General features: G+C 49.1%; 61 protein-coding genes and 2 pseudogenes (2 of these 63 cut by a window edge). 23 read left to right on the top strand and 40 right to left on the bottom strand.

What is annotated here, in order from left to right:
- A protein-coding gene (gene waaF, locus FAH67_RS05020) for a lipopolysaccharide heptosyltransferase II (RefSeq protein WP_003678896.1) crosses the window boundary here: on the top strand, positions 1-508 show its final stretch. Its footprint begins 527 nt before the window's first position; 508 of the gene's 1035 nt are visible here — the last part of the coding sequence; its start codon lies beyond the left edge, outside the window; the stop codon is at positions 506-508.
- A gap of 126 nt (positions 509-634) precedes the next feature.
- Here the strand turns inward: waaF and FAH67_RS05015 are convergent, their stop codons facing one another.
- The 3 genes from FAH67_RS05015 to FAH67_RS05005 all read right to left on the bottom strand — a co-directional run bounded on the left by FAH67_RS05015 (position 635) and on the right by FAH67_RS05005 (position 3006).
- Positions 635-1609 (bottom strand): class 1 fructose-bisphosphatase, encoded by a 975-nt coding sequence (locus tag FAH67_RS05015; RefSeq protein ID WP_003678897.1) that lies wholly within the window; start codon positions 1607-1609, stop codon positions 635-637.
- 67 nt (positions 1610-1676) lie between these two features.
- The gene (locus tag FAH67_RS05010) at positions 1677-2030 is read right to left on the bottom strand and encodes a hypothetical protein (protein ID WP_003678898.1); all 354 of its coding nucleotides are present in this window, start codon (positions 2028-2030) and stop codon (positions 1677-1679) included.
- Between the two features lie 130 nt (positions 2031-2160).
- Positions 2161-3006 (bottom strand): 23S rRNA (adenine(2030)-N(6))-methyltransferase RlmJ, encoded by an 846-nt coding sequence (locus FAH67_RS05005; protein ID WP_003678899.1) that lies wholly within the window; start codon positions 3004-3006, stop codon positions 2161-2163.
- Between the two features lie 125 nt (positions 3007-3131).
- On the opposite strand from FAH67_RS05005, the gene FAH67_RS05000 reads away from it, so the two are divergent.
- Complete coding sequence (locus FAH67_RS05000) at positions 3132-3746, top strand: riboflavin synthase (RefSeq protein ID WP_003678900.1); 615 nt, start codon at positions 3132-3134, stop codon at positions 3744-3746.
- A 15-nt stretch (positions 3747-3761) separates the two neighbouring features.
- Positions 3762-4628 carry an ATP-binding protein gene (locus FAH67_RS04995; RefSeq protein WP_003678901.1) on the top strand — a complete coding sequence of 289 codons (867 nt, stop codon included), beginning with the start codon at positions 3762-3764 and terminating at the stop codon, positions 4626-4628.
- A gap of 65 nt (positions 4629-4693) precedes the next feature.
- Here the strand turns inward: FAH67_RS04995 and FAH67_RS04990 are convergent, their stop codons facing one another.
- Positions 4694-5122 carry a Spy/CpxP family protein refolding chaperone gene (locus tag FAH67_RS04990; protein WP_003678904.1) on the bottom strand — a complete coding sequence of 143 codons (429 nt, stop codon included), beginning with the start codon at positions 5120-5122 and terminating at the stop codon, positions 4694-4696.
- A gap of 277 nt (positions 5123-5399) precedes the next feature.
- On the opposite strand from FAH67_RS04990, the gene rpe reads away from it, so the two are divergent.
- Entirely contained in the window at positions 5400-6080 is a 681-nt protein-coding gene (gene rpe, locus FAH67_RS04985) for a ribulose-phosphate 3-epimerase (RefSeq protein ID WP_003678905.1), read from the top strand.
- Positions 6081-6183: 103 nt separating this feature from the next.
- On the opposite strand, the gene FAH67_RS04980 is transcribed toward rpe, so the two are convergent.
- The 3 genes and pseudogenes from FAH67_RS04980 to FAH67_RS12245 form a co-directional block, all read right to left on the bottom strand.
- Positions 6184-7566, bottom strand: coding sequence for a phosphomannomutase/phosphoglucomutase (locus FAH67_RS04980; RefSeq protein WP_003678908.1), 1383 nt, complete (start codon positions 7564-7566; stop codon positions 6184-6186).
- 121 nt (positions 7567-7687) lie between these two features.
- Positions 7688-8217, bottom strand: a pseudogene (gene ypfJ / locus FAH67_RS04975) (KPN_02809 family neutral zinc metallopeptidase).
- Positions 8204-8443 carry a neutral zinc metallopeptidase gene (locus FAH67_RS12245; protein ID WP_341869383.1) on the bottom strand — a complete coding sequence of 80 codons (240 nt, stop codon included), beginning with the start codon at positions 8441-8443 and terminating at the stop codon, positions 8204-8206. Before FAH67_RS12245 ends, ypfJ begins: the two are co-directional and overlap by 14 nt.
- Before the next feature lie 270 nt (positions 8444-8713).
- Here FAH67_RS12245 and FAH67_RS04970 point away from each other — a divergent pair, with 270 nt between their 5' ends.
- Positions 8714-9211: a YbhB/YbcL family Raf kinase inhibitor-like protein gene (locus tag FAH67_RS04970; RefSeq protein WP_039863482.1), complete on the top strand. Its 498-nt coding sequence runs from the start codon at positions 8714-8716 to the stop codon at positions 9209-9211.
- Positions 9212-9287: 76 nt separating this feature from the next.
- Here FAH67_RS04970 and FAH67_RS04965 read toward each other — a convergent pair whose 3' ends face one another.
- From FAH67_RS04965 to FAH67_RS04955, 3 genes are all read right to left on the bottom strand, one after another.
- Entirely contained in the window at positions 9288-9797 is a 510-nt protein-coding gene (locus tag FAH67_RS04965; RefSeq protein ID WP_004519830.1) for a peptidylprolyl isomerase, read from the bottom strand.
- Positions 9798-9902: 105 nt separating this feature from the next.
- Positions 9903-11318, bottom strand: coding sequence for an SLC13 family permease (locus FAH67_RS04960; RefSeq protein ID WP_003678920.1), 1416 nt, complete (start codon positions 11316-11318; stop codon positions 9903-9905).
- Positions 11319-11583: 265 nt separating this feature from the next.
- The gene (locus tag FAH67_RS04955) at positions 11584-12756 is read right to left on the bottom strand and encodes a sugar transporter (RefSeq protein ID WP_003678923.1); all 1173 of its coding nucleotides are present in this window, start codon (positions 12754-12756) and stop codon (positions 11584-11586) included.
- Between the two features lie 147 nt (positions 12757-12903).
- Between FAH67_RS04955 and FAH67_RS04950 the strand changes: the two genes are divergently transcribed.
- From FAH67_RS04950 to FAH67_RS04930, 5 genes are all read left to right on the top strand, one after another.
- Positions 12904-13113: a heavy-metal-associated domain-containing protein gene (locus FAH67_RS04950; protein WP_003678925.1), complete on the top strand. Its 210-nt coding sequence runs from the start codon at positions 12904-12906 to the stop codon at positions 13111-13113.
- Positions 13114-13256: 143 nt separating this feature from the next.
- On the top strand, positions 13257-15419 hold the full coding sequence (locus FAH67_RS04945) for a heavy metal translocating P-type ATPase (RefSeq protein WP_003678926.1): 2163 nt from the start codon (positions 13257-13259) through the stop codon (positions 15417-15419).
- Positions 15420-15505: 86 nt separating this feature from the next.
- The gene (locus FAH67_RS04940) at positions 15506-15763 is read left to right on the top strand and encodes a hypothetical protein (protein ID WP_003678928.1); all 258 of its coding nucleotides are present in this window, start codon (positions 15506-15508) and stop codon (positions 15761-15763) included.
- A 122-nt stretch (positions 15764-15885) separates the two neighbouring features.
- Positions 15886-16452, top strand: a complete 567-nt coding sequence (locus FAH67_RS04935) for an SGNH/GDSL hydrolase family protein (protein WP_003678930.1) — start codon at positions 15886-15888, stop codon at positions 16450-16452.
- A gap of 119 nt (positions 16453-16571) precedes the next feature.
- Entirely contained in the window at positions 16572-16820 is a 249-nt protein-coding gene (locus tag FAH67_RS04930) for a CsbD family protein (RefSeq protein WP_039863483.1), read from the top strand.
- A gap of 62 nt (positions 16821-16882) precedes the next feature.
- Here the strand turns inward: FAH67_RS04930 and trpD are convergent, their stop codons facing one another.
- Both trpD and FAH67_RS04920 read right to left on the bottom strand, forming a co-directional pair.
- Positions 16883-17911, bottom strand: a complete 1029-nt coding sequence (gene trpD / locus FAH67_RS04925; RefSeq protein ID WP_003678936.1) for an anthranilate phosphoribosyltransferase — start codon at positions 17909-17911, stop codon at positions 16883-16885.
- An 88-nt stretch (positions 17912-17999) separates the two neighbouring features.
- Positions 18000-18590 (bottom strand): aminodeoxychorismate/anthranilate synthase component II, encoded by a 591-nt coding sequence (locus tag FAH67_RS04920; protein WP_003678938.1) that lies wholly within the window; start codon positions 18588-18590, stop codon positions 18000-18002.
- 175 nt (positions 18591-18765) lie between these two features.
- Here FAH67_RS04920 and FAH67_RS04915 point away from each other — a divergent pair, with 175 nt between their 5' ends.
- The 3 genes from FAH67_RS04915 (at position 18766) to kdsA (ending at position 21686) form a co-directional block, all read left to right on the top strand.
- The gene (locus FAH67_RS04915) at positions 18766-20307 is read left to right on the top strand and encodes a YdgA family protein (protein WP_003678942.1); all 1542 of its coding nucleotides are present in this window, start codon (positions 18766-18768) and stop codon (positions 20305-20307) included.
- Positions 20308-20385: 78 nt separating this feature from the next.
- Entirely contained in the window at positions 20386-20769 is a 384-nt protein-coding gene (gene panD, locus FAH67_RS04910; RefSeq protein ID WP_003678944.1) for an aspartate 1-decarboxylase, read from the top strand.
- Positions 20770-20843: 74 nt separating this feature from the next.
- A complete protein-coding gene (gene kdsA, locus FAH67_RS04905) occupies positions 20844-21686 on the top strand; it encodes a 3-deoxy-8-phosphooctulonate synthase (RefSeq protein WP_036472435.1) in 843 nt (280 codons plus the stop codon).
- Between the two features lie 57 nt (positions 21687-21743).
- On the opposite strand, the gene mutL is transcribed toward kdsA, so the two are convergent.
- From mutL to FAH67_RS04875, 6 genes are all read right to left on the bottom strand, one after another.
- Positions 21744-23720 (bottom strand): DNA mismatch repair endonuclease MutL, encoded by a 1977-nt coding sequence (gene mutL / locus FAH67_RS04900; RefSeq protein WP_003678947.1) that lies wholly within the window; start codon positions 23718-23720, stop codon positions 21744-21746.
- Between the two features lie 37 nt (positions 23721-23757).
- Positions 23758-24240 (bottom strand): GNAT family N-acetyltransferase, encoded by a 483-nt coding sequence (locus tag FAH67_RS04895; RefSeq protein ID WP_003678948.1) that lies wholly within the window; start codon positions 24238-24240, stop codon positions 23758-23760.
- Positions 24241-24312: 72 nt separating this feature from the next.
- Entirely contained in the window at positions 24313-25449 is a 1137-nt protein-coding gene (locus FAH67_RS04890; RefSeq protein ID WP_039863484.1) for a 5-(carboxyamino)imidazole ribonucleotide synthase, read from the bottom strand.
- 83 nt (positions 25450-25532) lie between these two features.
- Positions 25533-26102, bottom strand: coding sequence for an RNA 2'-phosphotransferase (locus FAH67_RS04885; RefSeq protein WP_003678950.1), 570 nt, complete (start codon positions 26100-26102; stop codon positions 25533-25535).
- A 43-nt stretch (positions 26103-26145) separates the two neighbouring features.
- Complete coding sequence (gene trpE, locus FAH67_RS04880) at positions 26146-27621, bottom strand: anthranilate synthase component I (protein ID WP_039863485.1); 1476 nt, start codon at positions 27619-27621, stop codon at positions 26146-26148.
- Positions 27622-27756: 135 nt separating this feature from the next.
- On the bottom strand, positions 27757-28134 hold the full coding sequence (locus FAH67_RS04875) for a hypothetical protein (RefSeq protein ID WP_003678957.1): 378 nt from the start codon (positions 28132-28134) through the stop codon (positions 27757-27759).
- 136 nt (positions 28135-28270) lie between these two features.
- Here FAH67_RS04875 and FAH67_RS04870 point away from each other — a divergent pair, with 136 nt between their 5' ends.
- On the top strand, positions 28271-28891 hold the full coding sequence (locus FAH67_RS04870; RefSeq protein ID WP_003678959.1) for a Smr/MutS family protein: 621 nt from the start codon (positions 28271-28273) through the stop codon (positions 28889-28891).
- Between the two features lie 52 nt (positions 28892-28943).
- Here the strand turns inward: FAH67_RS04870 and FAH67_RS04865 are convergent, their stop codons facing one another.
- The 6 genes from FAH67_RS04865 to dnaB form a co-directional block, all read right to left on the bottom strand.
- On the bottom strand, positions 28944-29432 hold the full coding sequence (locus tag FAH67_RS04865; protein WP_003678961.1) for a PilX family type IV pilin: 489 nt from the start codon (positions 29430-29432) through the stop codon (positions 28944-28946).
- A gap of 4 nt (positions 29433-29436) precedes the next feature.
- Entirely contained in the window at positions 29437-29982 is a 546-nt protein-coding gene (locus FAH67_RS04860; protein WP_003678964.1) for a pilus assembly PilX family protein, read from the bottom strand.
- Positions 29961-30899 (bottom strand): PilW family protein, encoded by a 939-nt coding sequence (locus tag FAH67_RS04855; RefSeq protein ID WP_003678967.1) that lies wholly within the window; start codon positions 30897-30899, stop codon positions 29961-29963. Before FAH67_RS04855 ends, FAH67_RS04860 begins: the two co-directional genes overlap by 22 nt.
- A 2-nt stretch (positions 30900-30901) precedes the next feature.
- On the bottom strand, positions 30902-31549 hold the full coding sequence (pilV, locus tag FAH67_RS04850) for a type IV pilus modification protein PilV (RefSeq protein WP_172459143.1): 648 nt from the start codon (positions 31547-31549) through the stop codon (positions 30902-30904).
- A gap of 12 nt (positions 31550-31561) precedes the next feature.
- Positions 31562-32233: a pilus assembly FimT family protein gene (locus FAH67_RS04845; protein ID WP_039863486.1), complete on the bottom strand. Its 672-nt coding sequence runs from the start codon at positions 32231-32233 to the stop codon at positions 31562-31564.
- Between the two features lie 159 nt (positions 32234-32392).
- Positions 32393-33799, bottom strand: coding sequence for a replicative DNA helicase (gene dnaB / locus FAH67_RS04840; protein ID WP_039863488.1), 1407 nt, complete (start codon positions 33797-33799; stop codon positions 32393-32395).
- Positions 33800-33953: 154 nt separating this feature from the next.
- Here dnaB and FAH67_RS04835 point away from each other — a divergent pair, with 154 nt between their 5' ends.
- Both FAH67_RS04835 and FAH67_RS04830 read left to right on the top strand, forming a co-directional pair.
- A complete protein-coding gene (locus FAH67_RS04835) occupies positions 33954-34535 on the top strand; it encodes a superoxide dismutase (protein WP_003678975.1) in 582 nt (193 codons plus the stop codon).
- Positions 34536-34758: 223 nt separating this feature from the next.
- On the top strand, positions 34759-36300 hold the full coding sequence (locus FAH67_RS04830) for an L-lactate MFS transporter (protein WP_039863489.1): 1542 nt from the start codon (positions 34759-34761) through the stop codon (positions 36298-36300).
- 58 nt (positions 36301-36358) lie between these two features.
- On the opposite strand, the gene FAH67_RS04825 is transcribed toward FAH67_RS04830, so the two are convergent.
- From FAH67_RS04825 to cmk, 10 genes are all read right to left on the bottom strand, one after another.
- Positions 36359-37204 carry a DUF817 domain-containing protein gene (locus FAH67_RS04825; protein WP_003678979.1) on the bottom strand — a complete coding sequence of 282 codons (846 nt, stop codon included), beginning with the start codon at positions 37202-37204 and terminating at the stop codon, positions 36359-36361.
- Between the two features lie 33 nt (positions 37205-37237).
- Positions 37238-38503: a flavodoxin-dependent (E)-4-hydroxy-3-methylbut-2-enyl-diphosphate synthase gene (gene ispG, locus FAH67_RS04820; RefSeq protein ID WP_003678981.1), complete on the bottom strand. Its 1266-nt coding sequence runs from the start codon at positions 38501-38503 to the stop codon at positions 37238-37240.
- 1 nt (position 38504) lies between these two features.
- Positions 38505-39389, bottom strand: coding sequence for a helix-turn-helix domain-containing protein (locus tag FAH67_RS04815; protein WP_003678983.1), 885 nt, complete (start codon positions 39387-39389; stop codon positions 38505-38507).
- The gene (pilW, locus tag FAH67_RS04810) at positions 39390-40145 is read right to left on the bottom strand and encodes a type IV pilus biogenesis/stability protein PilW (RefSeq protein WP_003678984.1); all 756 of its coding nucleotides are present in this window, start codon (positions 40143-40145) and stop codon (positions 39390-39392) included.
- 8 nt (positions 40146-40153) lie between these two features.
- Complete coding sequence (gene rlmN / locus FAH67_RS04805; RefSeq protein WP_039863490.1) at positions 40154-41242, bottom strand: dual-specificity RNA methyltransferase RlmN; 1089 nt, start codon at positions 41240-41242, stop codon at positions 40154-40156.
- Between the two features lie 167 nt (positions 41243-41409).
- Positions 41410-41835 carry a nucleoside-diphosphate kinase gene (ndk, locus tag FAH67_RS04800; RefSeq protein WP_003678986.1) on the bottom strand — a complete coding sequence of 142 codons (426 nt, stop codon included), beginning with the start codon at positions 41833-41835 and terminating at the stop codon, positions 41410-41412.
- Between the two features lie 94 nt (positions 41836-41929).
- The gene (gene zapE, locus FAH67_RS04795; RefSeq protein ID WP_039863491.1) at positions 41930-43066 is read right to left on the bottom strand and encodes a cell division protein ZapE; all 1137 of its coding nucleotides are present in this window, start codon (positions 43064-43066) and stop codon (positions 41930-41932) included.
- 260 nt (positions 43067-43326) lie between these two features.
- Positions 43327-43641 carry an integration host factor subunit beta gene (locus FAH67_RS04785; RefSeq protein ID WP_003678992.1) on the bottom strand — a complete coding sequence of 105 codons (315 nt, stop codon included), beginning with the start codon at positions 43639-43641 and terminating at the stop codon, positions 43327-43329.
- Between the two features lie 10 nt (positions 43642-43651).
- Positions 43652-45337 (bottom strand): 30S ribosomal protein S1, encoded by a 1686-nt coding sequence (gene rpsA, locus FAH67_RS04780; protein WP_003678994.1) that lies wholly within the window; start codon positions 45335-45337, stop codon positions 43652-43654.
- Between the two features lie 155 nt (positions 45338-45492).
- The gene (gene cmk, locus FAH67_RS04775) at positions 45493-46152 is read right to left on the bottom strand and encodes a (d)CMP kinase (protein ID WP_003678996.1); all 660 of its coding nucleotides are present in this window, start codon (positions 46150-46152) and stop codon (positions 45493-45495) included.
- 216 nt (positions 46153-46368) lie between these two features.
- Here cmk and ruvB point away from each other — a divergent pair, with 216 nt between their 5' ends.
- From ruvB to FAH67_RS04740, 7 genes are all read left to right on the top strand, one after another.
- Positions 46369-47400, top strand: a complete 1032-nt coding sequence (gene ruvB / locus FAH67_RS04770) for a Holliday junction branch migration DNA helicase RuvB (RefSeq protein ID WP_003678998.1) — start codon at positions 46369-46371, stop codon at positions 47398-47400.
- A gap of 122 nt (positions 47401-47522) precedes the next feature.
- Positions 47523-49433 (top strand): ATP-binding cassette domain-containing protein, encoded by a 1911-nt coding sequence (locus FAH67_RS04765; RefSeq protein ID WP_003678999.1) that lies wholly within the window; start codon positions 47523-47525, stop codon positions 49431-49433.
- 89 nt (positions 49434-49522) lie between these two features.
- Positions 49523-49954: a type II toxin-antitoxin system RatA family toxin gene (locus FAH67_RS04760; RefSeq protein ID WP_039863492.1), complete on the top strand. Its 432-nt coding sequence runs from the start codon at positions 49523-49525 to the stop codon at positions 49952-49954.
- Positions 49947-50219 (top strand): RnfH family protein, encoded by a 273-nt coding sequence (locus FAH67_RS04755; RefSeq protein ID WP_003679003.1) that lies wholly within the window; start codon positions 49947-49949, stop codon positions 50217-50219. Before FAH67_RS04760 ends, FAH67_RS04755 begins: the two co-directional genes overlap by 8 nt.
- A gap of 54 nt (positions 50220-50273) precedes the next feature.
- Positions 50274-50852, top strand: coding sequence for an aminoacyl-tRNA hydrolase (pth, locus tag FAH67_RS04750; protein ID WP_003679004.1), 579 nt, complete (start codon positions 50274-50276; stop codon positions 50850-50852).
- Positions 50853-50954: 102 nt separating this feature from the next.
- Positions 50955-51164 carry a hypothetical protein gene (locus FAH67_RS04745; RefSeq protein ID WP_003679006.1) on the top strand — a complete coding sequence of 70 codons (210 nt, stop codon included), beginning with the start codon at positions 50955-50957 and terminating at the stop codon, positions 51162-51164.
- Positions 51161-51529: a VanZ family protein gene (locus FAH67_RS04740; RefSeq protein WP_003679008.1), complete on the top strand. Its 369-nt coding sequence runs from the start codon at positions 51161-51163 to the stop codon at positions 51527-51529. The genes FAH67_RS04745 and FAH67_RS04740 overlap by 4 nt, the downstream gene beginning before the upstream one ends.
- Positions 51530-51633: 104 nt before the next feature.
- Here the strand turns inward: FAH67_RS04740 and FAH67_RS04735 are convergent.
- The 6 genes and pseudogenes from FAH67_RS04735 to bamC form a co-directional block, all read right to left on the bottom strand.
- Positions 51634-51741 (bottom strand): annotated as a pseudogene (locus FAH67_RS04735) (opacity family porin); the annotation flags it as partial.
- A gap of 59 nt (positions 51742-51800) precedes the next feature.
- On the bottom strand, positions 51801-52976 hold the full coding sequence (gene hemW / locus FAH67_RS04730; protein WP_003679011.1) for a radical SAM family heme chaperone HemW: 1176 nt from the start codon (positions 52974-52976) through the stop codon (positions 51801-51803).
- Positions 52977-53042: 66 nt separating this feature from the next.
- Positions 53043-53552 carry a hypothetical protein gene (locus FAH67_RS04725; protein WP_003679013.1) on the bottom strand — a complete coding sequence of 170 codons (510 nt, stop codon included), beginning with the start codon at positions 53550-53552 and terminating at the stop codon, positions 53043-53045.
- 72 nt (positions 53553-53624) lie between these two features.
- Positions 53625-54218 carry an RdgB/HAM1 family non-canonical purine NTP pyrophosphatase gene (rdgB, locus tag FAH67_RS04720; RefSeq protein WP_003679014.1) on the bottom strand — a complete coding sequence of 198 codons (594 nt, stop codon included), beginning with the start codon at positions 54216-54218 and terminating at the stop codon, positions 53625-53627.
- A 9-nt stretch (positions 54219-54227) separates the two neighbouring features.
- Positions 54228-54458, bottom strand: coding sequence for an NGO_0222 family membrane protein (locus FAH67_RS04715; protein ID WP_003679018.1), 231 nt, complete (start codon positions 54456-54458; stop codon positions 54228-54230).
- Positions 54459-54579: 121 nt separating this feature from the next.
- Positions 54580-55506, bottom strand: the 3' portion of a protein-coding gene (gene bamC / locus FAH67_RS04710) for an outer membrane protein assembly factor BamC (protein ID WP_425271373.1). 159 nt of this gene lie beyond the right edge of the window; 927 of the gene's 1086 nt are visible here — the last part of the coding sequence; its start codon lies beyond the right edge, outside the window — the gene reads right to left on this strand; the stop codon is at positions 54580-54582.

Genomic DNA, 55506 nt, shown 5'->3' with positions numbered 1-55506 from the left:
TAAACCGATTTTGGCATTTTGTCCCGGCGCGGAATATGGCCCGGCCAAGCGTTGGCCTGCGCGTCATTTTGCCGAACTCGGCCGCCGATATTTGACCGAGGGTTGGCAGGTTTGGCTGTTTGGTTCGCAAAAAGATTTTGATATTGCAGATGAAATCAACCGACTTTCAGACGGCCTGTGTACCAATCTTTGCGGGAAAACCAATCTTCCGGAAGCGATTGATCTGTTGTCTTGTGCCGATACGGTCGTGTGTAACGATAGCGGTCTGATGCACCTTGCGGCCGCGCTTGATCGGAAATTGGTTGCGGTTTACGGCTCATCCAGCCCTGACCATACGCCGCCTCTAAGCCAAAAGGCAAAAATCGTCAGCTTGAATTTGGATTGTTCGCCTTGTTTTAAACGCGAATGTCCGTTAGGGCATACGGATTGTTTGAACAAGCTGACGCCGGATATTGTGCAAAAAGCGGCGGAAGAGCTGGCTCGTTCGGCGTCATCCAATAAAGATTAGATGGAAAACAGCAAAGGGCAGATTTGAATCCGCCCTTTTGATTTTTGTTTCTTTTATTTTTAACAAAAGGCCGTCTGAAAATCATATTTCAGACGGCCTTTTTGGGTTTGAAATCAATACATCTGATTATTTTTGATGCAGATTATAAACGTATTCCACTTCTTCGCGGCTGCCCATGAATACGGCAACACGTTGGTGCAGACCGGTAGGTTGGATGTCGAGCATGGCTTCGATGGCGTCGTTTGATGCGCCGCCGGCTTGTTCCATAAGCAGGCTCATCGGGTTGGCTTCGTACATCAGGCGCAGTTTGCCCGGTTTGGATGGGTCGCGTTTATCTTGCGGATACATGAATACGCCGCCGCGCATCAGGATGCGGTGGATTTCAGCAACCATGCTGGCTACCCAGCGCATATTGTAGTTTTTGCCGCGTACGCCGGTTTCGCCTGCCAGCAATTCGTCAATGTATTGTTGAACAGGGGCGAACCAATGTCTTTGGTTGGACATATTGATGGCAAATTCTTTAGTGGATTCGGGAACGCGCGGATTTTCTTTGGTCAGCAGGAATTGGCTGGCATCGTCCAAAGTGAAGACGAACACGCCGTGACCGACAGTCAGTACCAGTTGGGTTTGCGGACCGTATAAAACATAACCTGCGGCCACTTGGTCGAGGCCTTTTTGCAGGAAGGATTCGGTAGTCAATGTGCCTTCAGGTTTCGCCAAGATGGAGAAGATGGTGCCGACGGAGATGTTGACGTCGATATTGGAAGAGCCGTCCAGCGGGTCAAACAATACCAAATAGCCGCCGTTTTTATGTGTGGCGACATAGGTGTCTTCTTCTTCGCTGGCAAGGCCGGCGATGTTGGCATTGGCTTTTAAAACATCAATCATGATGTTGTTGGCGATGACGTCAAGTTTCTTTTGGTCTTCGCCTTGGATGTTGCCGGTACCTGCCATGCCCAAAACGCCGGAAAGTGCGCCGAGGCGGACTTTTGCGTTGATGTCCAAACAGGCTGAGGCCACGGATTCCAATACGCTGGCCAGCTCTTGCGGCAGTTTGTGTTCGGGCAGGTGTTGGGCTAAGAATTGGTTCAGTGTCTTCATGGTTTCACTCTTTTCCTAAGTTTGAATCGGGTATTTTTCAATTTCAGGCCGTCTGAAAACGGCGTGTTCATTTGGTTTTGCTGTCGGCCATGCCTAAAACTTCTTTAGTGCAGGCGATGCTGGTGTCTTTGATGCGTTTTTTCAGCTCGTCGCTCATGGAGTCGCTGCCGCCCAAAAGCGAGGTCGCTTCTTCAGGATTGATTTGGTCGACGGTTTTTTCGCCGATGCAGCGGCAGATTTTTTCAGTGGTCGCGGAATCAAACGGGCTTTTTCCGGAAGCTTTTTCTACGCAGGCTTCGGTTGCCGAGCGGACAAATTCGGTGCGGAAACTTTGGGTAAATTCTTCTTTAAATTCGTTTTTTACGGATTCGCCGCACGCGCAAAGCAGGAGTGTGCAGGCTAGGGGTGTGCGTATGTTCATGAGTGGACGGTCGTTAATTGTTATGTTGTGAATTGTAGTGGAAAAAGGCTTAAGTATAAAGGGTTAAGGCCGTCTGAACAGGTATGGCGGAAAAATTGAAGCGCCTGGGTATGCGTTCAGACGGCAGCGTTTATTTTGTTTTGCTTTCCAATACATAATGCGCGCCGGCATCTTGCGCCAAAATTTTGGAAAGTTCGGGCAGATTGTTTTGCAGTTGTTCGGCAAGCATATAGGGTGGATTGATGACGAACATACCGCTGCCGTGCATACCGAAGCCGTCACTGCGCGGCGTATGGGCATGAAGCTCGGCGTGCAGATAATTGTCGGGAACAATTTTTTTGAGTTCGTCCGGCAGTTTGCGGCTTTCTTCACGGCTTAAGCAGGGATACCAAACCATGTAGCAGCCGGTTTCAAAGCGTTTCAAAGCATCTTTCAAAACTTGGACGACACGGCGGTAGTCTTGTTTTTCTTCGTAGGGTGGATCAATCAAGATGGCGGCGCGGCGCGGCGGAGGAGGCAAGAGTGAAATCAGACCCTGATAACCGTCCGCTTGGCTGACCTGCACTTTACGCGCAGGACGGACTTCGCGCATATTGTTTTGCAAATGGACAAAATCGGCAGGGTGCAGCTCAAAGAGGCGCATTTTGTCGCTGTCACGCGTGAGCGCCTGTGCCAGCCAAGGCGAGCCGCAGTAAAGGTTGTCTTGCGGCAGTATTTGTTTCAGACGGCCTACAAATTCGGCCAATTCTGCAGGCAGCTTGTCAGCTTGTTCCAAGAGCGCAATGCCTTGTTTGTATTCGCCGACTTTTTGCGCTTCATCGCCGCTCAAATCATACAAACCGGCACCACTGTGCGTATCGATATACCAATAGGGCTTGTCTTTGCGGTTGAAATATTCGAGGACGAGGAAGAGGGTAAAGTGCTTGAGCATATCGGCATGGTTGCCGGCATGGAAGGCGTGGCGGTAGCTGAGCATGATCGGGCTGCGGAAATAAAAATCCGATTATACCCCAAACCATCGCCATCACCGCTTTCAGACGGCCTTTGTGCCTGGAAAATGCTACAATATCCGCCTTATCGTACCATCAGAAAGAAGACATCATGTTTACAGGCATCGTACAAGGCATGGGCAAAATTACAGACATCGTTCAACCTTCGCCCGACTTTCGTACCCACACTGTCGAGCTGCCCCCCGAAATCGCCGACAATCTGCAAACCGGCGCCTCTGTCGCCAACAATGGCTGCTGCCTGACCATTACCCGAATCGACGGCAATAAAGTCAGCTTTGATTTGATGGACGAAACCTTACGCAAAACCAATCTTGGCAGCTTGAAAGTCGGCGACAGTGTCAATTTGGAACGCGCGGCGCGGTTTGGCGACGAAATCGGCGGCCATGTGATGAGCGGCCATGTGATGGCGGTTACCCGAATTTCCCGTATCGAATCCGGCGAGTTCAACCGTACCGTTTGGTTTGAGCTGCCGGAAAACCTTAAGCCCTACATTTTGACCAAAGGCTTTGTCGGTTTGGATGGTTGCAGCCTGACCATAGGCGAAGTCAGCGACAGCGAATTTTGCGTACACCTGATTCCGGAGACTTTGGAGCGTACCTTGTTTGGCAACCGCAAAGAAGGCGACCTCATCAATATTGAAATCGATCCGCAAACCCAAGCCGTTGTCGATACCGTGATGCGTGTATTGGCACAAAAGGCCGTCTGAAAAAAGAGAGCCGAAATGAAATTATCCAATTTTTTGAAAAAAGCTAATTCCGTTTTAAACCGTCTGGATTTAATCCTGCCTGACGAAGCCGGTAAAACAGACTGGCGTGCTTTGGCCTACCGTTGGCACAGCGTGGGCAAAAAAGGTATTTTGGAAAGCCTGCCGCGTCCGCATACGTTTCCTTTGAGCAGATTGGCGGCAGTCGGTTCGCAAACCGACAGGCTGAAACGCAATACCGAGCAATTTTTGGCAGGCCGTCCTGCAAATAATGTCTTGATGACCGGCGCGCGCGGTACGGGTAAATCCTCCTTGGTTAAAGCGTTGTTGCACGAATACGCCGAGCGCGGCCTGCGTCTGATTGAGGTGGATAAAAGTGATTTAATCAGCTTGCCGGCTTTGTTGACGCTGTTGTCCGAACGTCCCGAGAAATTTATCGTTTTCTGCGATGATTTGTCGTTTGAAACCGGTGATGAAACCTATAAAGCTTTGAAAACTGCTTTAGACGGCGGACTGTCGCAACGTTGCACCAATGTTTTGGTTTATGCTACTTCCAACCGCCGTCATTTAATTCCCGAATACATGGATGAAAACGGCGGTACTACGGGCACTCGCGGCGAGATCCATCAGAAAGAGGCCATTGAGGAGAAAATCTCCCTTTCCGACCGCTTCGGCTTATGGCTGAGTTTTTATCCTTTCGATCAAAACGATTATTTGACCGCCGTAGCCAACTGGTTGGACGATTTCAATGTGACTTTTGACGATACGGCGCGTCAAGCCGCGTTGCAATGGGCGCAAATGCGCGGCAGCCGTTCAGGCCGCTCGGCATGGCAGTTTGCCTGCGACTGGGCAGGCCGGTTGCCGGAAGAAAGAGTGTTGGATTAAGGCTGAAAAAGTAAAGGCCGTCTGAATATGGTTTCAGACGGCCTTTTTGTATTTTTATTTATCCATCAGTGCAAGCATGAAGACAACCATTGCTGGCGTTGGCGCGGATTGAGCAGATGGTAGAGGCGGTATTGGATTTCCATTTCATCCACCGCATAGTCCATACTGGAGAGGTAGCGGTTTTCAACATAATCGCGGGCGGCGTTTGAGTCGAATGAGTCGCCGGAGAGGATTTTGATGATGGTTTGGCGGCGGTTGCGGTCGGAGCGTACGGTTTTGCGGTAGGCTTTATCGTTGATTTGTTTGAAGTCGGTACGCAGGCGGCGCAGGGCGGCGTGTTGGTCGGCAGATAAATTGAGCTGTCGGATGTCGCAATTCGGGTGGAAGTCGTCCAAAGTGGCCAGAAACGGACCGGCATGTGCAGGCAGACTGGAACAGAGTAGGGTGAGTGCTAAGAAAGTAAAAGTCGGATAGCGGGAAAGTGCGACAGACACGGTGTTTTCCTAATGTTTCATCAGGTTTGGAAATATAACCGATAAGCGTGTGAAAGGCAGTATCAATGCAGTTAACTTTTGTTAATGATGTTAGATTTTTTTGCAGATGTATGTAATCTAATAATTTATTTTCAAAGCCTTACTATGTGATTATAAGTTTCATTAATGTATATGAAATGTAAATTCATAAAAATGACGGTAGAGATGTTGTCGGCAGCATACAACATAGGGTTAAAAATGCGATAATGACAAAAGAACACACTTTAGGAGAATAAAGATGACCGACTACCGTATTGCCCCCAGTATTTTGTCTGCCGATTTTGCCCGTTTGGGAGAAGAGGTTGCCGAAGTGATCCGCGCCGGTGCGGATTTGATTCATTTTGACGTGATGGACAATCATTATGTGCCGAATCTGACTTTCGGCCCTATGGTTTGCGCGGCTTTGAAACCGTATGCAACCGTGCCGGTCGATGTGCATTTGATGGTTGAGCCGGTGGACGATTTGATTCATGCGTTTGCCAAAGCCGGTGCCAATATCATTACCTTTCATCCTGAAGCCAGCCGCCATGTCGACCGCAGCTTGGGTTTGATTAAAGAATACGGCTGTCAGGCAGGCTTGGTATTGAATCCCGCTACGCCGGTCAATATTCTGGAAAACGTTTTGGACAAACTGGATATGGTGTTGCTGATGTCGGTCAACCCGGGCTTTGGCGGACAAAGTTTTATCCCGAATACGCTGGTGAAAATCCGCAAAGTGCGCGAGATGTTGGACGAGTATGAACGGCAAAGCGGCCGCCATATCGCATTGGAAGTCGATGGCGGCGTGAAGACAGACAATATTGCTGAAATTGCGGCTGCAGGTGCGGATACGTTTGTGGCTGGTTCGGCGATTTTTGGCAAACCGGATTACAAAGCCGTTATCGATGAAATGCGTCAACAGTTGGCGCAAGTCGGATAACTAAGCCGGGATATTCTTGGTTTCCAAACTTTGGAATCATCAAGGTTTAATATAAAAGGCCGTCTGAAATGATTTTCAGACGGCCTTTTTTTAGCCTAAACCCTTACAGCGGCCATTTCAATGCAGGATTGCTTTCAATGACTGCTTTGAATTGGTTTTGAATACGCTCAATCGCTTCTTGCGTATCCGCTTCAAAACGCAATACCAAAATCGGCGTGGTATTGGAAGCACGCATCAGGCCGAAGCCGTCAGGGAATTCAACACGCAAGCCGTCGATGGTGATGATTTCGGTCGCGCCTTCAAACTTGGCATTGGCAGCCAGCTCTTCAATCACTTTGTGGCCGTTGCTGCCTTCCGGCAGGTCGATGTTGAGTTCCGGAGTGGAAATGCTTTGCGGCAGCTTGTTCAACACTTCGGACGGATTGTCGAAGGCAGACAGGATTTCCAAGAGGCGTGCGCCGGCATACATACCGTCGTCGAAGCCGAACCAGCGTTCTTTAAAGAAAATGTGGCCGCTCATTTCGCCGGCAACCAGTGCGCCGGTTTTTTTCATGGTGGATTTGATGAAGCTGTGGCCGGTTTTTTCCATTACAGGTTCGCCACCGTGTTCTTTAATCCAAGGCGCAAGCAGACGGGTGGATTTGACGTCGAAAATCACTTTGGCTTTAGGATTGCGGCTCAATACGTCTTGCGCGAAAAGCATCAGTTGGCGGTCTGGATAGATGATGTTGCCGTCTTTGGTGACCACGCCCAAGCGGTCGGCATCGCCGTCAAATGCCAAGCCGATTTCGGCATCGCTGTTTTTAAGCTCGACGATGAGGTCTTGCAGGTTTTTCGGTTTGGACGGGTCAGGGTGGTGATTAGGAAAATTGCCGTCCACTTCGCAGAAAAGTTCGGCCACTTCATTGCCCAAACCTTTGTAGAGTTTGCCTGCAAATGCGCCGCCGACACCGTTGCCCGCGTCAATCACGATTTTCATCGGGCGTTTGAGCTTGATGTGGCCGACGATGTTGTTGTGGTATTCGCCGGAGATGTCTTTTTCGGTTACGCTGCCTTGTTTGTCGGCGGCAACAAAACCGTCTTTCTCAATAATAGCTAAAAGTTCTTGAATGGCTTCGCCTGCGAGCGTGTCGCCGCCGAGCATCATTTTGAAACCGTTGTAATCGGGTGGATTATGGCTGCCGGTAATCATTACGCCGCTGCCGCCGCATTCGTTGATGGCTGCGAAGTAGAGCATAGGAGTGGCAACCATGCCGACGTTGAGGACGTCGATACCGCTGTCTGTGAAACCGCGTTGAATTTGTGCCATCAGGCCGGGGCCACTCAAACGGCCGTCGCGGCCGAGAGCGATGCGGGTGATGCCTTTTTCAGCAGCTCGGGCGGCAATGGCTTTGCCGATGAGGTAGGCGGCTTCGTCGGTCAGGGTTTTGCCGACAATGCCTCGGATGTCGTAGGCTTTGAAGATGTCGCGGGCAATGTTTGCCATAGGGATTTCCTTTAAATTTAAGGGGAAATAATGGGACTTATTTTAACACGGCTAAAAGGCCGTCTGAAAAATTCAGACGGCCTTTTGTCGTTACATCAAAGAACAGTGTTGCTTGAACGAATCAATTGTTGAAAGTGTTGCACTGGTTGATGTCGCCGCTTTCCAAACCGCGCTTGAGCCAAGTCATGCGTTCTTCGGATGAGCCATGGGTAAAGCTGTCGGGAACGACATAGCCCTGAGCCTGTTTCTGCAAGCGGTCGTCGCCGACGGATTCGGCGGCCAGCATGGCTTTTTGAATGTCTTCGGCTTTGAAGATATTGTTGTTGACGGCGTAGTGTCCCCAAATACCGGCGAAACAGTCGGCCTGCAATTCGAGTTTGACGGAAAGGGCATTGGCCTCTTTCTTGCCGACTTGCTGTTGCATTTTGTGGACTTTAGGTAGGATGCCGAGCAGGTTTTGAACATGATGGCCGACTTCATGGGCAATAACGTAGGCAAACGCGGCATCGCTGGCAGATTTGAGTTTGGTGCGCATGTCTTCGTAGAAACTCAAATCCAAAAAACTTTTTGGTCGCCCAGGCAGTAAAACGGACCCATGGCAGATTGGCCCGTACCGCAGGCAGTGGACGTACCGCCTTCATACAACACCATGGTCGTCGGGGTGTAGCGTTGGCCGTGTTGTTGGAAATATTTGCTCCATGCCTTTTTCCGTCTCAGCAAGGACGACACGGGACAACTCGTTCAACTCGGCTTCTTGTTGACTGTCGAGTCGGGAAGCTTGCTGGGTAGGAATGCCCATTGAAGATGAGCCGCCAACCAAACCGCTCAAATCCACGCCGTAATATGTACCGATCAAAACCACGATAATGCCGAGTATGCCAGGCGTTTTGCCGCCACTGCCGCCACGGCTTCCACGGCGATCTTCGACGTTTTAGCTTTGTTCATGACCTTTCCAATCCATAATGTGTACTCTGTGTAGTTTTCATGCGGCGGATTATACTATGGAATGTCAAATGTGTTTGATCGAATTGTGAATATTGCCGGAGGCCGTCTGAAAATGCAACATTGGGAAAGTGAAAACGGCAGTATCTTTCAGACGGCCTTGGTGTTTGTTAGAATGAGCCAACCTACTATTGGGAGATATAAGATGAAAGTCAGCAGTAAAGCTATTGTCAACGGCGAATTTGAAGACAAATACGGCAAGCGTGGCAGCCAGTTCAGCCCGAGCGGTATGCCTTCTTATTCGATTCCTTTTGAGATTGAAGATGCGCCTGAAGGAACAAAATCGTTTGCCGTGGTGTTGGAAGATAAAGATGCCATTTCAGCATCTGGCTTTGTATGGACGCATTGGTTGATTTCGGATTTGAAACGCACTTCAGTGGCAGAAAATGAGAGTATTTCTGCAACAGATTTCATACAGGGCGCGAATACTTGGGCGAGCGCGTTGGGTAAATTTGAAATCGAAGAGGCCTCGTTTTACGGCGGCATGGCGCCACCGAACAACCGCCATCGTTATGAGCTGATTGTGTACGCGCTGGATACCGTTTTGGATTTACCGCGCGGTTTCCGCTTTAATGAGCTGCATTTTGCCATGCAGGGCCATGTGTTGGATTCGGCATGCGTGGTTGGTACTTATGATGTGTGACGGTATGCGTCATTATTGAAAAACAGCCTGTCTGTTTTTAATTCGGACAGGCTGTTTTTATGGGAAATCAAATCAATTAAACCACTTCGGCTTTAGTGATGATGACAGGTTCGCTTGGTACATCGTCGTGGTAGCCGTGACGCTTGGTAGAAACGCCTTCGATGGCATCGACAACGTCAAAACCGTCAACGACTTTACCGAATACGGCATAGCCCCAGTCTTGGACTACGGTTTTGCCGTACAGCTCTTTAGAACGGAAGTTCAGGAAGGCGTTGTCGGCAGTGTTGATGAAGAATTGTGCGCTGGCAGAGTGAGGATCGGAAGTACGCGCCATGGCGATGGTGTATTTTTCGTTAGGCAAACCGTTGGACGCTTCGTTTTGAATCGGATCGCGGGTTTCTTTTTCGTTCATGTTTTCATCCATGCCGCCGCCTTGAATCATGAAGCCTTTGATGACGCGGTGGAAGATTACGCCGTCGTAGAAGCCGTCTTTAACGTATTGCTCGAAGTTTTTAGCAGTAACGGGGGCTTTGTCGAAATCGAGTTCGATTTTGATGTCGCCTTTGTTGGTGTGCAGGATAATCATGGGTTTCCTTTCGTTGAAAATCACAGGCAAAATTGGGAGGCTTGCGGAAAATCCAATGCCGTCTGAACGGATTATGTCAGACGGCATCGTTTTAGGGAATCGGATTTACATCAGGAAGAAGTATGCCCACAGAGCAACCAATACTACGCAGAGGATGTTCAGCAGTATGCCGACATTCATCATTTCGCGTTGCTTGATTAAGCCCGTGCCGAACACAATCGCGTTAGGCGGTGTGGCAACCGGCAGCATGAAGGCGCAAGACGCGCCAACACCGATGACGAATACCAAGACTTGTTCGGGCAGGCCCATTTGCGCGGCGATGCTGGCGAAAATGGGCACAAGCAGGGCGGCAGAAGCCGTGTTACTGGTGAACTCGGTCAGGAAGATGATAAAGGCGGCAACCACGAAAATCACCAGCAATGCAGGAGAATGGGAGAATGTGGAAGCAACCTGTTGACCCAGTGCTTCAGATGCGCCGGAAGATTGCAGCAGCGCGCTTAAGCTGATACCGCCGCCGAAGAGCATCAAAACACCCCAGTCGGTATTGCGGGCAACTTCTTTCCATTGCGCCACACCGAATACGACGACGGCAACGGCGGCAATCAGGGCAATAACGGTATCAGGGTTAGAAATACCGAATGCGGCTTTGATTTTGGAGCTGAATACCCAAGAGACGGCAGCGGCAAGGAAAATCAGTAATGCGATAACGCGGTGCAAAGTCCACGGAATCGATTCGGCTTTAACTTCCACGCGCTCGTTCAAATTAGGCTTGAGGATGACGTACATGGAGAACAGCATCAAGGGCAGAATCAACAGCATCATCGGCAGGCCGAGCTTCATCCAGCCGACGAAGTCCAGATTTAGGGCTTTGGCGGCAATCAGGTTGGGCGGCGAGCCGACGAGCGTGCCCAAGCCGCCGATGCTGGCGCAATAGGCGATGCCGAGCAGGAGGAAGACGTAGGTTTTGTGTTCTTTTTCCTGGTCGAGGTGGCTCATCATACCCATTGCCAAAGGCAGCATCATCGCGGCAGTCGCAGTGTTACTGATCCACATAGACAGGAAGGCGGTAACGATAAATAACATCAAGACCGCAACTTTCATATTGCCGCGGGACAGGCGCAACAGGCTGACGGCGATTTTACGGTCAAGACGCTGCATATGCAGGGCGGTTGCAAGCGCGAAGCCGCCGAAGAATATGTAAATCGTCGGGTCGGAGAAACCTGCCATCGCTTTTTTGATGTCCATATCCGGGAAGCCGAGTACAACGGCAAGGATAGGGATCATCAGCGCGGTAACGGTAATGTGTACGGCTTCGGTAAACCAAAGTGCCGCAACAAAAAGCAACAGCGCGATACCTTTGTTGGCATCGGGGCTGTAGGGAAGGATGTAATAAATGCCGAAGCAGACAACAGCAGAGATAATGGTCGTCAGTAGTCCTTTAAAGTCGGTAATCGGCTTCTGCGCACTGAGAAGCTCGACGTTCTCAGGATGCTGGGTTTTGTCCTTTGCATGTAAGTCCATGAAGTATTCCTCTGAAACATGATTGGTTTTTCTTTTCAGCCGTACGTTCAGACGGCCTAATAGGCGACAGTATATTTGTAATTTGATGTAGTGTAAATAAATTGTAAATTATTTTTTAAAAATGAAATGAAAACCGGATAAGCAGCAAGAAAACTGCTTATCCGGCGGAATGAAGACCCATCATGGGTTAACAAGAATCAGGACAAATCGGTAAAACTGCCAAAATTACGGCAGAGTCAGTAATACCATCCTGATTTATATGGATTTAAACGTTTTGCGTCAGATTGTCTTGTTCCTTAAACAACAAGCCGCAAACGGCCAGACCTGCCGCCGCCGGCAAGGCTCCGGCAATGCCGATATTGGAAAGGCCGAACCAGACGGTTACATAATGCCCCAAAAGCGCACCGCCGCCGATGCCGACATTGTACAAACCTGAATAAATCGAGTTGGCCACATCTGTTGCATCCGAGGCAAATGCCAAGACTTTCGACACCATGCCCAAGCTGACGATGACGATGGCCACGCCCCAAATAAACACCAGCGCATACACCGCATAAGGGAAAGAGGCAAACGGCAGAAGCAGCAGGGCAGAGAGCAGGATGACCGCCACCGCGCCAAGCATAAACAGGCGTTGCGATTTGGCAAACCATTTGCCAAACAGATAAGAAGCGGCAAAGCCTGCCAAACCGTACAGGCTCAAAACGATGGTGACTTGTTCAGCCTTAAATCCGCCAACTTGCAACACAAAAGGTTCGATATAGCTGTATGCCGTGAAGTGTGCCGTAATAATCAACACCGTCATGGCATAAAGCAGCATCAGATTGCGGCGCTTGAACAAACTCGGCAGGTTGCTTAAAGAGCCGGTATTTTGGCTGGGTAAAGCAGGCAGGTTTTTGGCCAATACCAGCATTACGCCGGCAGCGCAGACCCCGATTAGCAGGAAGCTGAGCTGCCAGCCAAAGTATTGACCGACCACGCGCCCCAGCGGAATACCCAAAACCATCGCCAAAACCGTACCCGTACTGAGCAAGCCCAAAGCCTGATTGGTTTTGCTGGTGGGCGCAAGCCGTACTGCCAAAGAAGCCGTAATCGACCAAAAGACAGCGTGTGTCAGCGCAATCCCGATACGGCTGACCAAGAGGATGTTGAAGTTCCAAGAAAAAAACGACAGCGCGTGAAACAGCGCGAACAGTGCAAACAACATCAGCAATAATTTGCGCCGTTCGATGTTTTTTGTCATCAGCATCAGCGGCAGCGATAGGAGCGCAACAATCCACGCATACACCGTAATCATCATGCCCACTTCCGTTGCCGCTTTGCCAAAACTCTGACCGATGTCGCTCAAAAGCGCAATCGGAATGAATTCGGTGGTATTGAAAATAAACGCCCCCACCGCCAGTGCGCATACGCTAACCCATTGTTTCAATGTTGAAGTCATTATTATGTCCGTTTGGTGAAGCAAAGGGCGTTATTATACGCCTATCTGCATTTTTCAGATGGCTGCCCTAATGAAGAATTTGCAAGCTGTTTGTGTAAGGAGTAAAGTATTTGGCAACCATATTTGTTTGAATGAAAGGAAATACAAATGCAAACTGTTACCCTCAATATCGACGGCATGACCTGTGGCGGCTGCGTGAAAAGCGTAACCCGTCTTTTGGAAGGCGTAGAAGGCGTGGAAAAAGCAGAAGTCAGCTTGGAAAACAAAAATGCAGTGATTACTTTTGATGAGAGCAAGACAGATGCCGATGCGCTGATTGATGCCGTAGAAGACGGCGGCTTTGACGCTGCCTTGTAAATTGAATTTTTGAGTAAAGGCCGTCTGAAATATTTCAGACGGCCTTTGTCTCTTGATAACTTACTTTTTGCCATTATGTCGTTTTCGTTTGATAATACATAAACACAAAAACACGAGCCAAACAATCAATAGGAGGCTTTGCCATGCAACAAAAAGTCCGTTTCCAAATCGAAGGCATGACCTGTCAGGCCTGCGCTTCGCGTATTGAAAAAGTATTGAATAAAAAAGATTTTGTCGAATCAGCAGGGGTGAACTTTGCCAGCGAGGAGGCACAGGTTACGTTTGACGACAGCAAAATGTCGGTAGCCGACATTGCCAAAATCATTGAGAAAACCGGTTACGGCGCAAAGGAAAAAACGGAAGATACATTGCCACAACCTGAAGCAGAACACCATATCGGCTGGAGATTATGGCTTTTGCTGGCCATCAACATCCCGTTCTTAATCGGCATGGCAGGCATGATGATTGGTCGGCACGATTGGATGATTCCGCCGTTGTGGCAATTTGTACTGGCAAGCGTGGTTCAACTTTGGCTGGCAATCCCGTTTTACAAAAGCGCGTGGGCGAGTATTAAAGGCGGGTTGGCGAATATGGACGTGCTGGTTACCATCGGCACGGTGTCGATTTACCTGTATTCCGTTTATATGCTGTTTTTCAGCCCGCACACGGCGCACGGTATGGCGCACGTGTATTTTGAAGTAGGCGTGATGGTGATCGGTTTTGTGTCGCTGGGCAAATTTTTGGAACACCGCACCAAAAAATCCAGCCTGAACAGCTTGGGTTTGCTGCTCAAACTCACGCCAACCCAAGTCAACGTGCAACGCGATGGCGAATGGAAACAAGTGCCCATCGACCAAGTACAAATCGGCGACCTTATCCGCGCCAACCACGGCGAACGTATTGCCGCCGACGGCATTATCGAAAGCGGCAGCGGCTGGGCGGACGAGAGCCACCTCACCGGCGAATCCAATCCCGAAGAGAAAAAAGCAGGCGGCAAAGTGTTGGCGGGCGCGCTGATGACTGAAGGCAGCGTGGTGTACCGCGCCGCGCAGCTCGGCAGTCAAACCCTGCTCGGCGACATGATGAACGCGCTCTCCGAAGCGCAAGGCAGCAAGGCACCGATTGCACGTGTGGCAGACAAGGCGGCGGCGGTATTTGTGCCGACTGTTGTGGGCATTGCGTTATTGACTTTTATCGCCACTTGGCTGATTAAGGGCGATTGGACGGTTGCGTTGATGCACGCCGTTGCCGTTTTGGTGATTGCCTGCCCGTGCGCGCTCGGTTTGGCAACCCCTGCTGCAATTATGGTGGGCATGGGCAAAGCGGTGAAACACGGCATTTGGTTTAAAGATGCGGCGGCAATGGAAGAAGCTGCCCACGTTGATGCCGTCGTGTTGGACAAAACCGGCACGCTGACCGAAGGCAGGCCGCAGGTTGCCGCCGTTTATTGCGTTCCCGACAGCGGCTTTGACGAAGACGCTTTGTACCGCATCGCCGCCACCGTCGAACAAAACGCTGCTCATCCGCTTGCCCGAGCCATTGTTTCCGCCGCCCAAGCGCGTGGCTTGGACATTCCTGCCGCACAAAACGCGCAAACCGTTGTCGGCGCAGGCATTACCGCCGAAGTGGAAGGTGTGGGTTTGGTGAAAGCAGGCAAAGCCGAATTTGCCGAACTGACCTTGCCGAAGTTTTCAGACGGCGTTTGGGAGATTGCAAGCATTGTTGCAGTTTCAGTCGATAACAAACCAATTGGCGCATTCGCACTTGCCGACGCGTTGAAAGCCGATACCGCCGAAGCCATAGGCCGTCTGAAAAAACACAATATCGATGTCTATATTATGAGCGGCGACAACCAAGGCACGGTCGAATACGTCGCCAAACAACTGAGCATCGCCCACGCTTTCGGCAATATGAGTCCGCGCGACAAAGCCGCCGAAGTGCAGAAACTCAAAGCTGCCGGCAAAACCGTGGCGATGGTCGGCGACGGCATCAACGACGCGCCCGCACTCGCCGCCGCCAACGTCAGCTTCGCGATGAAAGGCGGCGCGGACGTTGCCGAACATACCGCCTCCGCCACGCTGATGCAGCATTCGGTCAACCAGCTCGCCGATGCACTGTTGGTATCGCAGGCGACTTTGAAGAACATCAAGCAAAACCTGTTTTTCGCCTTCTTCTACAATATCTTGGGCATTCCACTCGCCGCATTCGGCTTTTTAAACCCCGTCATCGCAGGCGCGGCAATGGCGGCAAGCTCGGTTTCCGTGTTGAGCAATGCCTTGCGCCTGAAACGGGTGAATATTGAGTGACAATATAAAGGCCGTCTGAAGATTGTTTTTCAGACGGCCTTTAATCCATATTTTCTAATTTTGGAACTCAAGCGGGAGTATGTCGTATGGACATGATGTTGTTTACCAATATTGTATTGATTGTTTTATGTATTTTTACCATGTTGCTGGTGTGGTCGCGCAACTGGAAACGCAAGCAGGCGTATTTTGAGAAAATCAAAAGCAATCCGGAAAACCTCAAATGGGTTGGGCAAAATCTGAGCGGTCAGGAATGGAAGGATTTGAAAGCCGTGAGCGACCGTTTTGGGTTGCCCATATTACAGGCCAAGCAATTAACTGATTTTTATAAAAACAGTCAGCGTTAAATTATGATTTAACGATAGAACTTGATTGAGGTTAAGGCCGTCTGAAATAGCACTCTTATAATAATATAAGTGATATTTCAGACGGCCTTGCTGTTTGTTCAAATAAAGGGAGGAGAACAAAAATGACCGTTTACTTAATCGGCGATTCCGTTCGGCTTGCTTCGGAGCCTTACACGCGCGCCGCTTTGCCTGAGGCGGATATTGTTTCTCCATCGGAAAACTGCCGTTCGTCGCATGATGTGTTAGAGCATATCGGGCAATGGACAGAGGGCGCGACTGTGGGAGACATTATCCACATCAACTGCGGTTTGCACGACATCTGCCACAATCAAGGCTGTAATGAGCCGGTGGCCGATATAGAAACCTATCGCAACAACCTGACCCAAATTTTCGATTATCTAAAACAGACAGGTGCAAAAATTATTTGGGCGAGCAGTACGCCGTTTTTGGAAAGCGTACACAATATCGTCAAACCCTCGCGCCGTTATCTGGCCGACTTGAAGGCCTATAACCGTGTGACTGAGGATTTGGCAAGGCAATATGGTTTTGCCGTCAATGATTTATACAGTCTGATGTTTGGGCAGGATTTGACTGATGTGATGCTGTGTGACGGGCTTCATTTCAATGAGTTCGGCAGTCAGATGATAGGCAATGCAGTAGCAGAGGCGATATTGAAACAGATGGACTAACCTGACTTAACTCGTTTTGTCGTGTTTTGGCTTTCAGACGGCCTTTAAAGTTGAAGCGAAGCTCCGATATAAGGTAATGCAGCACTAATCCTATCAACATTGAATCCAGGAGTATGACCATGAGCGGCGAATTAGATAAAATCAGCGGTAAAGTAAAAGAAGTGGCTGGAGATGTATCCGGCAATGCCAAACTTGAAGCTGAGGGCTTGGTTCAACAAGGCGTTGGCAAAGTAAAAGAAGTGGTCGGCGACATTGAAGAAAAAGTCGGCGATGTTTTGCAAAAAGGCAAAGAAGAAGCCGAGCATTTGGTTGATGAAGCCAAAGAAAAAGCTGAAAGCCTGATTAATGATATTAAAAGCAAATTTTAATATCCAAAGAATAAAAGGCCGTCTGAAAGATTTTCAGACGGCCTTTTTTATGGTTTTAAAGCTTAGGCAAACTGTTTGCCAAATTCGATAAACTCGTCTTTTTTGGCTTTGGCTTTGCCGGAGTCGATGGCTTCTTGAGCGGCTTTGACGCCATCTGCCAGCGAAGCAACCACATTTCCTGCATAGAGCGCGGCGGCGGCATTGAGGACAACGATATCGCGTGCGGCACCGGCTTTGCCGTCCAACACTTCGTTCATTTTTTGCAGGGATTCTTGCGCATTTTCGACTTTGATTTCGTCTAAATTGCGGCGGACTTTCATGCTGAAATCGGCCGGGCTGATGTCGTATTCGGTGATTTTGCCGTCTTTCAGTTCGGCAACGCGGGTTTTGCCGGTCAGCGTGATTTCATCCAAACCGCCTTCGCCGCACACAACCAAAACATGTTTGGAACCAAGCTGTTGCAATACGCGGGAAAGAATGCCGCACAAGTCGATGTGGAACACGCCCAAGAGTTGGTTTGCCGCACCAGCAGGATTGGTCAACGGGCCCAAGATATTGAAGATGCTGCGGAAACCGAGCGAACGGCGGACTGGGGCAACATAGCGCATGGCGCTGTGATGGTTGGGCGCGAACATAAAGCCGATACCGGTTTGCTGAATGCTTTGGGCAACCTGTTCGGGGGTAAGATTGAGGTTGGCGCCCATTTGTTCCATGACATCGGCAGCGCCGCTGGATGAAGAAACGGAGCGTCCGCCGTGTTTGGCGACTTGCGCGCCTGCCGCAGCCGCGACAAACATGGAAGTTGTAGAGATATTGAAGGTTTTGGCACCGTCGCCGCCTGTGCCGACAATATCGACCAAGTCATCGGCGTTTTCCAGCGGCACTTTGGTGGCAAATTCGCGCATTACGCTGGCTGCAGCGGTAATCTCGGAAACGGTTTCAACTTTAATCCGCAGGCCGGTCAGGATGGCGGCGATTTGCTCGGGCGGAACTTGGCCGCTCATGATTTGACGCATGAGGTCGGTCATTTCATCGTAGAAAAGTTCGTTGTTGCTGATGAGGCGTTCAATCGCTTGTTGAGGGGTGATCATGATTTTTCCTTTGTTCGTGTCCGATGTGATTCAGGCCGTCTGAAAATGCGGTTTGAACACTGTCAAACACCTTTCAGACGGCCTTTCATTAAGATTTTTGCGGATGATAGTCTTTGAATTCTTCCAAGAAGTTTTTCAGCATATCGTGGCCGTGTTCGGTCAGCAGGGCTTCGGGGTGGAACTGTACACCTTCGACGGCATATTCTTTGTGGCGTACGCCCATGATTTCGCCGTCTTCCGTCCACGCGGTAATTTCGAGGCAGTCGGGCAGGGTGGCGCGGTCGATGGCCAGGCTGTGGTAGCGCGTGCAGTTGACCGGATTGGGCAGGTCTTTAAACATGCCTGTGCCGTGGTGGAAAACGGGGGAGACTTTGCCGTGCATCATCGTTTGCGCGCGCACGACATTGCCGCCGAACGCTTCGCCCATGGTTTGATGGCCGAGACACACGCCCATGACGGGCAACCTGCCGGCAAAGTGCTGCATGGCTGCAACAGAAATGCCTGCTTCTTTAGGGGAACAAGGGCCGGGGCCGATGACCAGATATTGTGGTTTCAGGGCTTCGATTTCTTCGATGGTGATTTCATCGTTGCAGCGAACCAAAACTTCCTGCCCCAATTCGGCAAAGTATTGGACGATGTTGTAGGTGAAGCTGTCGTAATTATCAATGAATAAAAGCATTTGCAAACCTTTAATGACATCTTGGCAGATAGGGTAAGGTCTGCCAAAAGTGTGAAAATCGTTTATATTTGCATAATATCACAATCTTTACCTAAAGGCCGTCTGAAACGGCGGATAAGACAAAACAGCTAAAAAATGCTATGCTTTACGCTTTGAACCTAATCTGTTTGAAGTGATGAAAAAGTATCTTATCCCGACTGCCGCCGTCGTTGTCGCCGCTGCGCTCGGCACGCCTTATTATCTTGGTGTCAAAACGGAAGAAAGCCTGACTGAGCAACAAAAGCTGTTGCAGGAATCCGGTTTCCTGACCGTTGAGTCCCACCAATACGATCGCGGCTGGTTCAGTTCAACCGAGACGACCGTCATCCGCCTCAAACCGACCCTGCTTCAAAATACGCAAAAATACCTGCCGGACAATTTGAAAACCGTCCTGCAAGAGCCGATTACGGTTATCAACCATGTGACACACGGCCCGTTTGCCGGCGGCTTCGGCACGCGCGCCCATGTGGAAACCGAGTTTCAATACCATCCGGAAACCAAAAAAGTTTTGGATCGCTTCTTCGGCCAGCAAGCGCCGTTGACCATGACCAATACGGTTTATCTTTCCGGCGACGGCAAACTCAGCCTCAATATCCCCGCCTTCGACTATGAAGAGCTCTCCGGTATCAAGCTCAACTGGAAAGGCTTTGGCGGCAATACCGATTACAGCCAAGGCTTCAAAAGCTATCGCCACGATTACCTTGCGCCGTCTTTACAAGTCAAATTGGCCGATAAAGGCGATGTGTCTTTGGAAAACCTGCGCTTCCAATCCGAAACGGAAGACGGCCTGACCAAGCTTGCTTTGGGTAAGCGCAGTATTACGCTGGATAAATTCCTGTTGCAATGGAAAGAAAACATCGATTACAACGTTAAGTTGAACGAATTGGTCAACCTTGTGACCAACCTGCAAATCGGTGCATTCATCAATCCGACCGGCACGATTGCTCCGTCTAAAATCGAAGTCAGCAAACTGCGTTTCGATACCCAAACCGGCGAAGTCGATAAATTCATCAACAGCGAAGGCCGCTTCCAATTTGAAAGCCTGACTTATGGCGAAGACAAATACGGCCCTCTGGACATCAACGTCGCTGCCGAGCATTTGGATGCGGCTTCACTTTTGGCATTGAAAAACAAAATTGCCGAAGTGTCCGTGAAGAAAATGAGCGAAGAAGAAATTCAGGCTTCCTTGATTCAGACGGCCAAAAACGAGGCTTCAGGCCTGTTTACCAACAATCCGGTTTTAAACGTCAAAACCTTCAAATTCACTATGCCTCATGGTGATGTCGATGTCAGCGGCAAACTCGCGTTTAAAGGTTTGGCAGCCAAAGACCTCAACAATTTGGGCGATATGCTGAAGAAAACCGAAGCTGACTTCAACATGAGCGTACCGAAAAAATTGTTGGAGCAGCTCGCCGTCAACCAAGCAAGCAGCCTGTTTAGCGTCAATGCCGAAGATGAAGCCGCAGGCCGCGCCAGCATCGACGATATTAACGAGACCTTGCGCCTGATGGTGGACAGCACCATCAAAAGCATGGCAAGCGAAAAATATTTGACCTTAGAAAACGATAATGTCAAAACCCATCTGACTCTGCAAAACAGCGAGTTGAAATTAAACGGAAAAGTCCTTCAAAGTGACCCGGAACCCGAGTTTGACGAAGCAGACTTTCCTAATAACTAATCCTCAATCACACAAACAGCGGTTTTAACTTCCCAGAAGTTAAAACCGCAAATCAACCCACAATCAAAAAGGAAACCCATGTTCCGTACCATGCTCGGAGGCAAAATCCACCGCGCCACCGTTACCGAAGCTGACCTCAACTACGTCGGCAGCATTACCGTTGACCAAGACCTGCTGGATGCGGCAGGTATTTGCGTTAACGAAAAAGTCGCCATCGTTAACAATAACAATGGCGAACGCCTTGAAACCTACACCATCCCCGGCGAACGCGGCAGCGGCGTCGTTTGCCTCAATGGCGCGGCCGCGCGTTTGGTTCAAAAAGGCGACATCGTGATTATCATGTCTTACGTCATGTTGTCCGAACCCGAAATTGCAGCGCATGAGCCGAAAGTCGTCCTCGTCGATGAGAACAATAAAATCCGCGACGTGATTTCTTATGAGCCGCCGCACACTGTGTTGTAATATTCAAACAAAGGCCGTCTGAAACGTTTCAGACGGCCTGTTTCCCAAATTCAACTTATCTGAAAGGCTTTGCCGTGAATATCCAAATCAACAACATCACCGTCAGCAACGATGCGCCCTTTACCCTTTTCGGCGGCATCAATGTCCTTGAAGACCTTGACTCTACGCTGAAAGCCTGTGAGCAATACGTTAAAGTCACCGATAAACTCGGCATCCCTTACGTTTTCAAAGCCTCTTTCGACAAGGCAAACCGCTCTTCCATCCACTCTTTCCGCGGTGTGGGTTTGGACGAAGGCATGAAGATTTTTCAAGCGGTGAAACGCGAGTTTAACGTTCCCGTGATTACCGACGTTCACGAGCCTTACCAATGCCAGCCGGTTGCTGAAGTCTGCGATGTCATCCAGCTGCCTGCCTTCTTGGCGCGCCAAACCGATTTGGTGGTGGCAATGGCGAAAACCGGCAATGTCATCAACATCAAAAAGCCGCAATTCCTCAGCCCGTCTCAAATGAAAAACATCGTTGAGAAATTCCAAGAAGCAGGCAACGAGCAAATCATTTTGTGCGAACGCGGCGCAAACTTCGGCTACGACAACTTGGTGGTCGATATGCTCGGCTTTGGTGTGATGAAAAAAACGTGTAACAACCTGCCCGTTATTTTTGACGTCACCCATTCCCTGCAAACGCGCGAATCCGGTGCCGCCGCATCAGGCGGACGTCGCGCCCAAGTATTGGACTTGGCGCTTGCCGGTATGGCAACCCGATTGGCCGGTTTGTTTCTTGAATCCCATGCCAATCCCGACCAAGCCAAATGCGATGGCCCAAGCGCATTGCCGCTTGCCCAATTGGAAGACTTCCTGACCCGTGTTAAAGCAATCGATGAAACCGTGAAATCGTTTGCGCCTATGGATATTCGTTAAGGGCAAATAAGTTAAAAGGCCGTCTGAAAGCATTTTCAGACGGCCTTTTTATCGGCGTTACTGTCCGCGTAAAAACAACGCATCCAATTCTTTTAAAGTCAGTTTGACCCAAGTCGGACGGCCGTGGTTGCACTGGTTGCTGCGCGGCGTGTTTTCCATATCGCGCAGGAGGGCGTTCATTTCGGGCAGGGTGAGCCGGCGGCCGGCGCGGATTGAGCCGTGGCAGGACATGGTGGCGAGGATGCGGTTTTCGTGTTCTTCGATGGTTTGGCTGCTGCCGACTTGGGCGAGTTCGTTTAATACGTCTTTGGCGAGCGAGACGACATCGGATTTGCCCAACATTGCGGGAACGGCGCGGACGGCAAGGGTATTGCCGCCCATGTCGGACAATTCCAAACCGAAGCCTGCCAGCGTTTCGGCATGATCGGCAAGGGCGGCGCATTCTTCGTGGGACGCGGCAAAGGTTACGGGAATAAGCAGGCGCTGGCTTTGCAGATTGCCGTTTTCTTGACGTTGGCGTTTCATTTTTTCGTAGTTGACGCGTTCGGCGGCAGCGTGCATATCGATGAGCAACAGACTGTCTTCGGCTTGGGCAAGGATGTAGATGCCAAGTAATTGAGCAATGGCGAAGCCGAGCGGCGGCAGTTCGGATTGGGACGGGATGCCGTCTGAAAGCGGCGCATCTGTTTTGGGAGTAGGCGTTTCAGACGGCATATTGCCGAAACGTGCCTGCTCTAATCGGTTCAACTCAAGGTCGATGTCGTCGGTTTTTTTGTAAAGCTCGGCGTAAGTATTCATGGCTGCGCGGCTTTCGCGCAAGGACAGGCTGCGTTGTTGCGGCGCACGAGCGGCTTGGTAAGGCATAGGCGCGGTTTTGCCTGATGCACCAAAGGCATTGCGTGTATCGGGTTTGTTGCCCGTCGGGTAGTTGGATGCGCTATCAAATAAATTTTCGCTGTCGTTTTCAGACGGCATTTGGGTGGAGACAACGCCGGTAATGTCATGCAACACTTCACCTGCGTTGCTGACGCTTTCGGTCAGGTCGGCGCGGGTATCGGCAAGGGCTTTGTTGAGCGTGTGGAACACGAGTTGGTGCACCTGCCGGCTGTCGCGGAAGCGGATTTCGGTTTTGGTAGGGTGGACGTTGACATCCACGGCTTCGGGCGGCAGGTCGAGAAAGAGGACGAAAGCAGGCGTCAGCGCGTTGTGCAATACGTCGCGGTATGCCTGCTTGACGGCATGGAGCATGACTTTGTCGCGGACAAAACGATGGTTGACGAAGCAGTATTGTTTGTCGGTTTTGCCTTTGGCAAAGGTCGGTTTGGCAATCGCGCCATAGAGCCGCAGCGCGCCATTGCCGCTGTCAATTTCCAATGAGGCCGTCTGAAAATCATCACCGACAATGGCGGCAATCCGTTCATGCAAGCTTTGGGTTGGGAGTTTGAATACTTGTTTGCCGTCGCGTTTGAGTGAGAAGGCAATGTGCGGATGCGCCAGTGCAAGGCGTTCGAGCATGGTGGCGCAGTGGGCATATTCGGTGTTTTCGGATTTGAGGAACTTGCGTCGCGCAGGGGTATTGAAGAAGAGTTCGGCGGCTTCGATGGTGGTGCCGACGGGGTGGGCGGCGGCGGTGGGGCTGCTGAGTTTGCCGTCTTCTGCTTTGACTTGAGTCGCGTGCGAACTGTCTTCTTGACGGCTGGTCAGGGTCAGGCGGCTGACGGAGGCGATGCTTGCCAAACCTTCGCCGCGAAAGCCCATGCTGGCAACGTGTTCCAAATCGTTTAAAGTTTTGATTTTGCTGGTGGCGTGGCGGTGGAGCGCGAGTTCGATGTCGTCCGGATGGATACCGCTGCCGTTGTCGCTGACGCGAATCAGGCGGATGCCGCCGCCCGCCAGCTCGACATCGATCGCCGTCGCGCCTGCATCGATACTGTTTTCAACGATTTCTTTCAGGGCGTTGGCAGGGCGTTCGACCACTTCGCCGGCGGCGATTTGGTTGACAAGATGGTCGGGCAGGGCGGCAATTCGGGACATCGGTTTCTTTCAAAAAAAGCAACGGCGGAAGGGGAAATTACAGGTATTTGCGCATCAATTCGCATTCGACGCGGACGGTTTTGTTCAGCTGCAACACGGCAGTACCGAGCGACTCGTAGCGGTTGAGGCGATAGAAAGGCACGGAATTGAGCGAGGCATACAGTTTGAGAAAGCTGAGGCCTGCATTTCGTGCCATTTCTTCGGCGCGGCTGAGCAGGGCCGTGCCCAAGCCGAGATTATGGAAGAGCGGATGGACGTATAAGGCGTCCAGTTGCGCTTCTTTGAAATCGACTTGGAAGAAACCTTGAATCAGCCCTTTGTATTCGACCACCCACAAAGCTTTGTTTTTATCGGAGATGGTTTCCAAATAGCTGTTGATGTCGAGCAGACTTTCCCATGTGTGCATAATGGTTTCATCGTAACTGCGGATGCAGGCGTATTGAACGGCATGCAGATGGGCGTTGTGTATGGCTTGGCAGTCTTTTTCGGTTGCCGGACGGAGGATGGTCAGAAGGCTCATGGCGGATGGTCGGAAAAATTGATTTCAGACGGCCTTTGGCAATCAAAGGCCGTCTGAAAAAAGTGGGTAAGGTTACAGGCTTTGATGTAAGGCTTGTGCGGTTTGGAACGCGTTGTCTGCATCGTTGGCTAAGACGGTAAAATGCCCCATTTTGCGGCCTTTTCGCGCGGCTTTTTTGCCGTAAAGGTGCAGGTGCGCGTCCGGCCGGCTTTGCAGGGGCAGCCAATCCGGTTCGCCGCCGTCTTCCTGCCAAACATCGCCCAAAATATTCGCCATACAGCAAGAAGTCAGCAATTTGGTGTCAGCAGGAGGCAGGTTGCACATCAGGCGAACCTGTTGCTGGAATTGGTCTGCCGCGCAGGCGTCGATGGTATGGTGGCCGGAATTGTGCGGACGCGGCGCGATTTCGTTGACGACCAATTCATGCGTATCGCCGACAACAAACATTTCTACCGCCAATACGCCGACGTAGTTCAATTCATCGGCCAAACGCTGCGCCATTTGTCGCGCCTGTTGCTGAATGTCGGCACTCAGTCGGGCTGGGACTATGGAGTAGGCGAGGATACCGTTTTCGTGAATGTTTTCGGCAGGGTCGAAAGTTTGCACATTGTCATTGTTCAGACGGCATACGATAACGGAAATTTCGCCGCGCAAGTCCACCATTTTTTCCAAAACGCAATCCACGCCGCCGTGTTCGGCAAACGCGGCTTTGAGTTCATCCAATGTTTTTACGCGGATTTGGCCTTTGCCGTCATAGCCCAAAGTGGCAGTTTTCAGGATGCCGGGCAGAAATTGTATGCTTTCTTCAGTGATGTCTTCGGCTCTGCAAACTGCTTGATACGGCGCGGTTTGCAGGCCTGCTTTGCGTATCCATGCCTTTTCCTGAATGCGGTTTTGTGCGATGGCAACGCAGTCGCCGCTGGGGGAAACATTGGTGTGTTTGGCGAGAAAACGCATCGCATCGGCATTGACGTTTTCGAACTCGGTCGTAACAGCCGCACATTTTGCCAATTCTTCCAAAGCGGTTTGGTTGTCAAACGGCGCACACAAATGGCGGTCGGCAAATTCCGCTGCCGGCGCATTCGGGTTGGGATCGAGTACGGTTACTTTGTAGCCCATGGTTTTGGCAGCAACAGTAAACATTCTGCCTAATTGTCCGCCGCCAAGAATGCCGAGCATAGCAGGAGGGAGGATGGGGGATGTGTTCATGGATAATCGCTTTATGAAGAAATTGGGTAGGGTGTTTGCGGGCCGTCTGAAAATGGTTTTACGGCTTCAGACGGCCTGATGTTTTAAAGTTTGCCGATAAATTGCGGCGGAACGTTTTCAGTTAACCATACGCCGTTGTCCGCCAAATAAAATTGATGTCCTGCCGCAAGCATGGCGACAGTGTCAATGGTCAATACAACCGGCTTGCCGTGTCGGGAGCCGACGTTGACGGCTGTTGCAGCATCGGCAGACAGATGGACAAAATGGCGCGAGGCAGAATGCAGGCCTTGTTCCATTATAGACGGCACAGACCGCTCAGCCGTACCGTGATACAAAATTTGAGGAGGCGTTGCCACTTTGTGTTCGACCTGAACTTGTGCCGTCGAATGACCTTGCGCCGCGCGGATGCGTTTACCGTCTTCAGAAAGGGTAAACCGTTTTTTATCGTTGTTTTCGACCACTTCCAATAACACTTCATAGGTCAGCGGATTGCCCGTAAAGCCGCGCTCGGGATGATTTACCTGCGTCAGCAGGGTATCAATATCCACCCAGCCGTCTTTATCCAAAGTAATACCGATTTGCTCGGGATGATGGCGCAAGATAAAGCTGAGGAATTTGCTGATGGATTTTAGTTGTTTTTCGTTTAGCATCATAATCTTGTTATTTAGTCATTTCAGAGCGCAGGCCGTCTGAAAGTCATTTATCCAACCCTTCTTGAACCATTTGCGCGGCGCGTATGACGGCACGGGCTTTGTTTTGCGTTTCCTGCCATTCTGATTCAGGATTGGAATCGGCAACCACGCCCGCGCCGCTTTGGACGTATAGCGTGTTGTTTTTCACTACGGCGGTGCGGATGGCGATGGCCAAGTCCATGTCGTTGTTGAAACTCCATACGCCGACGGCGCCGCCGTAGATGCCGCGTTTGCCCGGCTCGACTTCTTCGATGATTTCCATGGCGCGGACTTTGGGTGCGCCGGAAAGTGTGCCTGCCGGGAAGGTGGCGGCGAGGATGTCCATGTTGGTCATGCTGTCTTTCAGACGGCCTTCGACGTTGGAGACGATGTGCATCACATGGGAGTATTTTTCAATCACCATTTTGTCGGTGACTTTGACTTCGCCGGTTTTACTGATGCGGCCGACGTCGTTGCGTCCTAAGTCAATCAACATGACATGTTCGGCAATTTCTTTGGCATCGCTCAGCAGGTCTTGCTCGTTGGCAAGGTCTTCGGCTGGTGTTTTGCCGCGCAGGCGCGTGCCGGCGATAGGGCGGACGATGACGTCGTCGCGTTCGCGGCGGACGAGGATTTCAGGCGAAGAACCGACGATGTGGAAATCGCCGAAATCGTAGTAGAACATATACGGCGATGGGTTCAGTGTACGCAGGGCGCGGTAGAGGGCAAGCGGATTATCGGTAAATTCCATGCTCATGCGCTGGCTGGGAACAACCTGCATGCAGTCGCCTGCAAAGATGTAGTCTTTGATTTTGTTGACGCAGGCTTTGAAAGGTTCTTCTCCAAATTCGCTGACTGCTTGCGTTTGCTTGCTGCCGAGGGAAAGCGGAATGGCGCAACTTTGGCGTAGCTGGGTACGGATGTCTTCAAGACGTTCGCGTGCGCGTTCGTAGCCGTTGGCTTGAGACGGATCGGCATAAACAATCAGGTAGATTTTGCCGCTTAGATTATCCACTACTGCAAGCTCTTGCGAGAGCATCAGGAGGATGTCGGGCGTACCGAGGGGATCGGCTTTGGCCGTATGTTTCAGGCGGTGGGCAAAATGTTCGAAATTGTAGATGGTTTCATAACCGAAATAGCCGACCAGGCCGCCGGTAAAGCGCGGCAGGCTTGGAATTTCGGGCGTTTTGAAGCGGTTGTGGAAGGCTTCGATAAAGGGCAGGGGATTGCCGTCGTGTTGTTCGACGATTTCGCCGTTTTGATATACATCGACATGTTTGCCGCTGGTTTTGAGATAGTGGCTGCAAGGCAGGCCGATAAAGGAATAGCGTCCGAAGCGTTCGCCACCGACAACGGATTCGAGCAGGTAGGTGAAAGGCTTGTTGGCAAGTTTAAGGTAGATTGAGAGCGGTGTGTCCAAGTCGGCAAGCAGCTCTTGAACGAGTGGAATGCGGTTGTAACCTTGTGCGGCTTGGGCTTGGTATTCTTGTTTGCTGATCATCTTGATAAGTCTTTCAGACGGCCTGTTTTAGGGTGTTAAATCGTGTGAAGAGTATAGCATTTTATTGGGATTGTTGACAGTCTGAGCGTTATGTCAGATATGGAAAACGCCGTCTGAAAAAGACGGCGCGAGGTATCAGGCAATGGTGTTGGCAATTTTGTTTTTTCGGCTCCGTTTCCACTTGAAGAGATAAGCGGCAACAACGGGAATCAGGGCGATAATGGATTTGAATGTCCAGCCTGAATACCATGTACCTTCGGGAACATCGCTTGCAAGCCAAGTGAAGTACGGCCACCAGCAGGCAACCAGGCTGCCGAGGAACAGCGGCCAAATATGACGGCTTAAGTTGCGTTGCCACAAAAGGAAACAGATGGCCACCCAAACGAAAGTCAGTACGGTAATCAGGAGAATGGTGTAGGCATCTGAAATCAGGATGGCGGCAAAGTAGTAGCTGAGTCCGACCCATAATAGGGCAAGTATCAAGACGATGATTTCTTCCGGGCGTTTAAACATGATTTCTCTCTTTTGTAAGACTGACAATGCGTTAATACTATACCCTAAACAGGAAGCGATGATAAGAGTCTTTCAGACGGCCTTGTGGCCGAGTTTGCTATAATGGGTACAGTCAATTTTTTGGAAAGGACAAACCATGACGGCAAACTTTCAAGAAACGCTGAAGGCTTTGGGCAAACAGGCGAAAAAGGAAGCCGCGGAGCGGGAAGCCGAAGCGAAGGCTAAAAAGCAGGTAGAGGATGTAGATTTCAGCAAGGCAGTTGGTAAGGTTACGCCGTTGAAAAATGCCGGCAACTATTATGAACAGCCCCGTGATAAATCACCTATCAAGCCGCGACCTAAAGAAATGGCAACTTTGGAGCAGGAAGATTATTTTTATGTGGGCAGCGGCGGCTGGGAAGAACCGCCGGCTTCGTTCAGTAAAAACGGGCAGGGTAAAAATGATTTGATGCGTTTGCGAAACGGTCATTATCCTGTTGTGGCTGATGTGGATTTGCATGGCTATACGCAGGAAGAAGCGCAGCAGGTATTGAACGAATTTATTGAGTTTACGAAAAAACGCGGCATTTGCGGCGAGATTGTCCATGGTAGCGGCTTAGGTTCAGCAGGCTATAAACCGGTTTTGAAAAATATGACGCGCCGCTGGTTGATGCAGCATCCTGATGTATTGGCTTATGTCGAGCCTCGACAAGGCAATGATGGCGCAGTCAGGATTTTGTTGAAACGCCAACGCCGAGACGATGATTGGAAGCAGTAAAATAAAAAAAGCAGTGTCGATAAAATGACACTGCTTTTTTATATTTGTCAGACTAAGAAGATTTCTTTTTGGAAACCGATTCGCAGCCTTCGCCATTGGTCATTGCGGTTTTGAAATTATTGGCAGAGTCAATATCAGTGCATTTGTAAGCATTACCCAAACTATCCATCCAAACAGAAAGGGTATAGCCTGTTTTTGTGGGAATGGCTTTCAAACGATAGGCTCGGCTTTTATTGGTATCAATCATTTCGGCAGAGTATTTGTATTTGTCTGCCAAATCTTTATGGCCTTTGTATTTGAAAATAAAGTCATCCAACTGAGTTTTAATCTCGGCAGTTTTCCACTTTGGATTTTTAACCATCTTATTTTTAAAAGCAGAATTGATGGCGACTAACTCGGCATGCGCTTGTGATTGGTAGCCTCGTTCAATGTAGCGGTTGTAAGACGGAATGGCAATGACGCTCAGGATGGCTAAGATGGCGACGGCAATCATCATCTCAACCAGCGTAAAGCCTAGTTGTTTGGTAGAGGTGGTATTCATTATATTATTCGCTGGCAACGTAAGATTGAAGGACGACTTGGGTATTGGCATTCTTACCCCATGCCTTGGCGGTAACTCGGTAGGTAATTCGACCCTCTGTCGTTTTGCCTAAATATTCGATAATGTAGCGTGGATTATTTACGATGCCGCTTTTTTTATCTAAAGGATATTCCGTACCATTGGCGTCAATACACAGGCTTTTGTCGCATTTGCGCTTCCAAGCATCTACGGTTGGGTTGCCTTCTTCAGTAAAGTCGCCATTGGATTTTACGTTTGGTGTGGAACATAAACCTTTTTCACATTTTGCGGTAAAAGCAGTCTTTTCCCCTTCAATATCAAAAATTTGATTTTCACCTTCACGCAGTGCCGCTTCGGCTAGGGTGGTTGCCAGTTTGCGGTCGGCATCATTGGTGCTGATACGCTGCTCGGTATTGTAGGACTGGGTTGCAGTAACGACGAGCATGGCGATGACGACCATCATCACTAAGACGATAAACAAAGCATAGCCCTGCTGCCGTTCGGGTTTGATTAGAGTGATCGGTCGGCGCATACGTTTCCTCCGCGGATGGTGGCATTAATATTATAGATATCGACTTTATTGTCTTGTTCTTTTGATGGGTCAATACTGCCGTTATTCAGTACGATTTGGATAGAAGTCGGAGACTTAGCTTCAGCTGAGGTATCCAATGCGTTTTTGTAATCAAATGATTCTGTATTCACTCCGCTGGCAGATTCATTTCCAAAATCAGGACATTCCGCATAGATATAGTGGATATCCATGCTTGTAATGCCTTTAATCAACAGCTGCGGATTACTCCATGAGCCATCATTTGATAATTGGAAACGGAACAAACCGCTCTCTTCTCTAAGTTTACCGACAGCGTAGGCAATCATTTCATGTTTCATGATGGCGATACTGCCGTCTTGATCAGAGTCGGTAATTTTTAAATTCAAAGCCGATTTTGCCGCAGCCAAATCTTTAATTTCTGTGTGAGGTTTGGCAATACGGGAGCAGCTGCTGGCAATGGCAGTTTTTGCAGGAGAGTCAGCTTTGTCGATACCGTATTGGAACAGCAGGGCTCTGCCGGTTTGAGCAAAGCCGGCAGAGCTTAATTTGATTTCTTTAATCGGTAACAGATTATTCACACCGGCTGTTTTCAATGTATATTCATCCGAGCTTTTGTCTTCTATCACTGCAGAGGCAGGAAAATTCGCCATATTGAAGCAGCCGAAATTGCCTGCCATACGCGCATCACGGACAATCATGTTGGCGGCGTTGCGTAAATCTTGTTGGATACCGATACGGGCGTTGGCAGACTTGTTTAATCCGCGCGCAGTAAAGTAGGTAGAGCTGACAGCCATTAAGACGATCATGCTGAGCAGGCTGGCAACCAGAAATTCAAGGATGCTGAAACCACGAATGGCGGTTTTATTGGGAATATGGTTGAGTAAGCGTTTATTGTTCATTGTTAGTCTCTTACGCGTGATTGATAGGTATAGACAACGTGGTGCCCCGATGTGTTGAGATCTTTTGTGCTATTTTCTTCTTCGACATCTTGCAACCATAAAACTTTTACGATGGTCGTGTCGCCTTTGTCATCGCATTTTGCATTAAAACCATTTTCGTAAGTTGGCTCTGCACCGGAAGAATCTTTGCAGATAGTGAAGTGGAATTCGGCTTCTGGGAGGGCTTCGGCTAAATCTGTTTTAAACTGTGCAATTTGAGCCTGTGCAAGTTGAGTTTTGTTCATTTTGGCTTCAAATTTTGCAGTTTGTGTAGAGGCGAATTTTATGTAGGCATCGTAGGATTTTTTATAACTGGTGGTTTTTTCCCCTGCAGTATCGGTTTCTTCAGAGAGCGTCGGATTAATGAGCATGCCTTCAATCAGATTTTGTGTAATTTGGGCGACGGCGGTTTGATTTTCAGACTCACGCACGTTGGATACGGTACGCAATTGAACAGCCAAAAGGGCGAGTACGCCAATGGCAAGGACAAACATGGCAATCAAAACTTCAATCAGGGTCATACCTGATTGAAGTTTTGGAGTAAAGCTTGTTGAGTTCGTTTTCAGACGGCCTTTAAATGATCTGAGATGAGTAGGATTAGTAATGTTCATAGGATACCGTTGTTATTCTTTGGAAGTGTATTCGCACATTTTGCGCTCATCGTTTTTAGCACAGATTTCGACATGCCCATTGCCATTGATTAAAAGTACGGTAGCACGGGCTTTCTTGGTTTCAGCATCGGCAGCAGATTTATCTGTTAGGCTGATTTTGATATGGCCGTCTGAAAATTGATAATCCTTGCCATCGGTTGAATGGCCAAATGTACCATTGGGAAGAAATCTCCACCAGACTTCTTCTTTTGCAGCTGAAGAGGAGGGGGCTGAGTGTTTAGTGCCGATAGGGATATAGTTGAAGCTGTATTCCACTTTGTCGGTATCTCCATTAAGGATAATGGAGCGGATGGATAAATCAACTGTGTCGTTTTGATAGCGTAAGTCTTCGTTTTTATCGGCGTAGGCCAACATACCATTACCGGCATATTGGGAATTGCAACCATTATTGGGTGAACCATCGGATTTGATTTTGACCGGGCAGATGTAAACGGGAAGATTTAGACGGACGGCCTCATTACGCGCGAAGCGCAGCAGATTGGCAATTTGCTCTGCTTGCGATGCTGCACGTCTGGAGGCAATCCATTGATTCATATTGGGAAGTGCGATGACGGCCATTACTGCTGCAATAGTAATGACGATCAGCAACTCAATTAGGGTGAAGCCTTTTTGTGTCTGATACATGAGTGATTTTTTTTGGTAGTAATGTGTTGGGTAACTGACGTTTTCTCTTCTGCACTTGCCTGTGGCAATGCTTTTGCTTTCATTAGATTTATTATAAACGATTTTGTAATGCATGACTAATGAAATATGAAATTCGGTTAGTTTTTCGGACAATCTGTCTCAATCTTCCATCAACATGGATTCTGGAATATAGGCAGCATTATCAAATTTGGTAAATTGACCCATCCAAGTGAGGAATACTTTCCCGACAGGGCCGTTACGGTGTTTACCGATAATACATTCCGCCAAGCCTTTTGCGGGTGAATCTGAGTTGTAGTATTCGTCGCGATACATGAACATAATCAAGTCGGCATCCTGCTCGATTGCGCCGGACTCACGCAAGTCGGACATCATCGGGCGTTTGTCGGTACGCTGCTCAACTGTACGGCTCAACTGCGACAGGGCAATGACGGGAACTTGCAATTCTTTAGCCAATGCTTTGAGGGAGCGCGAAATTTCGCCAAGCTCGGAAGCACGGTTGTCAGAACGGCCGGAGCCTGACATCAATTGCAGGTAGTCGATAACGATCAAACCCAATTTGCCGTTGAACTGGCGCGCAAGACGACGGGCGCGGGCGCGGAGTTCGAGTGCGGTCAAGCCCGGCGTTTCATCGATATACATGGGTGCATCGGAGAGTTTAACGACCGCTTCGTTCAGACGGCCCCAATGTTCGTCTTGTAATCTGCCGGTTTTTAAGACGCTTTGATCCAAACGTCCGACTGAACCCAGCATACGCATGACCAGCTGCGCACCGCCCATCTCCATGGAGAATACAGCGACAGGCAATTTATTTTCTACGGCAACGTGTTCCGCAATATTGATCGAAAAGGCAGTTTTACCCATAGACGGACGGCCTGCGACGATGATCAAATCGCCCGGTTGGAGGCCTGATGTTTTTTTGTCGAGGTCGATAAAACCTGTCGATATGCCGGTTACTTCATCAGGATTGTCGCGCGAATAAAGCATATCGATGCGCTCGACCACTTCTTTCAGAAGGTCGGGCATCTCAAGGAAGCCTTGTTTGGATTTGGCGGTGCTTTCGGCGATTTGGAATACTTTGTTTTCCGCCTCGTCCAAAAGCTGGCCTGCATCACGCCCTTGCGGGTTGTATGCGCTGCGTGCAATTTCCGTGCCGACTTCGGCAAGCTGGCGCATGATGGAACGTTCGCGCACGATTTCGGCGTAGCGGCGGATATTGGCAGCGGATGGCGTATTTTGCGCCAGCGTAATCAGATAGTTGAATCCGCCTGCCACTTCCAATTCTTCATTGCGTTCCAAACTTTCTTGAACGGTAATGACGTCGGCAGGACGGCTTTCATTAATCAGGTTGGCAATCGCACGAAAAATCAGGCGGTGTTCGTGGCGGTAAAAATCTTCGCCGGAAACGACATCGGCAATACGGTCCCAAGCAGAATTTTCCAGCATCAGGCCGCCCAAGACGGATTGCTCCGCTTCTGTGGAATGTGGCGGCAGTGACAATGCGCTGATTTCACGGTCTTCAGGCGGTATATCGGAATAATTGCTCATGACGGGCATCTCTGGCTGGAAAATTGCAATCCGCTATTATAACGCAGTGTAAGTTCAATTGGTTTGTTTAGGCTAAAGCAGGTAAAATAGCCATGTTGTCGATTTGACAACACACACTACCAAAATATAAATATCAAGAATTAGGAGCATAAAAATGGAACACAAGCTGCCACAATTGCCTTATGAACTGGATGCCTTGTCCCCTCATCTGACCAAAGAAACTTTGGAGTTCCACTACGGCAAACACCATCAAACCTACATCACCAATTTGAACAATCAAATCAAAGGCACTGAGTTTGAAGAAATGCCTTTGGAAGAAATCGTGAAAAAATCTTCCGGCGGTATGTTCAACAATGCTGCCCAAACTTGGAATCACACTTTCTACTGGCTGGGCTTTACCCCTAAAGGCCAAGGCAAACCTGTCGGCGAATTGGCTGCAGCCATCGACGCCAAATGGGGCAGCTTCGAGAAATTCCAAGAAGCGTTCAATGCTTGCGCGGCCGGTACTTTCGGCTCCGGTTGGGCATGGTTGGTGAAAACGCCTGCCGGTGAATTGGATCTGGTTTCTACTTCCAATGCAGGTACTCCGCTGACTACTGAAAACACTCCGCTGTTGACTTGCGACGTATGGGAACACGCCTACTACATCGACTATCGCAACAGCCGTCCTAACTACCTGAAAGGTTTCTGGGAAATCGTTAACTGGGATGAAGTTGCCAAACGCTTCGCCGCATAAAACGATATGAATGAAAAGGCCGTCTGAAGAATTTTCAGACGGCCTTTTTGTAGATACTGGTGTGATGAAATGGTTTAGATGAATGTTTTTTCTGTCTGATGCGCAAAATTATCATAGAGCAGAAAAAAGGATAAACGAGAGATTATGCTAAAATATTGTCAACAATTTTTTGATTCCGCATGATATGGAATCAGCGTTTGACACACATAGACAAGAGGATTTTATGAAATTTCTAGACCGTGAGGCGACCATTGCCAAACCCGGATTTAATCGTTGGCTGGTACCGCCCGCCGCTTTAGCCGTGCATCTTGCCATCGGGCAGATATACGCTTATTCCGTGTTCAATGCGCCGCTGACTAAGCTTATCGGTATCACTGAGTCGGCTGCAGGAGATTGGAAACTGACCACGGTCGGTTGGATTTTCAGCATTGCCTTGGCGATGTTGGGCGCGTCTGCGGCTATGTTCGGTACTTGGATGGAACGCGTTGGGCCGCGTAAGGCGATGTTCGTTGCTGCCTGCTGCTTTAGCTTGGGCTTTTTTGTGTCGGCTATCGGTGTCCATACGCACAATCTGTTTTTGCTTTATTTGGGCAACGGTGTGATTGGCGGAGTTGGTTTGGGCTTGGGTTATATCGGGCCTGTATCGACGCTAATGAAATGGTTTCCCGATAAACCGGGCATGGCGACAGGTTTGGCGATTATGGGTTTTGGTGGCGGCGCGATGTTGGCCTCGCCTTTATCCGTGTCGTTGATGAGTTTTTTCTCCAGTGAAACTTCGGTTGGCGTAGCGCAGGCTTTTGTCGTTTTAGGGTTGTTTTATCTGGTGTTGATGATGTTCGGCGCGTTTACCATCCGCATACCTGCCGATGGTTGGAAACCTAAAGGTTATGTTGCGCCGAAAATCAAAAGCAAATTGGTCAGCAGTAACCACGTCAATGTTTCCGAAGCCATGAAGACGCCGCAATTTTGGCTCTTGTTTTGGGTGTTATGTCTGAACGTGACGGCGGGTATTGGCGTTTTGGGTCAGGCTTCTGTCATGATTCAGGAGCTGTTTTCTGAAACTTCTGTCGGTAAACAGGCTGCCATTGGTGCGGGTGCGGCGGCAGGTTTTGTGAGCCTGTTGAGCCTGTTTAATATGGGCGGCCGTTTTTTGTGGTCCAGCGTGTCCGACAAAATTGGGCGTAAAAATACGTATACCATTTTCTTTGTGCTCGGCTCGCTATTGTATTTTGCCATTCCGTCAATTGGCGAGAGCGGTAACAAGGCTTTGTTTGTTATTGGGTTCTGCGTCATCATTTCCATGTATGGCGGCGGTTTCGCAGCGATTCCGGCGTATCTGAAGGATTTGTTCGGCACTTATCAAGTTGGTGCAATCCACGGCAGGATTTTGCTGGCATGGTCAACTGCGGCCGTTATTGGCCCGGTGTTGGTCAACTATATCCGCCAAAGTCAAATTGAAAGCGGCGTTCCGGCTGCCGAGGCTTATAGCATTACCATGTACATCATGGCAGGTTTGTTGATTGTCGGTTTGTTGTGTAATTTGAGTGTCCGTTCGGTTCACGAAAAGCATCACGAAAAAGATATTAAGGTCGCGGCACATAGCGGCAACCCCGATGATGAAACCGCTGTATCCGATGCCTATCTGATCAGCAAGAAAGTATCAGTGGGTGGTATCGGCGTATGGTGGCGCTGGGCTTTGGTCTGTATCCCTTTGTGCTATGGTGTCATTATGGTGTTTGTTAAAGCATTAAGTTTGTTTAATTGATTGTTGAAAATTAAAGGCCGTCTGAAAGTTTCAGACGGCCTTTTCAAATGTTAAATAACTAATCTTTCGATACGCTGATGGTATGTTTGATGTGTTTTAAATTCGCAACGATGGTAAAAGTCATCATCACCAGTAAAGCCCATGAACTCCATTTGCTGATGTGTACCGATGCCCATGCGCCGATTTGGTTGGGATAGCGCCAAACGCCGAATAGGGTTCCCAAATTTTCCGCCAGCCAAATAAAAAATCCGATCAGGACGAAAGCGAGCAGGAGCGGCATTTTGCGAGTGGTGTCATAGGGCGTGTATAAGACCGTTGTCCGGGCGTATAGGCCGAGAGCAAAAGCAGCGAGATACCAGCGATAGTCGCCGATATAGTGATGGGTGAAAAAATTGATATAAATCGCCAGTGCGCACAAAGTGCCCAACCAATACGGCGGATGGCTTTTGATTTTGAGGTCAAACAGCCGCCATGCTTGAATGATATAGCTGCCGACTGCGGCATACATAAAGCCCGCAAACAGCGGTACGCCGCCGATTTTGGTATAAGCCTCATCAGGATAGCTCCAAGACTGGATATCGCCTGATGTCTTGAACCACTCTAAAGCAAAGCCCACCAAGTGAAACAGCGTAATCGATTTCACTTCATCCCAAGTTTCCAGCTTGAAATACAGCATGGCTGCTTGTACGGAGATGGCAAAAATCAGCAGCAGGTCGTAGCGCGAAATCCCCAACCAGCCTGTTTTCGGAACGAGGAACATGGCAATGAAAAACAAGCCTGCAAATAAGCAGGCTCGTGCTTCTTTCAAACCAAAAAACCAAAATTCAACGATAAAGCGTCGCCAACCATGCAAATCCTTGCGTTTGGGGTGCTCAGTCAGCCAAGTATCCAGTTTGCCCAACATATTTTCAGACGGCCTCTTTATCTTGAAAATGTTTTAGGCAGATTGAATCGGAATGACGCGGTTTTGCTTACGCTTTGCGCCACCTTCGCAGTAGTTGGTTTTAACATAATCTTCAACGATTTGTAAAAACTCGGCAGCGATATTGTCGCCTTTGAGAGTGACTTTCCGTTCGCCGTCTACATAAACCGGCGCAACCGGAGTTTCGCCTGTACCGGGTAGGCTGATACCGATATCGGCAAGCTTGCTCTCGCCCGGACCATTTACCACGCAACCCATTACAGCGACGTTCAATGATTCAACGCCTGGATATTCAGTGCGCCAAACAGCCATTTTCTGACGTAAATAGTTTTGTACGTCTTGAGCCAACTCTTGAAATACGGTACTGGTGGTACGGCCGCAACCCGGGCAGGCTGTAACCATTGGCGTAAAGGAGCGCAAGCCCATGGTCTGCAGGATTTCCTGACCGACAATGACTTCTTGTGTGCGTGGGGAGCCGGGTTCGGGCGTAAGGGAAATTCGAATGGTGTCGCCGATACCTTCTTGCAACAATACGGACAAAGCTGCTGTGGAAGCCACAATGCCCTTGCTGCCCATGCCTGCTTCAGTCAGACCGAGATGGAGCGGGTAACGGCAACGGCTGCCTAATTCGCGGTAAACCTGAATCAAGTCTTGTACGGCGCTGACCTTGCACGACAAAATGATTTTGTCTTCGGGTAAGCCCAAAGCCACGGCTTTTTCTGCCGATTCCAGCGCCGAAACAATCAAAGCCTCTTTCATGATTTCTTCAGGCGGCTTCGGTGTGGCAGAAGCTAGGTTGGCATCCATCATGCGCTTGGCAAGGCTTTGATCAAGCGAACCCCAGTTTACACCGATGCGTACGGCTTTATTGTTTTCTGCGGCAGTACGAATCATAAAGGCAAATTTTTCATCACCCTTTGCGCCTTTGCCGACATTGCCCGGGTTAATCCGATATTTGGCCAAGGCTTTGCCGCACTCAGGAAATTCGGCCAATAAGCGTTCGCCATTAAAATGGAAATCACCAATCAGGGGTGTGGTGTAGCCCATATCGTCTAAGCGGCTGCGGATTTCGGATACTTTGGAAGCCGCTTCAGGAGTATTGACTGTGATGCGGACCATTTCCGAGCCGGCATCGCTCAATTCTTTGACTTGTCGGGCAGTTGCTGCGGCATCTGCCGTATCCGTATTGGTCATGGATTGAACAAGAACGGGCGCCTCGGAGCCGATGATGAGGTGGTCAATTTTGACTTGATGTGTCTGACGGCGTTTAGGTGTGGTCATTTTAGTTTTTTCCTGCAACAAAAGAGGCGGATTTTTCACCGGCAACACGGTATTTCAAAGGTTCGATAGGTGTGCCGCCGTAATTGGCTTCCGAACCGGCTGCAATACCGATCCAAACATTGTAAGGCGCGCCACCTCTCAGACGTTGTTCGCTTCCGGCCGGAACGATACGGCTGAATACTACTTTTCCATCTTTGTCTGTAATAATCAGATTGCTTCGGTATTGGACTTTAATCCAAAGTTCGTCTTTCTCAACTTTGACGGCAGGCTTCTCTTCTTGAGCTACGGCAGAAGCTTCAGAAGCTGCTTGATCATTAGCCACTTCAGGCTTATTGGTTATTTCTTTTTTGCCGTCTTCCGTCATTTCGCTAACGGCAACATTATCCGTTTTTAAGGCAGGCGTTTTCATCGTATCAGCAACATCTTTGCTGTTTTGAATATTTGCCTGTTCGTTTTCAAAACTGGATTTACTTTGCCAAAAGTAAACACCGCCTACAGCCAAAGCCAATGCGGCTATCCCCAATATCCATTTTGGGAAGCCTTGTTTTTCAGTGTCTGTGTAGCTTAAGCCGGTGTTGGCGCTGCGTGTTACCGCGTATACATGGTCTTCAAGTTGCGGAGTAATAGAGAGCAAATGTTTGGCGATGGTTTGTTCGTCGATTTTTAGAAATCGTGCATATGAACGCAAATAGCCTGAAACAAAGACTAAACCGGGAAAGCCTGAATATTCCCCTTTTTCCAAAGCATCAATTTGTTCGGTAGACAGTTTCAAACGTGAAGCAACATCTTGAATATCGATTTTGGCATCAGTTCTGTGTTTGCGTAATTCATCCCCCAATGTTTTGGCGGCTTGTGTGTCGTAGTTGATTTTATCGTTATTTTCCATTTAGTGGCCCGTTGTGACAGTTTGTAGTTCGTCTGAATAGGGGAAGTTTGCCCTAAGTTGGGCTTCGTATTCGTATGCGGCGTGTTTATTGCCCAAGGCGGTAGCCAAACGCCAGCCTAAAAGCAAATCGTCAGCCTGCAGGACATCAACTTTGCTTTGGTATTGGCGGAAATAATAGTCGGCATCGTTCAGACTTCCTGCCATCATTTTGGTTCGGGCAAGTTCTTTGAAAGCAGGGAAGAATTGCGGATTCGCTGCTAAAGACCTTTCCAAATAGGCTTGGGCTAAAGAGTATTGGCCTAACCTTGCACTGCAAATGCCTTTATTCATATTGGCAATAAAGGGGCTTGGGTAGGTCGGGTCGGCCAGTGCTTTGTCAAAATAAGCCAAAGATTCGGCCAGTGCATTCATTTGATTGCACAAGAACCAACCGTAGTTGTTGTTGACTTCTGCACTATCAGGTTTTAAAGACAATGCTTTAAGAAAGCTTTCCTGAGCTTTGTCTTTGACTTTCAAATACTGATAAATCTCGGCGCGTACCAACCAAGCAAGGTCATTTTTTGAATTGGACTTAAGCGCCTCTTCGATACTTTCAGTAGCTTGGCGGTAGTTTTGGCCGCGCATATATTCCACAGCCAGTTGGGTTTTGATATTAGAAACTTGAATGGCACGTTCTTTAGGGCTTGGGCCGGAAGAGGAAGCGCAGGCAGAAAGAGTCAGTGCGGTAAGTAAAGCGAATCCGAACTTGATTTTCATAATTAACCTTATTGTTCGACTAAAATCTGTTGCCATTTTTGTTGGCGACGTGTTTTATCTTGTACTTGTCCGGCCAGTTGTCCGCAAGCGGCATCGATATCGTCGCCGCGGGTTTTGCGGACAGTAACGACAAAGCCGACTTGTTGCAGAATATCGCGGAAAACACGGATATTTTCATTGGTAGAACGTTCGTAGCCGGAATTTGGGAAAGGATTGAACGGAATCAGATTGAATTTGCAGGGTACGTCTTTAACCAATTCAATCAACTCACGCGCATGTTGTGCTTTATCGTTGATACCGTCGAGCATAACGTATTCAAAAGTAATAAAGTCACGGGGTGCTTTGACCAAATAACGTTGGCAGGCCGCCATCAATTCTTTGAGCGGGTATTTTTTGTTGAGAGGAACAATCTGATCGCGCACTTCATCGTTAGATGCGTGTAAAGATACAGCCAAAGCAACAGGCATTGCATCACGCAGTCTATCCATTTGTGGAACCATGCCCGAAGTGGAAACAGTCACGCGGCGGCGGCTCAAGCCGTAGCCGTGATCATCCAGCATAATGCTCAAAGCGGTAACAACATTGTCAAAGTTTGCCATGGGTTCGCCCATGCCCATCATCACAACGTTGGAGATAACGCGTTCGTTTTTAGGGGTAACGCCCATGGCTTTATTGGCCCACCAAAGCTGACCGATGATTTCAGCGGCAGTCAGGTTGCGGTTGAAACCTTGTCGACCGGTAGAACAGAAGGTACATTCCAATGCGCAACCTACTTGGGAAGAGATACACAAAGTTCCGCGTTCAGCTTCGGGAATGAAGACGGTTTCTACACCGTTGCCCGTGCCGACATCCAGCAACCATTTGCGTGTACCATCCGTAGATTCTTGTGCCATCATTAATTTAGGCACTTCGATTGTGGCTTGTTCATTCAACTTGGCGCGCAATGATTTGGCCAAATCAGTCATTTCTTCAAAGTTTTGTGCACCCGCTTGATGCATCCAACGCATTACCTGCTTGGCACGAAAAGGCTTTTCGCCCATTTCGGCAAAGTGTTGCGTTAGTCCGTTTAAATCGTAATTCAGTAGATTGGTTTTCATGTATTTTATGTTTCTCAGGAAAGCTTTTAAAGCAAAGGGGCTTATTGGGCAGCTTTGCTTTAAAAGCCTTTGGGTTTTCAGACGGCCTTTAATTTGTAGGACATACAAAGCAGTTTTGCCGTCCGATATGAATCGGACGGCCGTAAAGCGGCTACAGGCTTTTATTCTTAGCGTGGGCAGATTTCGCTTTGGCTGAAGAAGTAAGCAATTTCAATTGCAGCATTTTCAACGCTGTCAGAACCATGTACGGCATTAACACTGACAGATTCTGCAAAGTCGGCACGGATTGTGCCAGGAGCTGCATCGGATGGATTGGTTGCGCCCATCAGTTCACGATTTTTGGCAACGGCGTTTTCACCTTCTAATACTTGAATCATGACAGGATTGCGAGTCATGAATTTAACCAAGTCTTCATAAAAAGGGCGGTCTTTGTGTACGGCATAAAATTCTTTTGCTTCACGCTCAGAGAGATGTTTCATTTTTGCCGCAATAATGCGCAAGCCGTTTTCTTCAAAGCGGCTGTAAATCTTGCCGATGACGTTTTTTTCTACTGCATCGGGTTTGATGATGGAAATCGTACGTTCGATGGCCATGTTATGTCCTTGTTTTTATTGAAAGGTAAGTTGTCGTAGCCAAGAGGCGAGGGAGGTGTATTCTACCAAATTTCTCCCCTTTTTGGGAAAGGCATTATTTGCTTAAAGTCAGGTGTGGTTGTTCCAAATAGACTTCAGATTGCATTTCGATCATACGGCTGGCTGTACGGGTAAATTCTTCGGCAAAATCGCCTTCAATGTAAATATCGTTTACGCCAACTGCGCTGGTGGCGCACAGCTTCACACGGAAATCGTATAAAACGTCAATTAACCATGTCAGACGGCGTGCTTCTGCTTTTTCTTGAGGGGTTAGGCGTTCTAATCCTGAAAGGAAAACCATCTCGTAATGTTCGGCTAAATACAAATAGTCTGCTTGTGAGCGCGGGCCAAAACATAATGCGCGGAAATCAAACCAGATGGCGCATTCTGACTGGGCTTTATGAGGAATTTCCCGTCCATGAATAATGCTGATACCTGGGTTTAATTCATAGATTCCGCTCATTTCTTTAAATAAAGCAGCGAGTTTTTGCTCGTTTTCTTCATTATTGGGAACAAAGAAAATTTCGGCAGGACGCAACGTACGCAAGCGGTAATCTTCACCGCCATCTACATTTAAAACGGTCAGGTTGGACTCGATAAGGGAGATGGTTGGCAGAAAGCTACTGCGGTTTTGGCCTTGAGGATAGAGTTCGGATGGGGCGTAGTTGGAAGTGGCTACCAAGACTACACCTTCACTCAGTAGGTTTTCCAGCAAACGGCCTAGAATCATGGCATCAGCAATATCACTGACGTGAAACTCGTCAAAACATAATACGCGTGTTTCTTTGGCAATTTCTGTTGCAACGGCTTTTAAGGGATTGGCTTCGCTTTTCAAGACTTTAAGGCGTTGATGGATTTCGGCCATGAAGGCATGGAAATGCACGCGACGCTTGCGACGATAAGGGAGGCAGCCGAAAAAAGCATCCATCAAAAAGCTTTTACCGCGTCCTACGCCGCCATAAAAATAGAGTCCTTTAGGTACTTGGGGGGAGCGCAAGCTACGGCCGAGAAAACGGTTGCGTTTGCGTTTGAACATCATCAGCTCGGTCCACAAACGATCCAAATATTCAATGGCTCGCGCTTGAGCTTCGTCGCGGATAAAGTTGGGCTGTTCGGCTGCAGCTTGATACCAAGTCAATGGGCTGTGGTTTTCAAACGGAGGTGGTGTGAATAGTTGGTCTCTATTACTCATGTGTAACCTTTATTATGCTTTGCTGGCGATAGTTGAAACATCATCCGCAATAGTTTGGACAGTAGTTGGAATGATGTTTTCATTACAGAATAGTCGGTCTATTATAAATGATTTCAGACGGCCTGCGTTTTTTGCAAAGGCATTGTAGTAAATATAGTTGAAATAGTGTGCGATTAAGGTATGCGTGAAAAGAGCCGGCTTTGGTATTTCTTGCGAAAACAAAAAAACGCCGCATTTCTGCGGCGTTTTGCTACTAAGTATTAATGAGCACTTTCTTGCAATGCCAAGTCTACACGCTCACGCAACTCTTTACCCGGTTTGAAGTGAGGAACATGCTTTTCAGGCACTTCCACACGTTCGCCGGTTTTCGGGTTGCGCCCGATACGGGCAGGGCGGTGGTTCAAATCGAAGCTGCCGAAGCCGCGGATTTCGATACGTTGTCCGCGAGCCAGTGAGCGGGTCATGGTATCAACCAAGACTTTTACACTGTATTCGACATCTTTAGCCAGCAGTTGGTTGCCATTTTTTTCGGCAAACACTTCTGCAAGGCGAACCATCAATTCAGACTTCGTCATGTCTGCAACCTTATTCTTGGTCGCCGGACAGTTTGGCTTTCAGCAAGTCGCCCAAGCTGGTAGTACCGGCATTGGCAGTTGCAGCAGCATTAACTGAATTCAGCGCTTCGCGGTTTTCTTTAGCGTCTTTCGCTTTAACAGACAGACGGATGCTGCGGTTTTTGCGGTCAACGGTAACGATAACTGCTTCAACTTCGTCGCCTTCTTTCAGTTTGGTAGTCAGGTCTTCAACGCGGTCAGCGGCGAATTCGGAAGCAGGCAGGTAGCCTTCAACTTCTTCAGACAGAGCGACTACGGCACCTTTGGCGTCAACAGATTTCACAGAACCTTTAACTAAAGAACCTTTGTCGTTTACGCTGATGAAGTTGCCGAACGGATCACCTTCCAGTTGTTTGATACCCAAAGAGATGCGTTCTTTTTCAACGTCGATTGCCAATACAACGGCTTCAACTTCTTCGCCTTTTTTGTATTTGCGTACAGCTTCTTCGCCGGCTTCAGTCCAAGACAGGTCGGACAAGTGAACCAGACCGTCGATACCGCCAGGCAGACCTACGAATACGCCGAAGTCAGTGATAGATTTAACTGCGCCGGAGATTTTGTCGCCTTTGTTGTGGTTGGCGGCAAATTCTTCCCAAGGGTTAGCTTGGCATTGTTTCATACCCAAAGAGATACGGCGGCGGTCTTCGTCGATTTCCAGAATCATGACTTCAACTTCGTCACCCAGTTGAACAACTTTGCTTGGGTGTACGTTTTTGTTGGTCCAATCCATTTCGGAAACGTGTACCAAACCTTCGATGCCTTGTTCGATTTCAACGAACGCACCGTAGTCGGTCAGGTTGGATACTTTACCGAACAGGCGGGTACCTTGTGGGTAACGACGGGTCAGGCCGCTCCAAGGATCTTCGCCCAGTTGTTTCATACCCAGAGAAACGCGTTGTTTGTCTTGGTCGAATTTCAGGACTTTAGCTTCTACTTCTTGACCAACTTCCAAAACTTCGCTTGGGTGTTTCACACGGCGCCATGCCAAGTCGGTGATGTGCAACAGACCGTCGATACCGCCCAAGTCAACGAATGCACCGTAATCGGTGATGTTTTTAACGATACCTTTGATAACTGAACCTTCTTGCAGGTTTTCCAGCAGGGCTTTGCGTTCTTCGCCCAAAGTAGCTTCCAGAACAGCGCGGCGGGACACAACAACGTTGTTGCGTTTTTTGTCCAGTTTGATCACTTTGAATTCAATTTCTTTGCCTTCGAAGTGAGAAGTGTCTTTTACAGGACGTACATCAACCAAAGAACCCGGCAGGAATGCGCGGATGCTGTTGATCATAACAGTCAGACCACCTTTGACTTTGCCATTGATAACGCCGGACAGGATGTCGCCGTTTTCCATAGCTTCTTCCAAAGCGATCCAGTCGGCAGCGCGTTTGGCTTTTTCGCGGGACAGTTTGGTTTCGCCGAAGCCGTTTTCAACAGATTCGATGGTAACGGTAACGAAATCGCCAACTTTAACTTCAATCTCGCCCTGAGCGTTTTTGAATTCAGCAACATCAATCAGAGATTCTGATTTCAGACCTGCGTTAACGGTAACGAAGTTTTGATCGATGCCGACTACTTCGGCAGTAATCACTTCACCTGGGTTCATCTCTTGCAGGGTAAAGCTTTCTTCCAGCAGCTGGGCAAAATTTTCCATAGTCATATATACTCTTTTCGGTACACCGCCAAGGGGTGCGGGTTAGGTTTGAAATGACCTGCCGTCCTTGGCGCGGCAGGTCGGGAAATGTTTTCAGACGGCCTTGTTTATAGGGTTAATAGGCCGTCTGAAATGAAAACTTCGCGATTATACTCCAAATTTTAAACTTTATGATACCAATCAAGCACTTTTTTTACAGCTTCTTCGATAGAAAGGTTATCGGTATCTAAAAGCAGGGCGTCGGGCAGCTGTTTCAACGGAGCAACAGGGCGGCGGCGGTCTGCTTCATCGCGAGCTTCAATGTCCGACAAAATACGCTCGAATGCAACGCCTTCGCATGGGATGCCGAGTTGTTTGGCACGGCGTTGGGCGCGGACATTGGCACTTGCGGTCAGGAAAATTTTTAATGCGGCATCAGGGAAAATAACCGAGCCGATATCGCGGCCGTCGGCGACCAAGCCTTTTTCGGTTAGGAAGTCGCGTTGGCGTTGCAAAAGGGCGGTACGCACTTTAGGCAACTGCGCGACGGCAGATGCGCCCATGCCGATTGCTTCGGTACGGATTTGCTCGGATACATCTTCGCCGTTTAATAATACGACGTTGCCTTCAAATTGTGCGGGTAAAGTTTCTGCCAGTGTGCTGACGGCATCTTCATCTGTCCAGGCAACATTTTGTTTTTGTGCGTAAAGTGCGGTCAGGCGGTAAAGCGCACCGGAGTCTAGGTAAAGAAAACCCAAAGCTTCGGCTACGCGTGAGGCAACCGTCCCTTTACCGGATGCGCTGGGGCCGTCGATGGCAATGACTTTTTGCTTGAGGCTCATGTGTTCTCCTGAATGCGATAGGTATTTGAATTAACCGTTTATTATACGTTGCTTTGGCCGCCTGAAAACGAAAATTTTTGTGTGATTTAGATTTAAGGGAAAAGTGGCTCGGCCTTATCGGGTATAATGGCCAAAATCATAATTTAACCGCTTTGTCTGATTGTTCGGGCCGTCTGAAACAACGGGTCGGGAACGGTCTTAGAATTTAGAAACATTATGTTACAAACCGATAATCTTACTTCTGCACAACCTCAGCGCATTATCACTGCTCAAAATATTTCCGCTCAGGAGGAATTGCTTGAACGCGCTTTACGTCCGAAAACTTTAGACGACTATATCGGGCAGGATAAGGCAAAAGAGCAGTTGGCCATTTTTATTCAGGCGGCGAAAAAACGTGGCGAAGCGCTTGACCACACTTTGCTGTTTGGCCCTCCGGGTTTGGGCAAAACTACTTTGGCACATATTATCGCCAAAGAGTTAGGCGTTAATTTGCGCCAAACCAGCGGCCCGGTTTTGGAACGTGCAGGCGACCTTGCGGCGTTGTTGACCAATCTTGAGCCGCATGATGTGCTGTTTATCGATGAAATCCACCGTTTAAGCCCTGTGGTTGAAGAAATTCTTTATCCTGCGCTTGAAGATTATCAGTTGGACATCATGATAGGCGAGGGGCCGGCCGCGCGTTCGGTCAAAATCGATTTGCCGCCGTTTACATTGGTAGGCGCGACGACCCGTGCCGGTATGCTGACCAATCCTTTGCGCGACCGTTTTGGTATCGTGTCCCGATTAGAGTTTTATCAAAACAAAGATTTGGCGACTATTGTTGCCCGTTCTGCCCAGTTGTTGCAGTTGGATATGGGCGACGAGGGTGCGATGGAAGTGGCCAAGCGCAGCCGCGGCACACCGCGTATTGCCAACCGCCTTTTGCGACGTGTGCGCGATTATGCCGATGTGAAAAACAACGGCGTCATTGATGCGGAAATTGCCGATGCAGCCTTGAGTATGCTGGATGTGGACGTGCAAGGTTTGGATGTGATGGATAGGAAATTCCTTGAGGCGATTTTACACAAATTCAGCGGCGGTCCTGTCGGTTTGGAAAACGTGGCTGCTGCGATTGGCGAATCGACCGATACCATCGAAGATGTGATTGAGCCCTATCTGATTCAGCAGGGTTTTTTGCAGCGTACACCGCGCGGACGCGTAGCAACCGAACGAGCCTATCTGCATTTCGGTTTGAAGGTTCAAGAATAATGATGAAGGCCGTCTGAAAACTGCTTTCAGACGGCCTGATACTTTCAATTTCATATGATTGTCGGCAAATATCTGCCGATAATCGGTTAAAATGTCCCCCTTTTCTTTTTTGAAGTTTCTCCATGAATATCTTATCCGTAGAAAACGCTTCCTTTGCCGTCGGCCATGTTGCCCTGCTCGACAAAACTTCCTTCCAACTCGACAGCGGCGAAAAAGTCGGCTTAATCGGCCGCAACGGTGCGGGTAAGTCTTCGTTTTTAAAAATCCTCGCCGGCGTGCAAAAGCTCGACGACGGACAGATTATTGTTCAAAACAACCTCAAAATCGTTTATGTGCCTCAGGAATCGTTTTTCGACAAAGAAGCCACCGTATTTGATACCGTTGCCGAAGGTTTGGGTGAAATCCGCGATTTATTGCGCCGTTATCATCACGTCAGCCATGATTTGGAACACAATTCAGACGGCGTTTTATTAAAAGAACTCAACGAATTGCAACTCGAAATCGAAGCGAAGGACGGCTGGAAACTGGATGCGGCGGTGAAGCAGACTTTGGGCGAACTCGGTTTGCCGGAAAACGAAAAAATCGGCAACCTCTCCGGCGGTCAGAAAAAGCGCGTCGCCTTGGCGCAGGCTTGGGTGCAGAAGCCCGATGTATTGCTGCTGGACGAACCGACCAACCATTTGGACATCGACGCGATTATTTGGTTGGAAAACCTGCTCAAAGCGTTTGAAGGCAGCTTGGTTGTGATTACCCACGACCGCCGTTTTTTGGACAATATCGCCACGCGCATCGTCGAACTCGACCGAGGTATTTTGCGTTCCTATCCCGGCTCGTTCTCCAAATACAGCGAGAAAAAAGCGCAGGAATTGGCGGTTGAAGCGGAACACAACCGCCTGTTTGACAAATTCCACGCGCAGGAAGAAGCGTGGATACGCAAAGGCATCGAAGCGCGCCGCACCCGCAACGAAGGCCGCGTGCGCCGTTTGGAAGAGCTGCGCCGCCAACGCGCCGAACGCCGCAATGTGCAGGGACAGGTCAACTTCAAGCTCGACAGCGGCGAGAAAAGCGGCAAAATCATCGCCGAATTGGAACACGCTTCGTTTGCCTATGGCGACAAAGTCATTATGGACAAATTCTCCGCGATTTTGCAGCGCGGCGATAAAATCGGCCTAATCGGCCCCAACGGTATCGGCAAAACCACATTTTTAAAACTGATTTTGGGCGAACTCAACCCGACTTACGGCAGAATCCGTATCGGCAGTAAGCAGGAAGTTGCCTATTTCGACCAATTCCGCAGCGCGTTGAACGAAAACGACACCGTGTTTTACACGCTCGGTCAAGGCAACGATTACGTCGAAGTCGGCGGTAAAAAAAAGCATGTGATGAGCTATTTGGAAGATTTCCTGTTCCATCCTGCCCGCGCGCAAAGCCCCGTTTCATCACTCTCCGGCGGCGAACGCAACCGCCTTTTGCTGGCGAAACTCTTTACCCGTCCCGCCAATATTTTGGTTTTGGACGAACCAACCAACGACTTGGACATCGACACCCAAGAGTTGCTCGAAGACCTGTTGCGCGACTACCAAGGCACGGTATTCCTCGTCTCGCACGACCGTATGTTCTTGGATAATGTGATTACCCAAAGCATTGTTTTCGAAGGACAAGGTCGTCTGAAAGAATACATTGGCGGCTATCAGGACTATATCGACGCAAAATCACGCGAAGAAAAAATTCAGACGGCATCCGCACCCAAAGCATCCAATGCCGAACCCGCCAAAGAAAAACCCAAAGCCAACCGCACGGTCAAACTTTCCTACAAAGAACAGCGCGAACTCGATGCCCTGCCCGACGAAATCGCAACTTTGGAAACCGAGCAGGCTGAAATCAATACCCGGCTTTCCGATCCTGAAATTTTCAAAGATTACGAAAAAGCAGGTGCGTTACAAAGCAGGGCTGAAGAAATTGAAATGCTGCTTTTGGAAAAACTGGAACGCTGGGAATGGCTGGAAGCGAAACAAAATGGAGAAGCGGTTTAAATTAGGAATTTTGTCCCAAAGTAGGGCAGATATTTTTCTAAATCATGCCGTCTGAACCCCGAATATTCAAAAACAAGGTCTACAACAACATGAAAAAAGTCGAGAAAAACGTATTGGTGCTGCATAGCGCTAAGGAAATGTTTGAGCTGGTGGACAAAGTTGAGGACTATCCAAAATTTTTGCCGTGGTACAGCAAGACCGAAGTTATCGAACGCAAAGGCAATGAGCTAAAAGCGCGCCTGTTTATGGACTATATGCGCGTCAAACAGTCGTTTGCGACGCACAACTACAATATCCCGGGGCAGGAAATCCGCATGGATTTGCTCGAAGGGCCGTTTAAAACCCTGCGCGGCACTTGGAAATTTATCGACTTGGGCGATGATATGTGCAAAGTCGAATTCAGATTAGAATACGATTTTTCCAATGCCGTACTCTCTGCCATGATTTCCCCAGTATTCGGCCATCTTGCCGGTACGTTGGTGGATGCTTTTATTAAAGAGGCCGACCGCCGCTATGCTTGAGATTGAAATTGTTTACGGACTGGCCGATAGGCAAGTATTGAAGAGCATGACCGTTGCTGAAGGTACAACCGTACGCGAAGCTGCCCTGCAAAGCAGTTTGGAAGTGGAGTTCCCAGAGTTGGATTTACAGCAAGCGCCTTTGGGTATTTTCGGCAAGGCCGTGAAAGATGAGACAGCGTTGCGCGATGGCGATCGGATTGAGGTTTATCGTCCATTGTTGATTGATCCGAAAGAAGCGAGACGTAAACGCGCAGGGCAAGAATAAATCAAAGGCCGTCTGAAACTTTTTCAGACGGCCTGTCAAACTGAAAGAACAGTAATGAGCTTGAAAATTAAATTAATCGTCGGTTTGGGCAATCCAGGCCAAGAATACGAACAAACGCGCCACAATGTCGGCTTTTGGCTATTGGACGAACTGGCGTGGAAATGGAAAGTCAATTTTAAAGACGAAAAGAAATTTTACGGCGAAGTAGCGCGCGCCACTACGCCTGATGGCGATGTTTGGCTGCTCAAACCCATGACCTTTATGAACCGCTCCGGTCAGGCAGTCGCCGCTTTGGCTCAGTTTTACAAAATCAAGCCGGAGGAAATCTTGGTGGTTCATGATGAGCTGGATATTCCATGCGGCCGTATCAAATTCAAACTTGGCGGCGGCAACGGCGGACACAACGGCCTCAAAGACATTCAGGCTCGTTTGGGTACGCCCAATTTCTACCGCCTGCGCTTAGGCATTGATCACCCTGGCGACCGTAATTTGGTTGTCGGTTATGTGTTGAATAAACCGTCGGTGGAACACAGGCAGCAAATTGATGATTCCATTGCCAAATCCCTGCAAGGATTGCCGGCCGTGTTGAATGGTGAATGGGAAGAGGCAACACGTTTTTTACACAGTAAGTAAGCGTACCCGAATCAAACAGGCAACCTTGCGCATCATGTTCAGACGGCCTGAAAACAGGCAGTGCGTCTGAATAGCGATAAACCAATCAAAGAAACAGTAAATATGAACGAACTGACCAGCCTTATTCAGACTGAAGCCCTAGGCATTGTTGGCGAAACATTAGACTTCTGCCTTTACGAATGCAGTATTGAAGATGCCCCGGATGCAGAAGAAGTGGCACAATGGCGTGATATTTTGAAGGCGCGGGGTGGGAAATTTGTCCGTTTGGCAGGTATTTGCCAAACATGGCTGGATGAAGAGGCTGACAAATGAAAGCCTTGCCATTAAACAAATTTACTGCCGCTGCCTGTATTTGGTTTGCCGCCGCCATTTATGCCTTACTTTTCAAAGAGGGCGGCAATAGCGCTCCACCATTTCCCTATTTTGATAAAGTCGGCCATTTTGGGCTGTTTTTCGGTCAGGCATGGCTGTGTGCAAAAATATTTATTCAAGACAATAGGAATATTCCCTATAAAGGCATTCTGTTTGCCGCTTTATTGTTTGCAATAGGAAGCGAGCTGGCTCAGGCATTTCTAACTGCTACGCGCCAAGGTTCGATCGCGGACGGTATTGCCGATATGGCAGGTACGGCTGTGGCGCTGTGGTTTGCAGAAAAAGTTAAAGCAGCAAAAAGTTAGACATATTTAAAGAAGCTAAAAGGCCGTCTGAAATCCTGAGAAATAGGTTTCAGACGGCCTTTTGTTACTTGATGCATGAGGCAATTATTGCTTTATGACAAGAATTAGAATGTTACGCGTACACCGGCAGATACTTCGTGAGTATGGAACTTAATGCTATTCATTTTGCCCCAATGGTTATAGCGATAGCCTGCATCCAAGGCAACGTTTTGTATTTTCTTGTCGTAAATTAAGCAAATCTAAAAATGTTTCAACTGTTGTAAAAAAGCACTTATAAAAAACACTGTAACAAGTCGTTTAAGAACAGACGGCCTTGTTCGGTCGGGCGGAATACGGTCGGGTCTGATTCAAGCAGGCCTTTTTGTCTGGCGGTTTCTATTTGTGCCATGATTTTTGCAGTGGGTACGCCGGTACGTTCTTGCAGCATTGCGGCAGGTACGCCGTCGGTCAGGCGCAGGGCGTTCATCATGAACTCGAATGGAAGGTCTTTGGCAGCAACGGTTTTGCGTTCAACTGCTTCATGCGGATTGCTTTGCATGGCGGCAAGATAGTCGTTGGGATGACGACGGCGGACAGTTCGTTCGATACGGTCAGGATAGGAAATTTTGCCGTGCGCGCCCGCACCTATGCCCAAGTAATCGCCGAACTGCCAATAGTTCAAATTATGGCGGCACTGCATACCAGGTTTTGCAAAAGCCGATGTTTCATAGTGAATAAAGTCTGCGCCTTCCAATGCGCCGTGTACGGCATCTTCAATATCCAATGCGGCTTCATCTTGCGGTAATCCTTTGGGCGGCGTATGACCGAAAGGCGTGTTCGGTTCCATTGTCAGATGATATGCGCTGATATGAGATACGCCTGTTGCGATAGCGGTTTGCACATCGTTTAAGGCCGTCTGAACCGTTTGGTTTGGCAGGGCATACATCAAATCGATATTGACTTTATCAAATAATTTCAATGCGGTATCAATGGCTGTCAGGGCTTCTTTACCATTGTGAACGCGTCCCAATCGAGCAAGCATATCGTCGTTAAAACTCTGTACGCCGATAGACAGACGCGTAATACCAGCGTCTTTAAATCCTTGAAACTTCTCAATTTCAAATGTCCCGGGGTTTGCTTCCAAAGTAATTTCCGCTTCGGGTTGCAAACGCAACAGCGAACGCACGCCACTTAACAAACGGTCAATCGACTCTGCTTGAAACAGACTAGGTGTACCGCCGCCGAAAAATATGGTTTCCACCGGCCTGCCCCAAATATTGGGCAATTCAAGCTGCAGGTCGGTGAATAGGGCATCGATATAGGCTTCTTCCGGCAGGCCGTTTTTCAGGCTGTGGGAATTGAAGTCGCAATACGGGCATTTTTTGATGCACCACGGGATATGGATATAGAGCGACAGTGGCGGCAGGGCGGTGAGCTGTCCGGCTTGGGGGAATGTGATTTTGGTCATGGGTTGTTTTGGGTTTTGAGGCCGTCTGAAAACATGGAATACATTTTCAGACGGCCTGTTACGGGTTTATAAATGCTTGCGGATCTGGCGGCTGATAAACGGTGCGCCGAAAATCAGGAGGATGCCGATCAAGGTTTGGACGATGGCGGCAAGCGTGGTGGCTTTGTCTTGGTTCGTCATCGTGGTCCAGATGTCGCCCACCGAGGCGGTGATACCGTTTTGGGCGATTTGGTAAAAACTATACAGGTAAGTCAGGTCGGCCAGCGCGAGGGATAGGGAGTAAAAGCCGATTAAAATCAGACCTGTGGTTAACCAAGGGGCAGGGTTTTTGGGCAATTCTTGCGGCTTTTGATGGATTTCGGGCAGGAGGAAATTGGCGGTCGTGGCGGGAAAAAACCATAAAAACAACCACACTATGCTGTAAAAACCGAATACGCCCAGTATTTCTGAGACGGGAAACCTGATGTCGTTGTCGGACGCGAAATCCATCAGGGGAATGGCGGTTGACAGTGTTTTGACTATCCAAATGATGACGGTCAGGCGGATGGCGACAATCAGGATTTGTTTAGGGGACATGGGTTTCCTTTCATAATGTAGTGGTTAGGCCGTCTGAAAAAACGTTTTGGGGTTTCAGATGGCCTGTATACTTTATAAGGCTTCAATTTTTCTCAACAATTCCCGCAATGCCTGCCCCCTGTGGCTTTCGGCATTTTTGATTTCAGGATCAAGCTCGGCGGCGGTGCAACCGTGTTCGGCCAGATAGAAATGCGGGTCGTAGCCGAAGCCGTTTGTACCGGCTGCCTCGGCCTGCCATTGTCCGCGCCAGATACCTTCTGCGATGATGGGCTGCGGGTCGTTTTCGTGGCGGACGAGGACGAGTACGCAGACGTAGTAGCAGCTTTTGTCGTCTTTATCGGCAAGATCGTTGGAGAGTTTGGCGTTGTTTGCGGCATCGGATTTGGGGTTTTCGCCTGCATAACGTGCGGAGAAAATACCGGGTGCGCCGTTTAAGGCGTTGGTGCAAATGCCGGAGTCGTCGGCAAGTGCCGGTAAGCCGCTGTATTTGGCGGCATGACGTGCTTTAGCCAGGGCATTTTCAACAAAGGTATGGTACGGCTCGGGGCATTCGGGCGTATTGAATTGCGATTGCGGCAGGACTTCGATGTTTAAGTCGGCAAAGAGGCGGGAAAATTCTTTGAGTTTACCTGCGTTGCCACTGGCAAGGACGATTTTTTCAAACATGGTTTTTCCTTAATGGTTTTCGGTTTGCTGCATACGAGCCATTTGCGCGCGTGCTTTGTGGCGGATGTAAAGGGCAAGGCTGCCGATTTGGGCAAAAACGGCTGCAAAGGCAAATAGAAAGGCGGCAACGGCAAATTGTTTGCTGTGAATGCTCAGAAGATAAGCGCCCAACAGAATCAGTACGATAAACATCAGGGTAAACAGGGCAGTCAGGAGCAGATAGGCTTTTTGTCGGGTCATGGCAGCTTGGGTAAGGGGGAAAATGTTCTGATTATAACGTCAGATTGGGAATTTGAAACTATGCCGTATTCGTTAAAAAGGCCGTCTGAATATTTCAGACGGCCTTAAGTCGAATAACGGATTAACGCAATTCTGTGTGCAGGCGGCTCAACAATGTGGAGGCATCGCTGCCTTTGTATGGGCTGCCGTCTTTGTTCAACAGATGGAGGCGTGCGCCATTGTTGATAGGCTCAACATAAACGATGATTTCAGGATACGTTTTTGGCGCTTCTGCTTTGCCTTTGCCAAATACGCGTTTGAACAGGCCCGGTTTTTTATTGGCAACTGCTTCGCCTTCGGTTGGCGCTTGTTGAACCAAGAAAGCGCGACGTTCGGCATTTTGACCGATAACAGTCAGGCCGATGCGGTCAAGCGCAAGGGCGGTACGACGCCAGTTGCGGCTGTAATCGCCTGCCAGCAACAGAGTGCCGTTGTCCACACGCGCCAACTCAGAAGCATTGCTGCGGGCGGCAACGCTTTGGGTCAGAGCCTGTTCGGCTTGCTGATCGTCAACGCCCAAATATTGCATAAAGCGGGCGAGGAATGCGGCTTCGAGGTTAGGGTCGTTTTCACCCGGCTGCCACATCGTAGTGTCTTTTTTACGGTCGGCATAAACTTCTTTCATGCCTTTGTGGGCGAAGAAGATGTCGGTCGAACCGTTTTTACCTTGTTCGATGCGGATGATGAACTTGTCGCGTTCGCTGGTAGAATAGATGCCACCCAAGCCGACTTTATCCAACAGGCGGCGCAGGCTGTCTTGAGGGATTTTGGCTCGGTTTTCAGCCCACTCGGTTTCCATTTGGCCGATGGCAGGTTCTTCAGATTTGATGTCAAAACCGTTTTCTTGCCAGAACACTTTCAGCAAAGGCCAAATTTCGCGAGGAGATTTGCCTTCGACAACCAACCAGCGTTGGTTGCCGTCACGCTCAAGGCGTACGCCTTTAACGGATTTCAAGACTTCTGCATTGGCAGGTTGTTGTACGGCTTGAGTGCGGCGTTTATTGAAGTC

The sequence above is a fragment of the Neisseria flavescens genome (assembly GCF_005221285.1).
Classification (GTDB): Bacteria; Pseudomonadota; Gammaproteobacteria; order Burkholderiales; family Neisseriaceae; genus Neisseria; species Neisseria flavescens.
Note: the sequence above shows the minus strand (reverse complement) of the source record. Positions and strands in the feature narration are given on the sequence as shown.

Excerpts from the sequence above, each read along its gene's own strand:
- FAH67_RS04885 (WP_003678950.1), bottom strand. The coding sequence starts at position 26,102 with ATGATGCTAAACGAAAAACAACTAAAATCCATCAGCAAATTCCTCAGC.
- hemW (WP_003679011.1), bottom strand. The coding sequence starts at position 52,976 with ATGACCAAAATCACATTCCCCCAAGCCGGACAGCTCACCGCCCTGCCG.
- trpD (WP_003678936.1), bottom strand. The coding sequence starts at position 17,911 with ATGATCACCCCTCAACAAGCGATTGAACGCCTCATCAGCAACAACGAA.
- ndk (WP_003678986.1), bottom strand. The coding sequence starts at position 41,835 with ATGGCCATCGAACGTACGATTTCCATCATCAAACCCGATGCAGTAGAA.
- FAH67_RS04940 (WP_003678928.1), top strand. The coding sequence starts at position 15,506 with ATGGACATGATGTTGTTTACCAATATTGTATTGATTGTTTTATGTATT.
- FAH67_RS04950 (WP_003678925.1), top strand. The coding sequence starts at position 12,904 with ATGCAAACTGTTACCCTCAATATCGACGGCATGACCTGTGGCGGCTGC.
- rpe (WP_003678905.1), top strand. The coding sequence starts at position 5,400 with ATGACCGACTACCGTATTGCCCCCAGTATTTTGTCTGCCGATTTTGCC.
- zapE (WP_039863491.1), bottom strand. The coding sequence starts at position 43,066 with ATGAGTAATAGAGACCAACTATTCACACCACCTCCGTTTGAAAACCAC.
- mutL (WP_003678947.1), bottom strand. The coding sequence starts at position 23,720 with ATGTCCCGAATTGCCGCCCTGCCCGACCATCTTGTCAACCAAATCGCC.
- pilW (WP_003678984.1), bottom strand. The coding sequence starts at position 40,145 with ATGAAAATCAAGTTCGGATTCGCTTTACTTACCGCACTGACTCTTTCT.
- FAH67_RS04830 (WP_039863489.1), top strand. The coding sequence starts at position 34,759 with ATGAAATTTCTAGACCGTGAGGCGACCATTGCCAAACCCGGATTTAAT.
- FAH67_RS04890 (WP_039863484.1), bottom strand. The coding sequence starts at position 25,449 with ATGAACACATCCCCCATCCTCCCTCCTGCTATGCTCGGCATTCTTGGC.
- FAH67_RS04930 (WP_039863483.1), top strand. The coding sequence starts at position 16,572 with ATGAGCGGCGAATTAGATAAAATCAGCGGTAAAGTAAAAGAAGTGGCT.
- FAH67_RS04745 (WP_003679006.1), top strand. The coding sequence starts at position 50,955 with ATGAACGAACTGACCAGCCTTATTCAGACTGAAGCCCTAGGCATTGTT.
- FAH67_RS04825 (WP_003678979.1), bottom strand. The coding sequence starts at position 37,204 with ATGTTGGGCAAACTGGATACTTGGCTGACTGAGCACCCCAAACGCAAG.
- FAH67_RS04740 (WP_003679008.1), top strand. The coding sequence starts at position 51,161 with ATGAAAGCCTTGCCATTAAACAAATTTACTGCCGCTGCCTGTATTTGG.
- cmk (WP_003678996.1), bottom strand. The coding sequence starts at position 46,152 with ATGAGCCTCAAGCAAAAAGTCATTGCCATCGACGGCCCCAGCGCATCC.
- FAH67_RS04980 (WP_003678908.1), bottom strand. The coding sequence starts at position 7,566 with ATGGCAAACATTGCCCGCGACATCTTCAAAGCCTACGACATCCGAGGC.
- ispG (WP_003678981.1), bottom strand. The coding sequence starts at position 38,503 with ATGACCACACCTAAACGCCGTCAGACACATCAAGTCAAAATTGACCAC.
- rlmN (WP_039863490.1), bottom strand. The coding sequence starts at position 41,242 with ATGAAAACCAATCTACTGAATTACGATTTAAACGGACTAACGCAACAC.
- FAH67_RS04960 (WP_003678920.1), bottom strand. The coding sequence starts at position 11,318 with ATGGACTTACATGCAAAGGACAAAACCCAGCATCCTGAGAACGTCGAG.
- rpsA (WP_003678994.1), bottom strand. The coding sequence starts at position 45,337 with ATGACTATGGAAAATTTTGCCCAGCTGCTGGAAGAAAGCTTTACCCTG.
- FAH67_RS04725 (WP_003679013.1), bottom strand. The coding sequence starts at position 53,552 with ATGTCCCCTAAACAAATCCTGATTGTCGCCATCCGCCTGACCGTCATC.
- FAH67_RS04865 (WP_003678961.1), bottom strand. The coding sequence starts at position 29,432 with ATGAATACCACCTCTACCAAACAACTAGGCTTTACGCTGGTTGAGATG.
- FAH67_RS04835 (WP_003678975.1), top strand. The coding sequence starts at position 33,954 with ATGGAACACAAGCTGCCACAATTGCCTTATGAACTGGATGCCTTGTCC.
- pilV (WP_172459143.1), bottom strand. The coding sequence starts at position 31,549 with ATGAACATTACTAATCCTACTCATCTCAGATCATTTAAAGGCCGTCTG.
- FAH67_RS05010 (WP_003678898.1), bottom strand. The coding sequence starts at position 2,030 with ATGAACATACGCACACCCCTAGCCTGCACACTCCTGCTTTGCGCGTGC.
- FAH67_RS04945 (WP_003678926.1), top strand. The coding sequence starts at position 13,257 with ATGCAACAAAAAGTCCGTTTCCAAATCGAAGGCATGACCTGTCAGGCC.
- FAH67_RS04875 (WP_003678957.1), bottom strand. The coding sequence starts at position 28,134 with ATGTTTAAACGCCCGGAAGAAATCATCGTCTTGATACTTGCCCTATTA.
- rdgB (WP_003679014.1), bottom strand. The coding sequence starts at position 54,218 with ATGTTTGAAAAAATCGTCCTTGCCAGTGGCAACGCAGGTAAACTCAAA.
- FAH67_RS04955 (WP_003678923.1), bottom strand. The coding sequence starts at position 12,756 with ATGACTTCAACATTGAAACAATGGGTTAGCGTATGCGCACTGGCGGTG.
- pth (WP_003679004.1), top strand. The coding sequence starts at position 50,274 with ATGAGCTTGAAAATTAAATTAATCGTCGGTTTGGGCAATCCAGGCCAA.
- panD (WP_003678944.1), top strand. The coding sequence starts at position 20,386 with ATGTTCCGTACCATGCTCGGAGGCAAAATCCACCGCGCCACCGTTACC.
- FAH67_RS04785 (WP_003678992.1), bottom strand. The coding sequence starts at position 43,641 with ATGACGAAGTCTGAATTGATGGTTCGCCTTGCAGAAGTGTTTGCCGAA.
- dnaB (WP_039863488.1), bottom strand. The coding sequence starts at position 33,799 with ATGAGCAATTATTCCGATATACCGCCTGAAGACCGTGAAATCAGCGCA.
- FAH67_RS04915 (WP_003678942.1), top strand. The coding sequence starts at position 18,766 with ATGAAAAAGTATCTTATCCCGACTGCCGCCGTCGTTGTCGCCGCTGCG.
- FAH67_RS04765 (WP_003678999.1), top strand. The coding sequence starts at position 47,523 with ATGAATATCTTATCCGTAGAAAACGCTTCCTTTGCCGTCGGCCATGTT.
- FAH67_RS05015 (WP_003678897.1), bottom strand. The coding sequence starts at position 1,609 with ATGAAGACACTGAACCAATTCTTAGCCCAACACCTGCCCGAACACAAA.
- FAH67_RS04970 (WP_039863482.1), top strand. The coding sequence starts at position 8,714 with ATGAAAGTCAGCAGTAAAGCTATTGTCAACGGCGAATTTGAAGACAAA.
- FAH67_RS04860 (WP_003678964.1), bottom strand. The coding sequence starts at position 29,982 with ATGCGCCGACCGATCACTCTAATCAAACCCGAACGGCAGCAGGGCTAT.
- FAH67_RS04715 (WP_003679018.1), bottom strand. The coding sequence starts at position 54,458 with ATGACCCGACAAAAAGCCTATCTGCTCCTGACTGCCCTGTTTACCCTG.
- FAH67_RS04995 (WP_003678901.1), top strand. The coding sequence starts at position 3,762 with ATGAAATTATCCAATTTTTTGAAAAAAGCTAATTCCGTTTTAAACCGT.
- FAH67_RS04855 (WP_003678967.1), bottom strand. The coding sequence starts at position 30,899 with ATGAACAATAAACGCTTACTCAACCATATTCCCAATAAAACCGCCATT.
- FAH67_RS04815 (WP_003678983.1), bottom strand. The coding sequence starts at position 39,389 with ATGGAAAATAACGATAAAATCAACTACGACACACAAGCCGCCAAAACA.
- FAH67_RS04760 (WP_039863492.1), top strand. The coding sequence starts at position 49,523 with ATGAAAAAAGTCGAGAAAAACGTATTGGTGCTGCATAGCGCTAAGGAA.
- FAH67_RS04965 (WP_004519830.1), bottom strand. The coding sequence starts at position 9,797 with ATGATTATCCTGCACACCAACAAAGGCGACATCAAAATCGAACTCGAT.
- FAH67_RS04895 (WP_003678948.1), bottom strand. The coding sequence starts at position 24,240 with ATGAGCCTTCTGACCATCCTCCGTCCGGCAACCGAAAAAGACTGCCAA.
- trpE (WP_039863485.1), bottom strand. The coding sequence starts at position 27,621 with ATGATCAGCAAACAAGAATACCAAGCCCAAGCCGCACAAGGTTACAAC.
- FAH67_RS05000 (WP_003678900.1), top strand. The coding sequence starts at position 3,132 with ATGTTTACAGGCATCGTACAAGGCATGGGCAAAATTACAGACATCGTT.
- FAH67_RS04935 (WP_003678930.1), top strand. The coding sequence starts at position 15,886 with ATGACCGTTTACTTAATCGGCGATTCCGTTCGGCTTGCTTCGGAGCCT.
- FAH67_RS04870 (WP_003678959.1), top strand. The coding sequence starts at position 28,271 with ATGACGGCAAACTTTCAAGAAACGCTGAAGGCTTTGGGCAAACAGGCG.
- FAH67_RS04845 (WP_039863486.1), bottom strand. The coding sequence starts at position 32,233 with ATGTATCAGACACAAAAAGGCTTCACCCTAATTGAGTTGCTGATCGTC.
- ruvB (WP_003678998.1), top strand. The coding sequence starts at position 46,369 with ATGTTACAAACCGATAATCTTACTTCTGCACAACCTCAGCGCATTATC.
- FAH67_RS04755 (WP_003679003.1), top strand. The coding sequence starts at position 49,947 with ATGCTTGAGATTGAAATTGTTTACGGACTGGCCGATAGGCAAGTATTG.
- FAH67_RS04920 (WP_003678938.1), bottom strand. The coding sequence starts at position 18,590 with ATGCTTTTATTCATTGATAATTACGACAGCTTCACCTACAACATCGTC.
- FAH67_RS05005 (WP_003678899.1), bottom strand. The coding sequence starts at position 3,006 with ATGCTCAGCTACCGCCACGCCTTCCATGCCGGCAACCATGCCGATATG.